The following is a 57,671-nucleotide window of genomic DNA, read 5'->3' as shown; positions in this document are numbered from 1 at the left end:
ACCTTGCCAGTGGTGTGATCCTTGACCGGATGATTGCCGCCATGGTGACCCTGGTGCATCTTCTCCGTGGTCGCGCCAAGCGCCAGCCCCAGCATCTGATGGCCGAGGCAGATGCCGAAGGTCGGCGTCTCGCTCTTGATGATATCGCGGATCACCGGCACGGCATATTCGCCGGTCGCGGCCGGATCGCCCGGTCCGTTCGACAGGAACACGCCATCCGGCTTCAGCGCCATGATGTCTTCGGCGGATGTCTGCGCCGGGACGACGGTCACCTTGCAGTCGAGGCCGGCAAACAGGCGCAGGATGTTGCGCTTGACGCCGTAATCCACGCAGACGATGTGGTATTTCGCAGTGTCGGGGCCGTTTTCGGCATAGCCTTCGTTCCACACCCAGGGACCTTCCGTCCACTGCGAGGATTGTCCGGACGTGGCTTCCTTGGCAAGATCGAGACCCACAAGGCCGCTCCAGGCGCGGGCTTCCGCCTTCAGCGCCTCGATGTCGAAATTGCCGTTCGGATCATGGGCGATGACGGCGTTGGGCGCTCCGTTTTCGCGGATCCAGGCGGTCAGCGCCCGGGTGTCGATGCCCGACAGGCCGATAATGCCGCGCGACTGCAGCCATTCGTTCAGATGGCGGGTTGCGCGGTAATTGGAGGGGTCGGTGATATCCGCCTTGAAGACTGTGCCGACGGCGCCGCGGCGGGCAGCCGGCGTCAGGTCCTCGATGTCTTCCTCATTCGTGCCGATATTGCCGATATGCGGGAAGGTGAAGGTCACGATCTGGCCGAGATAGGACGGATCGGTGAGGATTTCCTCATAGCCGGTCAGGGCGGTATTGAAGCAGACTTCTGCCGTCACCTTGCCCGTGGCGCCGATCCCGTGACCCTCGATCACCGTTCCATCGGCGAGGACAAGAACGGCGGTCGGCTTGCGGGAGGTCCAGGGTGCTGTCTCAGTCATGTCGGTTCGTCTCCGCCCGAGCCCCGCCACTTGAAGCAGCAGGACGGTGGGGCCATCTATGGTCGAAAGAAAGGGGCGCGCGGACGTCTGCGTCTCGCGCCAGGCTCTTCATATCATGATCGTGCAGGTGCCCGACATAGCGAAAGGTGTCGAGGCGGTCAATCATGCTCTCTTGCCTGAAATGGAAATCTCGGCGCGCCGCGTCAAGGCGTGCGGCCAGATTGATCCTCCGATGCGGCTGCGCTATGACGGCAGCGCACAGACAGGAAGAGACGAGCGACGGCCGCCTGGCCGCCTGCGCTTTTCCGAAGGAGAACAATAATATGATGCGTGACAAGCTTTCCAATGCCATGAAGGATGCGATGAAGGCGAAGGAGGCCCGACGCCTGTCCACCGTGCGTCTCATCCAGACGGCCATCAAGGATCGCGATATCGCCAATCGTGGCACGGGCAAGGACCCTGTCAGCGATGACGAGATCCTGCAGATCCTGCAGAAGATGATCAAGCAGCGGGAAGAATCGGCCAAGATCTATCTGGAAGGCGGTCGCGCGGAACTGGCCGATCAGGAGCAGGCGGAAATCGAGGTCATCCGGGATTTTCTTCCCGAGCAGCTGTCCGACGAGAAGGTGCGCCAGATCATTGCCGGCATCATCCAGGAAACCGATGCCCAGGGCTTGCGCGACATGGGCAAGTGCATCGCGCTCCTGAAGGAGCGTTATGCCGGCCAGATGGATTTCGCGAAGGCATCCGGCATCGTCAAGGATATGCTGAAGTAAAAGCCGGTAGTCGAAATTGGCGAGGCATTGCAGCCAGGCCTTATGCCGTCTCGGCGCCCGCTTGTCTTGGAAACCCGAAACAAGCGAGGCAGAGCTCGGGAGGGCTCTGCCTCTACGCCTGGACATGAACATTGCCATCCGGGGGCAGGAGGCAATGCCGGGGCACCCTGTTGGGGGGCAAGGTGCCGATCCGTTCTTCCCGATGGAGAGTGGGACGTCAGGAAGAACAGCCCCACTCAAATCCTGTTCGGCGCTGCATTCAACTTAAAAAATCGTAATTTTTGAGAAGGCCCATTCGCCGCAAAAAAGTCGCAAGTTGGGCTAGGGATGAAATGTTGCGCAGGCGGCGGTCCTCCGGGGCCGGGCCTTTGCGAAAGCATCGCAAAGGCTTCGCGAAAGCCTGTGGCCAGCCCTGTGGATATCGGTCAGGGACAGGACCTGGCCGACCCTAGGGTCAAAACTCAATCAGGATTTGGAGCGTGGTATGAGAGAAAATCGTTCAGTTTACGGAGCGGAGCCGCCGGTGGATCCAACAGGCATCAAGGCTTCGCGACGTGGGAATGGACGATTTTCGCCATATCCCTACGGGACGCGGCGGATTTTGCCTGCGAGGGCGTCGAAAAGGCTTTGTGGAGTTCGGCTCCACGGCAGCCTCTTCTCCTATTCGCAAACAAAATCCGCTCGCGCCACGCCCGAAACCTGATCGAGTTTTGACCCTTGAGCATGGTCTTTCCAGCCATTCAAGCCTATAGGAAGGCTTGTCCACGAGGTGACGATGCGGTTTTCCAACCAGTTTCTCGACGAAATCCGTGACCGCGTGCCGATTTCGGCCGTGATCGGTCGTCGTGTGACCTGGGACAGGAAGAAGACCCAGGCCTCGCGCGGCGATTTCTGGGCCTGCTGCCCGTTCCACGGCGAAAAGAGCCCGAGCTTCCACTGCGAGGACCGCAAGGGACGCTATCACTGCTTCGGCTGCGGCGTGTCGGGCGATCATTTCCGCTTCCTGCAGGAGCTGGAAGGCCTGAGCTTTCCCGAAGCGGTCCAGCAGATCGCCGACCTTGCCGGCATTGCCCTTCCGCAGCCGGATGTGCAGGCGGAGCGGCGCGAGCGCGAACGTGCCAGCCTGACCGATGTCATGGAGATGGCGACGCTCTTCTTTCAGGATCAGTTGCAGACAGCGGCCGGCGCCAAGGCGCGCGCCTACCTGCGCGATCGCGGCCTGACGGCGCGCACGATCGAGACCTTTCGCCTGGGCTATGCTCCGGAGAGCCGCAATGCGCTCAAGGAGCATCTGGCATCCAAGGGCGTGCTGAAGGAGCAGATCGAGGCCTGCGGCCTGGTGATCCACGAGAACGTGCCGGTCTCCTATGACCGCTTCCGGGACCGGATCATGTTTCCGATCCTGTCCTCGCGCGACAAGGTGATCGCCTTTGGCGGCCGCGCCATGGCGGCGGATGCCATGGCCAAATATCTGAACTCGAACGAGACGGAGCTCTTCCACAAGGGCAATGTCCTTTACAATTTCACCCGCGCGCGCCGCGCCTCGCAGGCCGCGTCGAAGGGGCCGGATGCCCAGCCGCCGGTGGTGATCGCCGTCGAGGGCTATATGGATGTCATCGCGCTGCATCAGGCCGGCGTCGAAAATGCCGTGGCACCGCTCGGCACGGCGCTGACGGAGAATCAGCTGGAGCTCCTGTGGCGCATGACGCCGGAGCCGGTTCTCTGCTTCGATGGCGACGGCGCCGGTCTGCGCGCCGCGCACCGGGCCGCCGATCTGGCCCTGCCGCATATCAAGCCGGGCCGCACGGTCCGCTTCGCCCTGCTGCCGGATGGCAAGGATCCGGACGATCTCGTGCGTCATGAGGGCCGCGCGCCCTTCGATCTCGTCCTGTCGCAGGCCAAGCCTCTCGCCGAGATGATCTGGATGCGCGAAACCGGCAATACGACCTATGATACGCCGGAGCGCCGGGCGGAGCTGGAGGCCCGGTTGAAGCAGACGGTCTCCGTCATCGCCGATGAGGGCGTGCGGCGGTTTTATCAACAGCATATGCGCGAGAAGCTGAACACCTTCTTCCGCCCCGATCTGCGGCAGGGCGGCCAGGGCCAGCCCTTCGCGCCGCGCGGACGCAACCAGTCCGCAGGCGCGCGCGGCCAGGGCAGCGGCGGCTTCCAGGCGCCGCGGGCGCTCGGAATATCCGACCGGCTGGCGCGCTCCGGCCTGGTGCGCGGCTATCAGGACCTGCCGGCGCTGCGCGAAGTGGTGCTGGCGATCACCATCGTCAATCATCCGCAGCTTCTTCTGGAAGAATATGACGAGATTGCCGCCATCGACTTCGAGAACCGCGATCTGCAGCGCTTCTGGTCGGCCGTGCTTCCGGCAGCGGCAACCGCGGGTCCGCAGCTGTCGCGGCAATATCTTCTGGAGAAACTCGCCGGGCAGGGGTTCGAGGCGCTTCTTGCGGCGCTGGAGCAGCAGGTGCGCAATGCAAGGCTGTGGATTGCCACCGAAGCCGCGGCCATGGAGGATGCACGCGAAGGCTATCGCCAGGCGCTGTCCTTGCACAAGCGCACCAAGGCGCTGAGGCTGCAGAAGATGGAACTGGAGCGGGCGATTACCGCCGCGACGGAGGAGGGCGACGAGACAAGCATCGACCTCCTGTTGCGGGCTCTGTCGGAGGTGCAGTCGGAGATCAGCCGCATGGAAAACCAGGAGGCGATCATCGACGGGTTCGGCGTCATGTCGGGACGGGTGAAGGGTGTCGCGATAAGCCCCGGCAGCGGCTGAGGGTGCCAGGCCGGGAAATTGGTTGGGGCAGGGCCCTGGGAAAGGCCGCAGAAGCGCGTATGGGAAGAGCCGTGGGACTAATGGGGGCGGCATAAAGGTGGTGCGCGAGCAATGGAGCGTGACGCGCGTGAGCGGGCTCTGGCCCAGGCGGCCGGTCGGCCGCCGGCCTCTGCCGCGCAACGTCTTGTCTTTGGGGGAATGCTCCCTAAATAAGCGTCAACCACCGCAGTCAGAGCCGATGATAGCTGCGTGCTGTCTCGATTTCTCCACTTTTAACGGCGTGCCGCCCGGATAAAGGCTTGACGGAAGGGAAATTTGTGGGAATCACCGTCTCAGGCAGACTTAGGCGGGTCAGAGCGTATCAGCCACCGAGATCGGGCGCATTGCGTGAAGGCAAAAATTAGCCTTTTGCGACGGGAGCTTCCGGTTGGTTAAGCGGGTTTTAAATACGCACCCGGTAGGTGAGTGAATGTGATTCGCAAGCGCGACAGCGGTTGTCGGCTGTCCGCGAATGACGTCCAAGGAAAGACAATTATATGGCAACCAAAGTCAAAGAAAACGACGAAGCAGAGAACGAACGCGACGGCGCTACGGACGGTCCGCTTCTCGATCTTTCCGACGATGCCGTCAAGAAAATGATCAAGCTCGCCAAGAAGCGCGGTTACGTGACGATGGACGAGCTGAACGCCGTGCTGCCTTCCGAAGAAGTGACCTCCGAGCAGATCGAGGACACGATGGCCATGTTGTCGGACATGGGCATCAATGTCGTCGAGGATGAGGAAGCGGAAGAGCAGGCGTCCAACGACGACGGCGATGACGATGACGGCGAAACCGAGGGTGGCGAACTGGCGCCTACCAGCGGCACCGCGGTTGCGGCCGCCAAGAAGAAGGAACCGGCCGACCGCACGGACGATCCGGTGCGCATGTATCTGCGCGAAATGGGCTCGGTCGAACTTTTGTCGCGCGAAGGCGAAATCGCCATTGCCAAGCGCATCGAGGCCGGCCGCGAGACGATGATCGCGGGCCTGTGCGAAAGCCCGCTGACGTTCCAGGCCCTCATCATCTGGCGCGACGAGCTGAACGAAGGCACGACGCTCTTGCGCGAGATCATCGATCTCGAAACGACCTATTCGGGGCCGGAAGCCAAGGCTGCGCCGCAGTTCCAGAGCCCGGAAAAGATCGAAGCCGACCGCAAGGCGGCCGAGGAGAAGGAAAAGACCCGCAAGAGCCGCGCGGCATCGTCCGGCGATGACGACATCACCAATGTGGGCGGCGACCTGCCACCCATGGAGGAAGAGGAGGAGGACGACGATGAGTCCAACCTCTCGCTTGCCGCCATGGAAGCCGAGCTGCGCCCGCAGGTCATGGAAACGCTGGATTTCATTGCCGAAAGCTATCGCAAGCTGCGCAAGCTGCAGGACCAGCAGGTGGAAGCCCGCCTGTCCTGCACCGGCACTTTGTCCACTGGGCAGGAGCGGCGCTACAAGGAACTGAAGGACCAGCTGATCACTGCGGTGAAGTCGCTGTCGCTCAACCAGAACCGCATCGAAAGCCTGGTCGAGCAGCTTTACGACATCAACAAGCGTCTCGTCCAGAACGAGGGTCGCCTGCTGCGTCTCGCCGAATCCTACGGCGTGAAGCGCGACAGCTTCCTGGAGCAGTACCAGGGTGCCGAGCTCGATCCGCACTGGATGAAGTCGATCTCCAACCTGGCCGCCCGCGGCTGGAAGGAGTTTGCCCGCGCCGAAAACAACAAGATCCGCGAAATCCGCCAGGAGATCCAGAATCTTGCGACCGAAACCGGCATTTCGATCACCGAATTCCGCCGCATCGTCTCGATGGTGCAGAAGGGCGAGCGCGAGGCGCGCATCGCCAAGAAGGAGATGGTCGAGGCCAATCTGCGCCTCGTCATTTCGATTGCCAAGAAATACACCAATCGCGGCCTGCAATTCCTGGATCTGATCCAGGAAGGCAATATCGGCCTGATGAAGGCGGTCGACAAATTCGAGTACCGGCGCGGCTACAAGTTCTCGACCTATGCGACCTGGTGGATTCGGCAGGCGATCACCCGTTCGATCGCCGACCAGGCCCGCACCATCCGCATTCCGGTGCACATGATCGAGACGATCAACAAGATCGTCCGGACCTCGCGCCAGATGCTGCATGAAATCGGCCGCGAGCCGACGCCGGAAGAGCTGGCTGAGAAGCTGGCAATGCCGCTGGAGAAAGTGCGCAAGGTTCTGAAGATCGCCAAGGAGCCGATCTCGCTCGAAACCCCCGTGGGCGACGAAGAGGATTCGCATCTCGGTGATTTCATCGAGGACAAGAATGCGCTCCTGCCGATCGACGCGGCGATCCAGGCAAACCTGCGCGAGACGACCACGCGCGTTCTCGCTTCGCTCACGCCGCGCGAAGAGCGCGTGCTGCGCATGCGGTTCGGCATCGGCATGAACACCGATCACACGCTGGAAGAAGTCGGCCAGCAGTTCTCGGTAACGCGCGAGCGTATCCGCCAGATCGAAGCGAAGGCGCTGCGCAAGCTGAAGCATCCAAGCCGGTCGCGCAAGCTGCGGTCCTTCCTGGACAGCTGATCGCCTAGAGCATGATCCGACCCGAGTGAAACGAGGATCGATAGAAAATCGTTCAGTTTACGGAGCGAAGCCGCCGGTGGATCCAACAGGCATCAAGGCTTCGCGACGCTGAATATAACGATTTTCGCCATATCCCTGCGGGACGCGGCGGATTTTCTCCGCGAAGGGGTCGAAAAGGCTTTGTGGAGTTTCGCTCCACGGCAGCCTCTTCTCCTATTCGCAAACAAAATCCGCTCGCGCCACGCCCGAAACCTGATTGAGTTTTGACCCTAAGGGCGAGATTGCCGCACGATCAGACACATGAAAGCCGGCGGGAGCGATCCCGCCGGCTTTTTCATGCGTCGGTTGCGAGGGGCCGGGCGCAAGGTTCCGGGCGCAAGGTTTCGGGCGTGCGGGAGGCCCGCATGGATCAAGCGGCTTCGCGTGCGCTTACGGATCGACCTTGATCAGGAAATATTGCGTGGTGACCCGAACCGCCATGAATTTGCGGCCGATAGGGCTGTTCAGGAACTCGTCCAGGGCGAGATAGGCGCCATAGAGGCCCGGCAGGGCCGTTGCATCCTCAACGATCATGATGCCGCGATGGACCATCAGCGGCGCCACCTTGTTGAGCGCGGCGATTTCAGCGTCATACATGTCGACGTCGATATTGGCGAGCGCGATGCGCTGGATGGTGTCCGGCAGAGGATCGGCGCAGATATCGGCCGGCACGAGTTCCACCGCCTGGCTCGTCTCGCCGGTCAGCGCGCGGATGCGGTTCATCAGCGCCTCGGTATCGACCAGATGGGTGCCGCCCCAGATGGCATCCGAGCTCTTGCGGGAGGCATCGTAATTGAAGCCGGCGAACGTATCCATCAACCAGCATTTGCGGTGCACGCCCAGCCGGTCCATGTGCGACAGGGCGGTGAGCGCGCTGGACCCGGTGAAGACGCCGATTTCGAGAAAATCGCCCTGGAGGTGCTGGGTGAGCTCCACCGCCTGGCAGATCTGCGAATGAAGCTCGGCGCCGCCGAAGGGTTCGTGTCCCAGGATGCGCGCCGTGGCGCCGATGCTGTGGACGGCATTCGCGCTGACCTCGGTGAAGGGCACCTTGTCGAAGAGCGGCGGCGGTGCAAACAGCCCGCCAAGGGCCACGATGCGCCTCAGGAAGGGCAGGGCGTTCTCGTGCAGCGAGAAATGGATGTAGAAGGCCGCATGGGCGATCTGCTTGTCGGTCACATCCTCGAAGGAGGTCAGTACGGCATCGCATTCCGCTGCAAAGCCCGGCTCCACCCGCTCCGGCTGGTCGGTGAGAATGAACAGCAGCGGCTTTTTCCGGCGAAGATCGGCCGGAGTGTAGGAAATTTCGCGGTGCCGGAAGGCGCGACCGTCAAAGGGCGGTATTTGGCGTAGGTAAGGATTGGACATGAGAAGAAGATCCCCGGAGGATTGACCGGATCTCGGTGATGGGAGCGAACGCGGCGAAGCTCCGTTCCGACCGCGCCGCCGGCCTGGCGCCAGGCAACAGGCCCCGGCCTTCAGGTTCAGCATCGGTTGAAGGCCCTTGGCTCGTGGTGATCGGCTCCTGTCCTCGAAATTGGCGTGACGGGAGCACTCTCCTTCATCTTGCTTGTGCAGGGCTGATCGGTGCAAAGGCTCTTGCGCCCCTGGCGGGCGCTGCGGTCGGGGCTCGGGCCGGACCAACCGCGACAGAGGGGCCAAGCTTTTTTCGTCCGCGGCCAATCTTCCTCTCGATCCTGCGGCCGATCGCGCCTACATCGGGTCCATGCAGGATGAAACCGCCACGCAGGAGATCAAGAGCGACGAGCCGCTGGCAAGACCGGCGCATGGCTCCCGCCGTGCGGGCATGGTCATCCTGTCGATCGCCCTGCATCTGTTGATCGTTCTGCCCTTCCTGGTCCGCCTGCCGCCGCTGCAGCAACAGGCGGCACCGGAAGAGAGCGTTTCCGTGGAGATCGTGCCGCCGCCAGAACCCAAGCCAGAGCCAGAGCCAGAGCCTGAAGCCGAGCCGGAACCGCCAAAGCCGCCCGAACCGGCGCCGGAGGAAGAGCCGGCTGCCGAGGAACCGCCACCGCCGCCGCCAGCGGCAGCCGAAGAGCCGCCGCCGCCGTCACAGGAAGAGGCATCCGAACAGGAGCAAGCCTCGCCGATCCCGAGCCTGCAGCCGGTCTTCCGCTTCGGCGAGGAGAATCGCGGCCCCGAGCAGCAGGCGGACGGCAATAGTGCCGAGACGGCCGACGAACCGCCGGTGCCGCCGGAAACCGCGGCCGAGGAGCAACCGCCGGAGGCGGCAGAGCAGACGCCGCCCGCTGCAGAGGCGCCGGCCGTTCCTGAAGGCCCGGCGACCGCTGAACCCACCCCGCCGGCAGAGACGCAACCGGAAGAGACGCCCGTGGAAGAGACTCCCCCGCAAGAGACGCCTCAGCCGGTTTCACCGCAAGAACCTGCGGAAGCTCCGGCCGAAGGCAATCCGGCGCCCGCCGTGCTGACAGCGCCGGCGCCTTCCGACACGGCAGGTTCCGAGACCGATGCCGCACAGGTGACGCTGCCGTCCGTGCCGGAGACGCCGACGCCGACGCCGCGGCCCGAGGCGCCCGGCACGACGGGTACGCCCGGCACGCCGCTGCCGGCGCTGACAGAGGCCAAGCGGCTCTATTCCGCCGCCAGCACGAAGGACGAGGCGGCCATGACGGCCATGCAGGGCATTCCCCGCGGTGAGCGCGGCGGGCGGCTCTGCGCCTCCGAATTGCAGGCGCAATTGCGCAATGGCTCGCCGGCCTACCGTCCGGAGCTTATCCCCGCCTATACGCTGGCGCCGGGAACGGCTGCGCTGGAGGTGGGACGCGGCGCCTTCCGCGCCGGCGGCAACTGGTATGACGTGCGTTTCCGCTGCGAGGTGAATGGCGATGCCACTGAAGTGACATCCTTCTCCTATGCGGTGGGCGAGCGCATTCCGCGCAGCGCCTGGCGCTCACGCGGCTTTCCGAGCTTCTGAGCCCGCCGGGAAAGCGCCGGCCCATGGCGGCACAGGGGAAGAGGATACGCAAAGCGGCCGCCTTTGCGCCGGCCGGGAAAGAGAGCCGAAGGCGGTCGAACGGCGCCGGTCATCCGGATCCGGACCAGCCACAATCAAGGAGGCGAGCATGCCGCAAACACTTATCTCTGTCTCGACCCGCGGGCAGGGGCTTTATGAATTCACCGAAGCGGCGACGGGCTTCGTGCGATCGGCCGGGGTGAAGACAGGGCTCTTGACGCTTTTCGTGCGCCATACCTCCTGCTCGCTGCTGATCCAGGAAAATGCCGATCCGGATGTGCGGCGCGACCTGACGGCGTTCTTCAGGCGCCTCGTCCCGCCGAGCAATGATCCATCCATGCAATGGATGGTGCATACGACCGAGGGGCCAGACGACATGCCGGCGCATGTGAAGGCGGCGCTGACGGCGGTGTCGATCGGCATCCCGATCATCGACGGCGCTCTTGCGCTCGGCACCTGGCAGGGCATCTACCTCTTCGAGCATCGGGACCGCCCGCATCGCCGGGATGTGGTGCTCCACCTCTCCTGAGAGCGGGACGCAAGCGCGGCAGCCGGCGGCCCTGACGGCACGACTGAACCGGCAGCTTGCCGGGCGGGCTGGCGGACAATGGGCTGAAACTATTCTGCCGAGTTTCGAATTCTGTTATGGCCTCGTCGTTGGCATTCTTGGCACGAAGCCTACTTCGAACCCGAACAGTCTTCCAATCCTCTCCAACGTCTCCAGCGTCGGGTTCGCGGTGCCGGCTTCGATCTCCGCAACTTGCCGCCTGGTCAGCGACAGCGTCTTGGCAAACTCTTCCTGCGTCATGCCGAACCCTTTACGGATATCTGCCACCGCACCAGGCAGCCTTAAATCGCCGGTCCGCGCACGCTCCGCCAGTGTTCGCCGGTTTTCAAGAATCTCGTCTTTCGTCGGTTTCTTCCAGCGAGCCATTTAGCTGCCCTTCGTCATCAGTGGCATGCAGCCAGAACGGAATCAGTAATCTCGGTACAGCGGCCCAGCGCGCGATCCAGAATGTCCGGAGCCGCACCCATATCCTTCGCCAGATCCGGTGCGTGCCGCAGGTGCTCAGCGAATGCGGTAAGCGTAGCTGCGAGCGCTTTCTGCTCAGCAGGATCGGGCATCAGTTCGCCGCAAATGTGCTTCCAATCGGGAAGATGGTCGCGACCACCGTCCCGCATCATCGCCCATCGGGTGGAGCGAACAATCCCCTCCTTCGCGAGCCGCATGGGTGCGAAGTCAAACAGCGGAGACAGGCGGATTGTGCCGTCCTGATGCTTGCTGAGGGCGGAATTTCGACCATGATTATCGGGATTGCCAAGCGCGAGGTTCGCGATATCTCGCTTCAGGTATTCGACAATGTCCGCAAAGGAATTAGCAGAATATTGGCGCAGAACGTCGATATAGGCCTCGTGTGTGCCGACATGGCCGAAATCGGCAACGCCGATCGCGGATACGAGGCTTTCTTGCCCCAACCGAATGGTTCCGCCGCCTTCTCTCTTCTTCCGGTCGAAGCGGGGAATGATCAGGACGCCTTCGGCATAGCTTGATGGTTCGCTGACATTCAAGCCGATCTCTTGAGCGATCCGCGAATAGAGGGCTTCGCCTTCGAGGATCAGGCGATCCACAGGCTCGTTGCTGCGGACCAGCTTGACGATGACATGGCGCACGGCCTCATCATCGCTCACGAAGCTGTCAGGGTAATAGAGCCCGTCATTCGCCTGCGTCATCGAGACTTTCGGCCATTCGCCTTGCAGGCCGCTTGAGCCGGAGGCGAGCATTCCAAAGCGATCGGCGACTTCCATGAAGCGATCCGACCGCTCAAGGATTTCTGCTTCTGTCACCCCTTGGCGCTCAACGCCGCGGAGCCGTTCCGTCTCGGCCTCTGCGGCTTCTTTGATGCGGATATTGCCTATGCCGCCAGTCGCCGATCGGAGAAGCAGTGGCAGATCAGAAGCGCGCGAGCCTTCGGAAAGGCCGAGGTGCTCGGCAAGCTTTCGCCTTGCATGCCCCTGGGGCATAAGATCCAAGAGGAAGGGCGGCCAGCTGTGGCTATATCGATTTTCGAGATCGACGGGATAACGGACGGATAAGGCGCGATGGTCCCGGACCGTCTTTCCAGCCGCAAACTCCGCCGATGCCACGGTGACGAAATAGTCGAGATCGTAATCCACGATCGACGCGCCCTGAAAGCCGGCCGCGTCGTCCTTGAGTTCCAATGTCGCGGCGTGATGCCATTCATTGTCAAAATGGGTTTGGAGCGTTAAGCGCATTAATTAACCCTTTCAATGGTTCAAATAATGCATTTTCCGAAATTATTCAACCCATCAAAGTGGGTTGAATAATTACCGTCAGAACTGCCAGATGCCGAAGCGGTCATCAAAGCTTCTGATCCGGCTGACCATCTTCCGGCCACGTAGGCGCGCTACTGCTGGCGATCAGAATTGGTGAGAGGCTGAGCACTGGTGTCATCCGCGCTTCGGAGCCGCTTTGACGATAGAAATGGTGGGCCCGGAGGGACTCGAACCCCCAACCAAGCGGTTATGAGCCGCCGGCTCTAACCATTGAGCTACAGGCCCTCATCGCCGGTGGCGAGCGCGCCGGCGCAATGGTTCGCTGGCGCTGCGAAGGCGTCTAACGCAAAAACTTGCGCATCACAAGTCATCGCCGCAATGGCTTCACAATCGCAAGGCAGCTATCAGGCAGGGATCGATGCGGTTCATCCAGATCGGCCGGCCGGCGGTGGCCTTTGCTCCGGCGCGCAGGACGCTCCTTCTCTCCCGGCTGTCATCCGGCGGCCGGTCTTATTTCAATCACGCAGCATTTGCGGAGGATTTCATGATTGCCACCCGTTCCCTCATCCGGCGCCACACGCTGACCGGTGCCAGACTGACCAGTTCCCGGCCGACCAGTTCCCGGCTGACCGGTTCCCTTCTGACCAGTGCCCTGCTGATCGGCGGGCTCGCGCTTGCCGCCCCGGCCGGCGCCCAGGAGCCGCCGCGTGAGCCGGCCCCCAGCATACAGGTCAGCGGCGAGGGACGCGCGTCGGTTGCGCCGGATATGGCCATCGTCACCCTGGCCGTCACCCGCATGGGCGATACGGCAGAGGCGGCACTTGCCGCCAATTCGGCCGCGATGCGTGATGTCCTGGCCGCGCTGAAGGAGGCCGGCCTTGCGGATCGCGATATGCAGACGAGCGATTTTTCCATCTATCCCCGCTATAGCCAGCCTGACCCCAACCGGCCCAATGGCAGTGAGGCGCAAGAGCCGAAGATCATCGGCTACCAGGTCTCCAACGGCCTGACGCTCAGGGTGCGCGATCTGGCCAAGCTCGGCGCGCTGCTCGACCGCTCGGTCAAGCTCGGCATCAACCAGGGCGGCCAGATCAACTTCACCAATGACGATCCGAAGGCGGCGCTGGAAGAGGCACGCCGGGAGGCGGTGAAAGATGCCATGCAGAGGGCAAAGACGCTGTCCGATGCTGCCGGGGTGAAGCTCGGCGCCGTCCTGTCGATTTCGGAAAATTCGCTGCGGCCGGAGCCCGTGCCGATGATGCGCAGCATGGCGCTTGCCAAAGAGGCCGATAGCGTGCCGCTGGCTGCCGGCGAAAACAGCTACAGGGTCACGGTCGACATGCGCTTCGGTCTCGTCCAGAACCCGTAAGCTGCGGCGCGCCCGCCCCGTGTCATGCAAGTGCAATTCAAAGGCCGGCAGCGGAATCTTCCTGCCGGCCTTTCAATGCGCCATGCGGCGTCAGCCTCTTCAAGGAAAGCGGGTCATCGAGGGTCGCTTGAACCCAAAACGGAACGAGGCGGGTTTGATCCCGCCTCGATGCCATCTGTTCCTGACCTGGCTATTGTTCAGCGCCGCACGACAGGCGGTTAGCGCCGGATGACAGGGCAGCCGCGATCATTGGCGAAGACGATGCGGTCGCGGCCGTGGCGGTCGAAGCCGGCCACCACCACCACGCGGCGGTTCACTTCGATCACGCGCGCGCGGCGCAGACCCATGCGGCTGGCCTTGGCTTCGGCAAAGCCCGGCGAGCAGACGTCGCGGCGTCCGTGACGATCGCGATCCCCATGCCGGCCGGGATGACGATCCCAACCGCGGTGATCCTCCCGCCACTGGACCTGCACCGTCAGGTCGTTCTGCGCCGCGGATGCGCCAGACGCCGGAATGATCAGGCTCGATACGGCCATCAAAGCCGCAAGTCCGGCCGTCGCGATCAGTTTGGACATTGCATTCTTCCTCTTCATCTTCGTGTGCCGCCACCGAGGCGATAGTTAAGACCTAATACAGTGGGGCTGAATATTTTCCGAACTGCATGTTCAGCCAGCGTTCAGCCGCCGCCGCTGGTGCGTCGGAAAGCCTTCGCGGTTTCTCGTCCTGCGGGGAGGGGCTGTCGCCTGCAGGAGCGGAAACGGGGGGAATGGCGTGCGGGAGAGGGAAGGGCGCATAGGCTTGTAGGCCGGCATAACCGGCTCACTGCGGCGGCCCCGATGCGGCCGGGGCGGCGGCCCCGATGCGACTGGGGCGGCGGCCCCGATGCGACCGGGGCGGCGGCGGGTCGGACGAGAGGTGTCAGCCGCCGATCATGTTTTTCGTGCCGACCATTTCGCGGATGGCCTTGGCCAGCAGGTCGTAATCATAGGGCTTGGTGATCAGGCTGGCGCGCTCCAGACCTTCCGAGCCCGGCACATGCATATCGCCGGTGGCAAAGATCACCGGCAGGTTGGGGTCTGACTCCCGGATCTCGCGGATCAGGTCCAGGCCATTCATGTCGGGGAGATGCACATCCGTGACCAGAATATCGATGGCGCCGCCATCAATCGCCTCCAGCGCCTCCCGGCCATTGCCGGCTTCCACAACCGTAAAGCCGAAATCGGAGAGATAGTCAGCGGTCGAAATACGGATCAGCGCTTCGTCTTCGCAGAACAAGACACGGATGGAGGCGGGTTTTTCGGGTATCATTGTTTTTATTCCGGATAGTGCGGCCGGCGTCACTCTGGCGCGTTCCTTTGCTCTGTCGAGCAGGATGCGGATCCGCCGGGCCAATGTCTCTCGGGTGTAGGGCTTGCTCAGCAGGTTGACGCCAGGGTCCAGGCGTCCGCCATGCACGATGGAGTTTTCTGTATAGCCAGATGTGAACAGGACTTCCAGATCCGGTCGGCGCTCTTTGGCCTTGCGGGCGAGATCACTGCTCTTCAGTCGACCGGGCATTACCACGTCGGTGAACAAAAGGTCAATGTGGGCGCCGCTTTCGATAATGGCGAGGCCGCTATCGGCATCCCGCGCCTTCAGGACCTTGTAGCCCAGATCCGCCAGGATATTGACGGTGATGTCGCGCACCGCGTCGTCGTCTTCCACGACCAGCACCGTTTCGGATCCGCCGGCAATCTCGCCGCCGGCATCCTCGGTGATCAGATCCTCGGCTTCGGTGGAGCGCGGCAGGTAAATGCGCACCGTCGTGCCGCTGCCCGGCTCGCTATAGATATTGATGTGGCCGCCGGACTGCTTGACGAAGCCGTAGACCATGGAAAGGCCAAGCCCTGTGCCCTTGCCCTCCGGCTTGGTGGTGAAGAAGGGATCGAAAGCGCGGGCCAGAACTTCCGGCGGCATGCCGCAGCCGGTATCGCTGACGGCCAGCATCACATATTGCCCGGCCTCCACATCGAAAGCGTTGCGGGCGTAATGATCGTCGAGATAGGCATTGCCCAGCTCGATGGTCAGGCGACCGCGGCCATCCATGGCGTCGCGCGCATTGATCGAAAGGTTCAGCAGCGCATTTTCCACATTCGACGGGTCGACCAGCGTGTTCCACAGGCCGCCGCCGACTATGGTGTCGATCTCGATGGCTTCGCCGAGGCTGCGGCGGATCAGCTGGTCCATATCGCGCACCAGACGGCCGAGATTGACCACTTTCGGCGCCAGGGGCTGGCGGCGCCCGAAGGAGAGAAGTTGCGAGGCGAGCCTTACGCCGCGCGAGGCGCCGGCAAGCGCGCTTTCCAGGCGCCGCTCGGCCACCGGATTGCCCGCCAGATCGCGGGCCAGAAGCTGCAGATTGCCGCTGATCACCTGGAGCAGATTGTTGAAGTCATGCGCGATGCCGCCGGCCAGATTGCCGATCGCTTCCATCTTCTGGCTTTGCCGCAGCACTTCCTGCGTGCGCAGAAGTTCCGCAGTCCGCTCCTCGACCCGGGTTTCCAGCGTCGCGGCAAGAATCTCCAGCCGGTTCTCGGTCTTCTTCTGATCCTCGATATCGGTATTGGTGCCCACCCAGCGGGTGATTTGGCCGCTGGCATTGCGGATGGGAAGGGCGCGGCTGATGAACCAGCGGTGGCTGCCATCGGCGCAGCGCAGCCGAAGATCGGCCTGGAAGGCGTCGCCATGGGCAATCGAATGATCCCAGGCAGCCCGCACCCGGCCGGCATCGTCGGGATGCATCAGGCTGTTCTCGTCGGACCGCGACTGCGGAAGGCTCTCGACGCCAAGATAATCCAGCATCGGAAGATTGCACCAGTCAACCTTGCCGTCGGCGTCGGCTGTCCAGACATGGTTGGGCAGAGCCTGGGCCAGCGACCGGAACCGGTCCTCGCTTTCGCGCGCCGCTTCCTGCGCATTATGCAGGTCGGTGACATCATTGCCCTGGACGAAGATGCCGGAGATTGCACCCGATGCATCCCGCAGCGGCTGATAGATGAAATCGAGGAAGACCGTTTCCGGGGTTGAGCCATCGCCGCGCTGGAGGTTGATCCTGGCGCCGAAGGCGCTGAACGGTTTGCCGCTTTCATAAACCTGGTCCAGCAGCTCGTAAAATCCCTGTCCGTCAATCTCCGGCAGGGCCTCGCGCACGGTCCGCCCGATGATGTCCGAGCGGCCGATCAGCCGGAAATAGGCGGCATTGGCGATTTCGAAGACATGATCGGGTCCATGCAGGACCGCCATGAAGCCGGGCGCCTGCTGGAAGAGGCTGCGCAGATATTCGCGCTCCCGCCCGAGCGCCAGATTCTCGCCCTGCACGGCATCGGCGCGGCGCATGACATCCGTTTCGATATTCCAGGTGCTGGGGACCGACTGCCTGAGGAGATGGAGTTCCGTCACGTCCACCGTGTGCTGCAGGATGAACTTGACCTTGCCCTCATCCGTCTTGATCGGCGTATGGGTGGCGCTCCAATAGCGCTCCACCATCGTGCCGTCCGGCCGGGCAATAGGGTAGGGGATCAGCGGCAAATGGTCGATCTCGCCCGTGTCCAGCACTTTCGCGAAGGACTGGCGAAGCAAGCGTCCGCTGGTCGACTCAGGATCGCTCGGGAAAACCTTGAACATGGGCTGGCCGATGAGCGTATCGCGCGACTGCATGGTGGCAGCCAGATAGGCGTCATTCATCCCGACCATCACCAGCTCGGGATCCAGGATCACATAGGGATTTGGCGATAGATTAAAGAGTCTGTCTAGATCGGGCCCGGAGAGCCCAGTCCGCCGAAACATTCCATGTCCCCACGCCGCACCTGTAATACCTTCCGGTTTATAGTGCTTTGTCGGAAGGTGGCAAGACTGAGCCCAAAAGAAGGAGGGCCACAGCCGATTGGTGCGGTAGCGTACAAACTGTCATGTTCAGGCGGCACGCGCGCTTGACCTGCCGCCTTCTCCCTTAAGGCCTCGCGCCTTGGTTCAGAAGGATACCTGCTGCTGTCCGGATATCCTCTGCGCGGCCCGCAGGTCACGCCCGTAGGATGTCCTCAGATTTTCGCGACGCGCCTCGACAAGACGCTCGTTGCGGATCAGATAGGTGATGCCGTCCGCAAATGTACCGGTATCGATCAGACTGTTCGGCATTGCCGCAGGCGAGGGCTTCAACCAGGTTTCGATCACGCTGAGAATGCTCATTCCACCCCTCCTGCTTCCCCGCCAGAACGCGTGAACGGATCACGCGTTCCCATTATCGCCGGGGAAGATTAAGAATTTGACCGGTGCCGGCGACCCGCGCACCTCCGCGAGGCAAATTCGCAAGGAGAACAAACAGAGACTCGCATTTTTTGTTGTGCACAGCTTTTCCACAGGTTCCGCGACCTGTTGAGACGAAGAAAAGGCAAGTCGATCAGAAAGTTACCACACGTGCTGCCTGGCATTGTGCATTTCCGGGGATAGCGGAACGTTCGTCGAACGCGGGTCTCTGGAGGACCGGCGCGCGCATTCGAGCTGCAACGGACAGTTATACTTTCGTCGCAATTTTCGGTAATGATTCGCAGGAGCTTGGGAGAAGAAGCCATGAAGTGCGAGCTGACGATGACGGAACTGGCCAGCGATCCGCTGATCGCTATGGTCATGCGGGCGGATGGCGTGGATCATGAAGCGCTGGCGGACCTGATGAGCCGCACGGCGCGATTGCAGGTCGAGCATCTGCAGCAGCAGATCAGCCAGGCGCGGGCGGATGATTTTTATGCACGGCTTGATGGCGACAAAGCCATGGGTCGCGGCAAGCCGGCCATCCATATTGCAAGGCGCTGAGGGCTGAACAGAGCAGAGCCGATAGCGAACCGGCAGCCGCCGGCGCGCCCGCATTTGTCGCGCCTGTGTGCGTCGCGCCCGTGTTCGTCATGCTTATCTTCTGTCGTGTCCGTCTCCTATCGCGGCGGTTCCGCATCGTCCTGACTTCCCCAAATCCCTGTCTTCCCAAATCCCTGTCTTCCCAAGTCCCTGTCATCCCAAGTCTTTATCTTCCCCCGTCTTCCGTAGTTTCTGTCTTTCTCGATTTTCCAGGGTCGAAACTCGATCAGGTTCGGGCGTGGCGCGGGGATCAGCGGCCGCCGGCCAGCGTCGTCTCGTCGTCCCCTTCGGCCGGCATGTCCGACAGACGAACGAACTTGACCTGGCGCTGCTTCATCGCGATTACTGCCTGTACCACGCCCTCTCCGGCAGCATGGCTTGGCTGGTTGATGTGGGCAATGACGACATCGCCGTCTTTGGCCCGGCCGATCCGCTTTTGCGTTTCCCGGGCGCCGAGCAGGGAGCCGCCATCGCCATTGATCGAATAGCCGGCGATCCGGTAGCCCATCGACCGGATCAGCTGGATGGCGCTGCGGTCGTAGCGGGCGGTCGAGCCGCGAAACCAGTGCGGCGGGGGAAAGCCGGCCTCGATCATCGCCGCGGCGCCTCCGGCAACTTCTTCGGCCACCGCCTGTGGCGAACCCGCCGCGGCAATACCGTAGATGGTGGCAGGCTCATCGACCGCCGGGATATGGTTTGCGCCGTGGTTCTCCACATCGAAAAGGTCGGGATGCGCCAGCAGCAGCGCCACGGCCTGCGGATTGCTGCGGATCCAGCGCGCCGTGACGAAGATGGTCGCTGGGATCTGTTGTTCGATCAGCGTCGACAGGATCCGGTGATCCGTCTTGCCCATGCAGGCATCGAAGGTGAGGGCAACGACTTCCTGCGCGTGACCGGAAGCGACGACAAGATGCAGATGCGGTTCGACCAGCCGTGGCTGATGTCGGCCGGGCAGGGTATCTGTGCGGGGGGTGGCATTCTGCGACTGAGCCATGGCGCGGGGCGCGGCCGGGCCGGTAAGCGACAGGGTCACGCCGATGGCAAGAGCCAGACGCGTCGAGAGCAGAGGGGATCGGGAAAAGGCGCGGGTCATTGGATGAATTGAAGTGAGGGGATGAAGGCGACCATGGGGTGCAAGCGGGTCACCGGATGAAAACAGGTCACCGGGTCAATTCGGATCGGGGGCGAAGATGATTGTTGGACTGTTGCTGCGATAGCGCGATCATCGCATGAAGGCCAGCCACCGCCTTGCTCCAGATCAAACATGGTTATCTGTCCCAGAATGATACAGGTGACCGCCGGTCCTCACCCGATCTTAACGTCCTTTCACGGCATCGCGTGCTATTGCGGGACAGCTGGGCCATTGCTTCTGTGCCAGTTCAAGATTGGCGGGAGAAATCATCGGACCCCCGCTCCGCCATAAGCGCGATGATTTCTCCCTTATCATTCCCGACAATTTTAGGCCTGCCTCCGCATCTTGAACTATCGCGAGGCCAGGAGTGGCCCCGCAGGGTGCGGTCAGGCCCCGGTCGCCTTAGCGGGTAGATCAGAAATCCTGCCAGTCTTCCTTCAAGGCGGTGTTGCCGCGGACCGCTGCGAGGGGGCGCCGTGCCAGCGGGCTTCGCCCATCTGCCGTACCGGGCTTGCCGCCGCCGCGCCGCGCCGCACCATCCGGACCGCGTCCCTGCAAGGTGAAGTGAGAGAGAACGGCCCGCAGGCCCGCGGTCTCGGAGGCCAGCGAACTGCTGGCGGCGGTGGATTCCTCCACCATGGCCGCATTCTGCTGGGTCATCTGGTCCATCTGGTTGACCGCGCTGTTGACTTCGCCCAGCGCGATGGATTGCTCCTTGGCTGCGCTGGCAATGGCTTCGATCCGCTCATTGACGGCGGCAATATTGCTCTCGATCGTTCGCAGGGCGTGGCCTGTCTCGCTGACGAGGCGGACGCCGGTCTCGACTTCGCGCGAGGAATTCTGGATCAGACCCTTGATTTCCTTGGCAGCCGCGGCGGAGCGCTGGGCGAGTTCCCGCACTTCCTGTGCAACGACGGCAAAACCCTTGCCGGCCTCGCCGGCTCGCGCCGCCTCGACCCCGGCATTCAGCGCCAGAAGATTGGTCTGGAAGGCGATTTCGTCGATCACTCCGATAATATTGGAGATCTGGCCGGACGAGGCTTCGATCCGCGCCATGGCATCGACAGCATCGGCCACGACCTTGGCGGAGCGAACGGCATTGTCATTGGCCGTGGAGGCCGCGGTGCGTGCTTCATCGGCGCGCTGCGAGGACGTCGTCACATTGGCGGTGATCTCATCAAGTGCGGCGGCGGTCTGCTCCAGCGAGGCGGCCTGCTGTTCGGTGCGCTTGGACAGGTCCTGGGCGCTGCGGCTGATCTCCTGCGTGCCCGTGTCGATCTCCTCGGTTGATCGGGCGACTGATCCCAGCGTCTCTCCCAGCTGGGCGACGGTGGCATTGAAGCTTTCGCGTAAAGTCTCGAAATCCGGAGCGAAGGCCGTCTGGATGGAACAGTTCATATTGCCCTTTGCCAGCGACAGCAGCCCTTCGCCAATCTGCTCCACGGCCCGGACGCGGTCGGTCACATCGGTCGCGAATTTGACGATCTTCGCCACTTCGCCCTTTTCATTGCGAATGGGATTGTAGGAGGCATTGATCACCACCCGCTTGCCACCCTTGCCCACCCGGGGAAATTCGGCGATTTGCGGCTGCCCGGCATTCAGTTGAGACCAGAAGGTCCGGTAATCGGCGCTGGCGGCATAGGCCGGATCGACGAACAGGCTGTGGTGCTGGCCGACGATTTCGCCGAGGCTGTAGCCCAGCGTCTTGAGGAAATTCTCGTTTGCCGTCACCACCTTGCCGTCGGGCGTGAACTCGATGATCGCCTGCACGCGGCTGATGGCCTCCATCTGGTTGTGGTAGTCGAGGTTCAGCAGGCGTGCTTTGGCATCGAACCACTCGACGACGAATCCGACAATCTTGTTTGCATTCTTCAGGGGCGTCACGCTGAGGTCGAAGGCGCGGCCTCCCACCCAGATGGTGGCGCGGTGTGGCTTCTGGAGCGAGGCCAGCATGCGCCGCTGATGCTGCGGGTTCTTGTGAAATATGTCGATATTGCTGCCGATCAGCCTGTCGACGCTCAAACTCGGGAAGTCTTTGCGCAGATCGCCTTCGGCTTCGACAAGCAGTGCGCGCACCGCATCATTCATGTAGCGGATCGTCAGCTGCGTATCGGCGATCATGATATTGGCTCCCACCGCATTGAGAGCTTGCATCTTAAGGTTGTTTTCCTGCCCCTGCAATTTCCACATCGAACTCTTCCTTCTGAGGTCGTATCGCCGCTGGCTGCGTGTCGCTACAAATAGTGAATGCATCTCTTCTACAGTTTGAATTTATATTCTGTTGTTAAAGTAATGGTTAACGCGTGAATATACATGATAAATGCTAAATTTCGTCCATCATAATTTAGAAAGCAGCGTACAACGCTCAGGTTTACATTCGGAGTGCTGATTGCGGGGCGGTCGGTTGTGCTCGCGTGTAATCCGCAAGCGGGCCGCGTTTACATTTGCCTCCCAAATCGGTGACACCAAACGAAAAGGCCGCCGGCAGATGATGCCGACGGCCTTTGTTTGCACGTCTGATGTCGTCACAAGGGAGGGTCTTGCCCCTGCCGCTCAGGCGCCGAGCGCGCCTCCGCTTTCCGCAATGACCTTGGTGAGGCTTCCCGTCGCGGGGAACAGGGGGATCAGGCATGCCTGCAGGGCGTGATAGATATCGCCTTTGCCTGGGAAGAGACTATTGGCCGGAACGAGGTCCTGCGTGGTCTCCTCGAACCATCCGCCATTGTCGCGATCCAGAAAATGCCTGGCAATGGTCGACCAGATCATCCGGTAGCTGTCTTCGTGGAAGGCGCTTGGGGCGTGGGCATTGAGGAAATGCGCGGCACCGGCGGCCTCGCACATGGGCCACCACAGTTTCGATGTCTTGTCCGGCTCGTCCTGCCAATCCAGCGTATAGAAGAAGCCGCCCGCCTGCTTGTCCCAGCCAAGCGTGATGGAGCGTTCGAACAGCGCTTCGGCGGCCTCAGGCATCCAGCCATGCGCCTTGCCGCCCAGGCTATAGAGCTGCAGCAGCAGTCTTGCCCATTCCAGCCAATGGCCGGGCGTCGTGCCGGCCGGGCGGAACATCTCATTGGGATGGTAATAATTGCGGTCGACCACCCATTCCTCGGAGAAATGTTCGGCCACCCGGAACCCTTCCTCGCGGGCCCGGCGGTTGATCAGCAGGTCGGCAATGCGTTCGGCCTTGGCCAGATAGGCGCGCTCGCCGGTCACCTCATAGGCCGCCATCAGGCTTTCGGTCAGGTGCATGTTCGAGTTCTGGCCGCGATAGCCGGGCACGGGCTGCCAGTCCGCGGAAAACTCCTCCGCAATGGCGCCATGACGTTCCTCCCAGAAGCGCGTCTCGATCACTTCACTGATATCGGCAAGCATGCGGTCGGCCAGCGGATGACCGATTACCTTGGCGGAGGAGGCGGCAAGCAGCACGAAAGCATGGCCGTAGCCCTGTTTCGAGCTATCCACGGCGCCGGTATCATCGGCTTGCCAGACATAGCCGCCATGGGTCTGGTCGCGATGCCGCTCCCAGAGATAGCGCATGCCATGGTCCACGATGTCGGCCGCCCCCGGCCGCCCCAGGAGATCGGCGATCGCGAAGCAATGGACCATGCGGGCGCTGGCATGGATGCCGCGTACCGGATTGTCGGCCACAAGCGGTCTGCCCGTCCAGTCGAGATCGTAAAAGCCGCCTTTCGGATTGACGGCCCTATATTGAAAGAAGTCCATCAGGCCCTCTGCCTGCGACAGGAGCCAGTGGCGATGATAGGGACGATCTGCGAAATGTGCGGGAAGCGGTCCGGCGGCGTTCATGTCTGCTCCGAAACTTGGAATGAGAACCGAACATGCCTATAGCGGTCGCAGCCAGGGATGTCATGCCGAAGAGCAGGCCTGGCCGCCATTCCACCTATATGTTGACATAAAGATATCTTTATGTGATTTGTCTTGATCAGCCCGTTTCAATCTGCCCCGTTTTGGATCTACCCCGTTTCGATCTGCCAATGAAAGCCAAGGAGTTTGCCCGTGTTCGACAACCTGTTCGGTCCGGAAGGCGCGGCGCGCAATGGCCGCGACATCTTCGAAGCGCTTGCCACGGCAGCCCGCGAGCGCATTCTCATCCTGGACGGCGCCATGGGGACCCAGATCCAGGGCCTCGGCTTCGACGAAAACCATTTCCGCGGCGACCGCTTCATCGGCTGTGCCTGTCATCAGCAGGGCAATAACGACCTTCTGATCCTGACGCAGCCACAGGCGATCGAAGACATCCATTATCGCTACGCCATGGCGGGCGCCGATATCATCGAGACCAACACCTTTTCCTCGACCCGCATTGCGCAGGCCGATTACCAGATGGAAGGCGCTGTCTACGATCTCAACAAGGAGGGCGCCCAGGTCGTGCGCCGGGCGATCGAACGCGCCATGCGCGAAGACGGCAAACGCCGTTTCGTGGCCGGCGCGATCGGCCCGACCAACCGGACCGCCTCCATTTCGCCGGATGTCAACAATCCGGGCTTTCGCGCCGTCTCCTTCGACGATCTGCGCCTGGCCTATGCCGAGCAGATCGACGGGCTGATCGATGGCGGCGCCGATATCATCCTGATCGAGACGATCTTCGACACGCTGAACGCCAAGGCTGCGATCTTTGCCTGCGAGGAGCGCTTCGAGGCCAAGGGCATCCACCTGCCGGTGATGATTTCCGGCACGATCACCGATCTTTCCGGCCGGACGCTTTCGGGCCAGACACCGACTGCCTTCTGGAATTCGGTCCGCCACGCCAATCCTTTCACGATCGGCTTCAACTGCGCGCTCGGTGCCGATGCCATGCGGCCGCATCTGCAGGAAGTCTCGGCCATTGCCGATACTTTCGTCTGCGCCTATCCCAATGCCGGCCTGCCGAACGAGTTCGGCCAGTACGACCAGTCGCCGGACGACATGGCCCGCCAGGTCCGCGAATTTGCCAGAGAGGGGCTGGTGAACGTGGTCGGGGGCTGCTGCGGCTCGACGCCGGAGCATATCCGCGCCATCGCCGAAACGGTGAAGGAATTTTCGCCGCGCCAGGTGCCGGAGCATCGTCCGTTCATGTCGCTGTCGGGCCTCGAGCCCTTCGAGCTGACCAAGGATATTCCCTTCGTCAATGTGGGCGAGCGCACCAATGTGACCGGCTCGGCGCGCTTCCGCAAGCTGATCACCGCTGCCGACTACACGTCGGCACTGGCTGTGGCACGCGACCAGGTGGAAAACGGCGCGCAGATCATCGACATCAACATGGATGAGGGCCTGATCGATTCCGGCCGCGCCATGGTGGAATTCCTCAACCTGATCGCCGCGGAGCCGGATATCGCCCGCGTGCCGGTGATGATCGACAGCTCGAAATTCGAGATCATCGAAGCGGGCCTCAAATGCGTGCAGGGCAAGTCGGTGGTCAATTCCATCTCGCTGAAGGAAGGCGAGGAGAATTTCATCCACCAGGCAAAGCTCGTGCGCCGCTTCGGCGCCGCGGTTGTCGTGATGGCCTTCGACGAGCAGGGCCAGGCGGACAGCTACCAGCGCAAGGTGGAGATCTGCCGGCGTGCCTACAAGATCCTGACGGAACAGGCGGGGTTTGCGCCGGAAGACATCATCTTCGACCCGAATATTTTCGCCGTCGCGACCGGCATCGAGGAGCACGACAATTACGGCGTCGACTTCATCGAGGCGACCCGCACCATCCGTCAGGAAATGCCGCTGGTGCATATTTCCGGCGGCGTGTCGAACCTGTCCTTCTCCTTCCGCGGCAATGAGCCGGTACGCGAGGCCATGCATGCGGTGTTCCTCTATCACTGCATCCAGGCCGGCATGGACATGGGCATTGTCAATGCCGGACAGCTGGCGATTTACGAGAACATCGATCCGGAGCTGCGCGAGGCCTGCGAAGACGTGGTGTTGAACCGCCGCAAGGATGGCACGGAGCGCCTGCTTTCGGTTGCCGAGCGCTTCCGCGGCGTGGCCGGCAAGGAGGCCAAGGCGCAGGATCTGAGCTGGCGCGAATGGCCGGTGGAAAAGCGGCTCGAACATGCGCTGGTCAACGGCATTACCGATTATATCGAAGGCGATACGGAAGAGGCGCGCCTGGCGGCGGAACGGCCGCTGCATGTCATCGAAGGACCCTTGATGGCCGGCATGAACGTGGTGGGCGATCTCTTCGGCTCCGGCAAGATGTTCCTGCCGCAGGTGGTCAAGTCCGCCCGGGTGATGAAGCAGGCGGTGGCGGTTCTTCTGCCCTATATGGAAGAGGAAAAGCGCCTGAACGGCGGTGACGGGAAACAGGCCGCCGGCAAGGTGCTGATGGCCACCGTCAAGGGCGATGTGCACGATATCGGCAAGAACATTGTCGGCGTCGTTCTGGCCTGCAACAATTACGAGATCATCGATCTCGGCGTCATGGTGCCGGCCACCCGGATTCTCGAGGTGGCGAAGCAGGAAAATGTCGATGTCATCGGCCTTTCCGGCCTGATCACGCCCTCGCTCGATGAAATGGTGCATGTCGCCGCGGAAATGGAGCGCCAGGGATTCAACGTGCCGCTCCTGATCGGCGGCGCGACGACCAGCCGCGTGCACACGGCGGTGAAGATCCATCCGCAATACAAAGCCGGGCAGGCGGTCTATGTGACCGATGCCAGCCGGGCGGTCGGCGTGGTCTCCAATCTTCTCGCCGAAGGCGGGCGGGAGGCCTATGTCGAGGGCATCCGGGCGGAATATGCCAAGGTGGCGGCGGCGCATGCCCGCGCCGAGGCGGAGAAGACGCGTCTGCCGATCGCAAGGGCGAGGGCCAATGCCCACAAGGTGGACTGGTCGGCCTATGAGCCGGTGAAGCCGAGCTTTACCGGCATCAAGGTGTTTGAGGATTTTCCGCTGGATGAACTGGTGCCCTATATCGACTGGACGCCCTTCTTCCAGACCTGGGAACTGAAGGGCCGCTATCCGGCAATCCTCGACGACGAGAAGCAGGGCGAGGCGGCGCGCCATCTCTATGCCGATGCGCAGGCCATGCTCAAGAAGATCGTCGAGGAAAAGTGGTTCCGGCCGCGGGCCGTGATCGGCTTCTGGCCGGCCAATGCGGTGGGCGACGACATCCGCCTCTTCACCGACGACAGCCGCCGCGAGGGACTTGCCACGCTGTTCACGCTGCGCCAGCAATTGTCCAAGCGCGATGGCCGGCCCAATGTGGCGCTCAGCGATTTCGTCGCGCCCATCGATAGCGGCAAGGCGGATTATGTCGGCGGCTTCGTCGTCACCGCCGGCATCGAGGAAGTGGCGATTGCCGAGCGCTTCGAACGTGCAAACGACGATTACTCGTCCATCATGGTCAAGGCGCTGGCCGACCGCTTCGCCGAGGCCTTTGCCGAACGGATGCACGAGAAGGTGCGGCGCGACTATTGGGGCTATGCGAGCGACGAGCAATTTTCGAACGAGGATCTGGTGGCGGAAGCCTATGCCGGTATCCGCCCGGCGCCGGGCTATCCTGCGCAGCCCGACCATACGGAAAAGGAAACGCTCTTCCGCCTGCTCGATGCAACGGCAACGACCGGCGTCGAGCTGACGGAGAGCTATGCCATGTGGCCCGGCTCGTCCGTTTCCGGCCTCTATATCGGCCATCCCGAGAGCTATTATTTCGGGGTGGCGAAGGTGGAGCGTGACCAGGTCGAGGATTATGCAAGGCGCAAGGGGATGGAGATCCCCGAGGTCGAGCGCTGGCTGGGGCCGGTCCTGAATTACGTCCCGACAAAGGGCGAGGAGCAGGTCGACGACGCGGCGTGAGGGGTGACCTTCACGGCGCGATCAGCCTTGCGTTCGGGAAATAGGTTCTGTATCTGCCCGCATCACGCGTCAGAAGCGGAACATTCTCTGTCGCAGCCTGAGCGCCAATGAAGAAGTCGGGCAGGACTCCTGTCCGAGTCCCGCCAGCCTTTCTGTAAGTTACAAATGCCTTGCCTGCCAGAAATAGTGCAGGAAGACTGATTGGAACCCGTTCCAGTCCAGCCGCTTCGATGAAGTGGTCGAGCTCGTGTATCGAGGCGTAGCGAACCGCTAGCTCCGCATAGATGACGTCATTGCTTATCAGCGATCCTTGGCGTGCTGCTGCAGCAAGTTGCATCACTGACCATCCCGGCCATTGGATATCGTCGGTGACCAAATCCAGAAGAACGTTGGTATCGACCAGAATCACAGCTCGCCGCGTGTCGAGGCGATAATATCGTCAGTGTTTTGTCCTTCGCCAGCGTGGCCGCGCAGTTTTTCAAATCGGTCAATCTGTGACGCATGGTCTTTACGCAGCAGAATGACGGAGCCATCGGCTGTCTGTCGGAAATCGACCTGGCTGCCGGGAGTCAGACCCAAATGATCTCGCACCGCCTTGGGGAGCGTGATCTGCCCGTTTTGCTTGACGGTCGTCGCCATGTGCGCTCCGTTCGTCCTTCCCCTGGCAAGGTATGCGCTTCCCGGTAATGCTTCAAGAGGCAGGCGCTGAGACGCCGCGCCTCACCCCTCCACGCGAACCAAGATCGCCGTCGTGTCGTCGCTCTGCTTGAAGCGCGGGTATTGCAGCCCCTCGGGATCGACCTCCCGCTCCATGTGCCTCAGTTCTGCGACGAGGGGAGCAAGCCCGGCCGTGGCGGCGCGGCGGATGAGGGCCCCGGCATCGTATAAGCGGTAGAGGCTGACGAGATCGGCGAGGCCGTCCGAACAGATGACGGTGGTCGCGCCGCCTGTCAGGGGGATCGTCCGGCGGGCGAGATGATCGGCGGCGTCGGGCACGAGGCCGAGTGACCAGACCCGGCCCTGCGGTGTGTTCTGTCGCGCCCGGCTTGCCCGCAGATCGTCAAGCGTCTGCGGATCGCCGATCAGCGAGCCGGCCGCGCCGATGCCGCCAAGCCGCGTGATATGGGCACGGGCGGCAGCCTGCTCGCGCTCGAAGGCGTCGGGCAGGGCGGTGCAGGTTTGCGTGCGGCCGTCGTCATGCAGCACATAGACGACGCTGTCCCCGAGCCCGAAAAACTCCAGCCCCTGCTCGGTGATGCTGAGGCCGGCAAGCGCTGCCAGAGGCCAGGCATAGCGCGGCTGTTCGCCCGCCACCGCATCGAAGACCGTCCGCGCATCGGTGCTGATGCGGCGCAGCAGGTTTGCCACATCCGTCCCCGGTTCCAGTTCGGCCGACAGCCGCTGTGCGGCATAATCCGCGATCCAGGCGGCGTCGCTCTCGTGACTGTCCATGAACTGGCGATCGCCGAGGCCGGTCGCGCCATCCAGCACGAAGGCGGCGCTGCGGTTGGCGCCGAACCGGTCCTCATTGGCGCGGCCGGGCTTGCCGGCATCGGAGACACTGGCGATGACATCAAGTCTGAGGGTCATGGGTCTACTCGAACCGGTCGATGATGCTGATGCCGCTGTCGCGGAAACTATCCATGGCAGGCAGCGCTTCGGCGGCCTCCGAAAGGCTGATATGCCGCCCGATGAGCCTGTCCGGCGATAAAGTGCCGGCCTCGATCATGGCGAGCATGGCATCGTAGCGCCAGGCCTGCATGCCGTGGCTGCCGTAGATTTCCAGCTCATGGGCGATAACCCGGGCCATGGGGATCTGTGGCATGGCATGGTCCGCGAGCATCAACCCCACCTGCACATGCCGTCCGCGGCGCCTCAGATTGGAAATGGAATTGCAGCAGGTCTGCGGGTGGCCCAGCGCGTCGACGGAGACATGCGCGCCGCCGCCCGTCACCTCCCGAACGGCCTCCGCCACATCGACGACCTCTCGGCTGTTGATCGCGGCCTCGGCGCCGAGCGTGCGGGCGAGGGCGAGCTTGTCCTCGGCAATATCGATGGCAATGATGCGCGCGCCGAGCGCCCGGCCGATCATGATGGCCGAAAGGCCGACACCGCCACAGCCGTGAAGAGCCAGCCATTCTCCGCCCTTCAGCCGCCCCTGATCGACGACGGCGCGGAAGGAGGTCGCAAAACGGCAGCCGAGACTGGCCGCGGTGGCATAGGACATGCTTTCCGGCAGCCTTACCAGATTGCCGTCGGCATGGTCGATCGCGACATATTCGGCGAAGGATCCCCAATGGGTGAAGCCCGGCTGAAACTGCGCCTCGCAGACCTGCTGATTGCCGGAGCGGCATTCCTGGCAGCGGCCGCAGCCGGAGACGAAGGGGACGGTGACCCGGTCGCCGCTCCTGAAACGCCTGACATCGCGGCCGACGGCGGTGATCACGCCGGCAAATTCATGGCCGGGCACGTGCGGCAGCGCAATATCCGGATCATGTCCCATCCAGCCATGCCAGTCGCTGCGGCAGAGCCCGGTCGCCTCGACCTTGATGACGACGCCATCGTCGCTCGGCGTGGGATCTTGCAGCGTCGCCACTTTCGGGGCTTCGCCGAAGCGTTCGAAATAGAGAGCGCGCATGGCATATCCTTCCATCGTTCGGCCGAGAAGTAGCGTGATTTGCCATGGGATGGAAAGGCAATAAGGACGTCTCCCAGAATGAGCGGTGCCCCTTGCCGGTCCCCGCAACCGGGCCTTTGCCTGGGGGCGCGGATCAAAACCAGATGGGGTTGGTCCAGGCGCGTCTGCCCGCCGAATCGACGATGGTGACGCGGATCCACGGCGAGTTTGCAAAGCGCTGCAGGGAGATGCTGGCCTCTGTCATCGAATGGCCGTGGGTTGCGACGGCAGCCGTGCCATGGCCCTGGACGATCAGCGTGGAAACCGCCGTCGATTGTACCGTAAGCGCGGTGTTGGAGAGCGACACGTTGCGGATTTCCGGTCCCTGGCTCGAATAGAAGTCGCCGCGCGTGGGTCAAAACTCAATCAGGTTTCGGGCGTGGCGCGAGCGGATTTTGTTTGCGAATAGGAGAAGAGGCTGCCGTGGAGCAAAACTCCACAAAGCCTGTTCGACGCCTTCGCAGGCAAAATCCGCCGCGTCCCGCAGGGATATGGCGAAAATCGCCCATTTCCACGTCGCGAAGCCTTGATGGATATTGGATCCACCGGTGGCTTCGCTCCTCGAACTGAACGATTTTCTCTCATACCACGCGCCAAATCCTGATTGAGTTTTGACCCGTGAGCGCTTCCAGCAAAAGCTCCGGCGCATTGGCCTCAGCCTTCACCATCACCCAGCCGCCGAAATGGTCGGGCTCGGTGAAGTGCGCATCGTCGGTGGCAATGAGCGTCAGCCGCCGGCCCTCGGACAAGAGAAGATCGGCCGTGTGAAAACCGTCCGGTCGGTCACAGCCGATGGCGCAGCCGTGATTATAGACCTCCACCGCATGCGCCGCCTCGATGGAACGGGCATCCTCCATGGTCATGCCCGACCATTGCGGATGTGCAATGGCGACGAAGGCTCCGGCCTCGCGGGCGCGCCGGGCCAGTTCCGGACCGCTTTCCTGTCCCTCGATCGGCTTGAAAGAGGGCGTGTTGGAGGGCGCGAAATCATCCGGCAGGCCGACGGCGAGGATGTGCCATAATTCGCCGTTCTGCATGGCGCCCGAATGCAGTTCCGCGCCGAGAATGGTGGTGAACTTGTCGCTACGGAACGGCCTTGTATCGGCCAGCGGGTAGTTGAAATGACCGACGAAATGGTCGGTCAGGGCGATGAAATCATAGCCCTCGGCCCGGTAGCGCCGGCAGACTTCCTCCGGCGTCAGCGCCCCGTCCGACAGATTGGAATGCGTGTGAAGATTGCCGCGGTAGAACCGGCCGGGCGCGGTGAAGGCCAGAAGCGGCTGGACCGATGACGGGTCGGGCGGGAAAGGGGTTGGCATGACGCGTGCCTTCAGCGGAGAGCGTTTATCAGAAAGACCAATGTCGGAACCGGATCAGGCGGCCAGGACCACGGCATCGGCGGGCGAGAAATACACCCGCACCGTTTCGCCGATCGCAGGCATCGAGAAATTGGCCTGGTTGAACATGTCGATGCAGATCGTCTGATCGCCCACCACCAGCTTTGCGCGGATGATCGAGCCGTGGAAGCCGAAATGCTGGACGCGCCCCTCCAGCGCGATATCGCCCTGCTGGTGTTGCTGCATCGACAGCGCCTCCGGCCGCAAGGCGACGGTCACGGCATCGCCCGACCGCAAGGCCGAGCCACCGATCGCGCCAAGCGCGATGTCGTGTCCCGCAACCATCAGCCTGTTGCTGGCGGCATCAACGACACGGGCTTCGAATATGTTGAGCGTGCCGACGAATTCGGCGACGAACCGCGTCTTGGGACGGTTGTAGATCTCCGAGGGCGTGCCGATCTGGTCCGCCTTGCCGGCATTCATCACCACGATGCGATCGGAGATCGACAGCGCCTCTTCCTGATCATGTGTCACAAAAACCGTCGTGATGCCGAGTTGACGCTGGATCTGGCGGATTTCCTCCCGCAGCGACACGCGGATCTTGGCATCCAGCGCCGATAGCGGCTCGTCGAGCAGCAGAACCTGCGGGGCAGGGGCGAGCGCGCGGGCAAGCGCCACGCGCTGCTGCTGCCCGCCCGACATCTGGTAGGGATAGCGGTCCGCCAGATGCTCTAGATGGATGAGCTTCAGCATCTCCTTCACGCGTCCGGCGATCTCGGCCTTCGGCTTGCCGGCGACCTTGAGGCCGAAAGCGACATTGTCGAAGACATTCATATTCGGAAACAGCGCATAGGCCTGGAAGACCATGCCGATATTGCGCTGGTTCGGCTTCAGGCTGGTCTGGTCCTTGCCGTCGATCACGATCTGACCGGCGGATGGTGCCTCGAAGCCGGCGATCATGCGCAGCACAGTCGTCTTGCCGCAACCGGACGGTCCCAGAAAGGAGACGAATTCGCCCCGCTCGATCGCCATGTTGAAGTCGTGCACCACGCGGGTGGCGCCGAAGGATTTCTGCAAATGCGACAGGGTCAAAAAGCTCATCGTCGAAATCTCTCTCAAACCGGCGTCTGCGGTGTTTTCTGCAGCCGGGATATCAGCTGCATCAGGCCGAGGCAGGCCCATGTAATGGTGAAGGCGATAACGGCAAGCGCCGCCGGCTCATAGGCGCGGTTCGCTCCGAGAAGCTGCATATACGGTCCGAAGGCAGGCTTGTTGAGCAGTGCTGCCATGGTGAACTCGCCCAGCACGATGGCAAAGGTGACGAATGCGCCGGACATGACCGCCACCGTGACATTGGGCAGGATGATGCGGCCGATGATCGTCGCCCAGCCGGCGCCGAGGCTCTGGGCGGCCTCCGTCAGGGTCTTGATGTCGATGCTGCGCAAGCCCGTATCGACCGCCCGGTACATATAGGGCAGGCTAAGCGTCGCATAGCCGAACATCAGCAGGACATCCGTCCCGATCGAGGAGCCGGTGAGCGGCAGCCAGCTGGACGTGTTGTAGAGGCGGATATAGCCGAAGACGGTGACGATGGCCGGGATGACCAGCGGCAGAAGCGTGATGAACTCCACGTAAGGCCGCAGGAAAGGCAGTTTCAGGCGCACCCAATAGGCGGTCGGTACGACCAGAACAATGCCGAAGACGATTGTCAGAAGCGCCATCCAGACCGAATAGGTGAAGGTCTCATGGAAACGGCTATCGGCGAAGACCTTGGCATAGGCGTCGAAGGAGTATTCGCCGCGCCGCATCTTGAGCGAAAAATTGGTCATGCCGAGGAGCGGCAGGATGAAGTACAGAAGGCCGACGATGAGGGCGGCCCAGGCCCAGAGACGCTTCATTTCAGCCACCTCTCGCTGCGGGCGCGGAGCCAGATATAGACGGCATTGGCAAGGCCGGTGACGACGATCATGCCGAAGGCCAGGGCATAGCCGAGATGCGGATCACCCAGAACGTCGCCGCGGATCTGCGCGAAGAGAAGAATGGGCACGATGTTGAGCGACGAGCCGGTGAGGGCGATGGCGGTCGCCACGGCGCCGAAGGCATTGGCAAAGAGCAGCGCCAGCGTGCCAAGCAGCGACGGCATGAGGATCGGAAAGGCGACCAGGCGCCAATATTGGAAATTGGTGGCGCCGAGGATGGAGGCCGCCTCGCGCCATTCGCGCTTCAAGCCGTCCAGCGCCGGTGTGATGATCAGGATCATCAGCGGGATCTGGAAGAAGAGGTAGGTGATCGTCAGGCCCCAAAAGGACAGGATGTTGAAGCCCAGAACCCGCAGGTCGAGCCCGAGTTCGCTGCGCAGGAAGGCCGTGACGAGGCCGACGGGGCCAAGCGTTGCGAGAAAGGCGAAGGCCAGGGGCACGCCGGCGAAATTGGAGGCCACGCCGGAAAATGTGAGAAGCGGACCGCGTATCGCGCGCGGCAGGCCGCCCAGCACCACGGCAGCCGCCATGGCAAAGCCGATCAGGCAGCCGAGAAGCGCCGAGGCGAAGCTGATCTTGATCGAGATCCAGAAGGCGGCAAGGATGGAGGGCGTGAACAGGCCGGCGACATTTGCCAGGGTCAGGCCGCCCTCCGGCGTCTGGAAGGCGCCGATGACGATCTTCATCGTCGGCAGGATGAGAAACAGCAGGACGAAAGCCGTAAAGGGCAGGATGCCGAGCCAGTGCAGTGGCAGGCGCCGGACCGGTCGGGCAGGTGCGGCAACCGCGGGCCGGTCGGCCGTATCAATCGACATCTCGTCTTGCCCCTCTTCTTGTGCGTCTTTTTTCAGCGGTGAGGCCGCCCCGACACCTTGCGGTCAGAGGGGCGGCCCTTCGATCAGCGGGATTTAGTTGACGTTGGCGCCAACAACCTTGTCCCAGCCTTCGGTGACGGCGGCCTTGTTGGCGTCGACTTCTTCGAGAGTCGGGAAATAGGCCTTTTCATAGGCGGCAGCCGGCGGCAGCTTGTCGATCAGGTCCTGCGGAACCTTGCCGGCCTTGACCATGGCGTTGAAGCGGGCAGGGTGGCAATAGCCCTTCAGCCACAGGTTCTGGCCTTCATCCGAATAGAGATGCTCCATCCACAGCTTGGCGGCGTTCGGATGCGGCGCATAGGCGGAGATGCCCTGGACATAGACGCCGGCGAGAACGCCGGAGGCAGGCACCACGACTTCGACCGGCGGATTGCCCGCCAGCGTGTCCTTGGCGGAAAGGGCATTGTAGTCCCACATCACGACGATCGGCGTTGCGCCCTGGGCCAGCGTGCCCGACTTTCCGATGACGGGAACGAAATTGCCCGCCTTGTTCAGGTCGGCAAAGAACTTCAGGCCAGCGTCTCCCGCTTCCTTGCCGGGCTTGGCGCCACCCGCCATGCCGGCCGCCAGCACGCTGAGGATTGCCTGGTTGGAGGCGCGCGGATCACCGGCGAGAGCAACCTGGCCGGCATAGTCCGGCTTCAGCAGGTCCGACCAGTCTGCCGGATTGGTCTTCACCAGGTCCTTGTTCACCAGGAAGGCCATCACGCCGTAGTAGTCGCCGTACCAGTGGCCATCGGCATCCTTGATATTGGCGGGGATTTCGTCCCAGGTGGACACTTTGTAAGGCTGCAGCAGGCCTTCCTTCTTCATCTGCGGACCGAAGGCGAGGCCGACATCGATGACGTCGGGGGCCTGCGGGCCCTTATTGTCCTTGTTGGCCTTGATGGCTTCGACCTCGTCGGCCGAGCCGGCATCCGGGTTCAGTTCGTTGACCTGGATTTCCGGATATTTCTTCTTGAAGGAGGCGATCACCTCGCCATAGCCGCACCAGTCATGCGGCAAGGCGATGGTCGTCAGCATGCCTTCCTTCTTGGCAGCTGCGATCAGCTCGGCGCTCGGCTCGGCATAAGCGAGGCTTGCCGTCGCAACGACCATGGCAGTCGTCATGGAAAGCAGTCGGTGGAACTTGGTCATCACGATGTCCTCCTTGGGTTCTCTTCGTGTGGCGCGACTCGTAGAGTCGTTTGATGAATGGGATGTGACAGTTCAGATGCAGTCCGCAGGGCTTCGTTTCTCTTCACCTCATCCTGGCTAGGTATTGATTTTTCTTGTCGAATTCTCCTCAGGCGAACCCGGGCGGCGAAACAGCCGCGAGCGCTCGAACAAGGTCTCGAGCGACTTCATGCGCTCGCGGGTGCTTTCCCAGGACGCGCTCTGAACGGCCTCGATCAGCGCTTCCACGGTAAACAGGGTGACGACCGAGGAATCCCAGGCCGAAGGCGCCTCTATGCGCACCTTGAAGACGTGGCGGGCATGACGCGCCACCGGCGAGGCCCAGACATCGGTGAAGAGAATGATCTCGACATTGCTGGCCGCTGCCGCTTCCGCCAGCACGGCAAGCTCCTGCTCGTAGCGGCGGATATCGAAGATCACCAGCACGTCGCCGCTCTGCATGTTCAGAAGATATTGCGGCCAGGCGCTGCGATTGGTGGAAATCAGCGTCGTCTTCGGGCGGATCACCTGCATATGGGTGAAGAAGTATTCGGCCAGCGCGCCGGTGATGCGCCCACCGACGAAATAGATGTCGCGCCTGGCATCGCGCAGGAGATCGGCAGCCCCATCGAAGGTTGCCACATCGAGGCTTGCCAGAGTACCGCGCAGATTGGCGGTGATGGCTTCGGCGAAGCGGTTGAGAATATGGGCCGTCGGCGCGCTGGCCGCCCAGCGGTCATGCTTGGCGATCGGATTGGAGATCGTCGCTTCGAGATCCTGATGCAGATGCTGCTGGAACTCGGGATAGCCCTTATAGCCCAGTTTCTGCACCATGCGGGCCACCGTCGGCGTGGAGACGCCGGCATTGTCGGCAACCGTCGTGATGCTGCCGAGGCCGGACACGGGATAGTTCTCCAGCAGGCTGTCCGCCAGCTTGCGCTCGGCCGGCGTCAAGCCGTCATAATGCAGACGGATGACATCCAGCACCGTATGTGTTGGCGACGTCACGAGCAGCCCGATCCCCCTTGCCGGTCTCCGCCGGTTCTTGAGCGGGAAGTTAACAATCGATTGCTACAGCGAGTCAATCCGCAAGGCTGAAAAGAAATTTTCAGACTGAGGTTGACGGACCGCTAATGATGAAGAATTCTCTTCTGCGGAACCACGGGGGTGGCGAGAATGCTTTTCGAGACGCTTTTGCTGACGGAGGAGGAGGGCAGTCCCGTTGCCGTCGAGAATGCTCAAGGGACAAGCGAGGTTCTTCTTGTCTGCGAGCATGCGGGCAAGAAGCTGCCGGCGGCGCTTGGTGCGCTCGGCCTTTCCGATGAGGCCCTCTCCTCCCATATTGCCTGGGATCCGGGTGCCTTGGCCGTCTCCCGGCTGATGGCGCGCACGCTCGACGCCATGCTCATCCACCAGCGCTATTCCCGCCTGGTCTTCGATTGCAACCGCCCGCCGGGATCGGAGGGTGCCATTCGCGCGGTGAGCGAGACCTACGAGATTCCGGGCAATGCCGATCTGAGCGAGGCCGAGAAGGCCGCCCGCGCCGAGCTTCTCTATCATCCGTTCCAGAACAGGATCCGCGATGAGATCGCTCACCGTAAGCAGCGGGGCCAAACGACGGTGCTCGTCACCATCCACTCCTTCACGCCGGTCTATTTCGGAAAGCCGCGGGCCGTGGAGATCGGCATCCTGCACGACGCGGACAGCCGCCTGGCCGACGGGATGCTTGCCGCGGCGGCCGGAACAAGCCAGTTTGCCGTCGAGCGCAATCAGCCCTATGGTCCGGCCGACGGCGTGACGCATACGCTGGCCCTGCACGCGCTGCCGGCCGGTCTGCTCAATGTGATGATCGAAATCCGCAACGACCTGATTGCCGATGCCGCAGGGCAAAGCGTGGCTGCCGACTTCCTGTCGGGTCTGTTGATGGAAAGCCTGAAGACGTCCGAAAGATAATACCCAAGGGAGCAGTGACTGCTGCGGGCTCCGCAAAGACAAAAAAAGGCGGCGCAGCGCGAGTGGGTTGGTCATGCATGAGGCATGATTGCCTTTTCCTTACTTTGTGGAGATAGGGTAATGGATAGTTCATCGTCGGGTGTCAGCTATACCAAAGCTGAGACGGGTTATTTTGAGAAGCGGGGACTTTCCCGCTATGCCGGGATCTGGTCCCTCTGGGCGCTGGGGGTTGGCGCAGTGATATCCGGCCATTTTTCCGGCTGGAATTTCGGTTTCGCGACGGGCGGATGGGGTGGCATGCTGGTTGCCGGCATGATCATCGCCGTGATGTATCTCGGCCTGACCTTCTGCATTGCCGAAATGAGCCCGGCCTTGCCACATACGGGGGCTGCCTATTCCTTCGCCCGCACGGCGATGGGACCCTGGGGCGGCTTCCTCACCGGACTGTGTGAGAATGTCGAATATGTCATCACCCCGGCGGTGATCGTCACCTTCATCACCGCTTACGTCAATTCCATCCTCGGGCTCGACCCGGCCTATTCGCCGCTGGTGTGGATCGTCTTCTACATCCTGTTTGTCTCGCTCAACGTCTATGGCCTGGAACTCTCGTTCAAGGTGACCCTGGTCATCACGCTCATCTCGCTTGCGGTCCTGGTGTTCTTCTGGGTCAGCGCCATCCCGCAGATGGACTTCTCGCGCTGGGCGCTCAATATTGGCGCCGGGCCGGATGGGGCGGCCGTCGAACTGCCGGAGGGCAATGGCCCCTTCTTCCCGTTCGGCTTTTCCGGGGTGCTCGCAACCCTTCCCTTCGCCGTCTGGCTCTTCCTCGCAATCGAGCAATTGCCGCTGGCGGCCGAGGAATCGGTCGACCCGAAACGCGATATGCCGCGCGGCATCATCTTCGGCATGCTGACGCTGATGCTGTCCGCCTTCATGATCGTGCTTCTCAATCCGTCGCTTGCCAATGTCGGCGCCTTCCATCTCGGCTCGTCGCTGGAGCCTTTGCTGGACGGATTGAAGGCGATTTACGGCGACAGCGGCGTGGTGGTCCTCGGCCTCGTTGCGCTGACCGGCCTCATCGCAAGCTTCCATACGATCCTCTATGCACAGGGGCGGCAGATCTATTCCTTGTCGCGTGCCGGCTATTTCCCGACCTTCCTGTCGGTCACGCATCCGCGTTACCGCACGCCGCATGTCGCCATGATCGCCGGCGCGGTCATCGGCCTTTCCGTGATGCTGGTGATCTGGTTCTCCCTCGGCGCGGAAACCGGCGGCAGCGTCATCGGCAGCGTGCTTCTCAACATGGCGGTGTTCGGCGCCATGTTCTCCTATATCATGCAGGCAATTTCCTTCATTCTCCTGCGCAAGAAACTGCCCAATATCGAACGCCCGTTCCGTTCGCCATTCGGCATTCCCGGCGCGGTGCTGACGATCGTGATCGCCGTCATCACGCTGCTCTACCAGGTGCAGGACCCCAATTTCACCAAGGGTGTGTTGTGGGTTCTCGTCTGGTTCGGCGTCGCGATCGCCTATTTCGCCCTGTTCGGCCGGCATCATCTCATTCTCTCGCCTGAGGAAGAGTTTGCCATGGAACATCAGGCAAAGGCGTCGCCGGCCGAATGATCTGCCTGCTCTCTCAACTGGTCCGCCCGGGGCGGGCCAGCCTTCTCTTTTCGAAAGCCAGCCTTCTCTTTTTGAAAGCCAGCCTTCTCTTTTTGAAAGATGGAAAAGCCTGATGACCACCATCTACACATTCGACGACCTCAAGATCGACGTTTCGGCGGGACGCATCGATACCGTCATCGCCGCCCAGGTCGACATGCAAGGTCGCCTGATGGGCAAGCGGTTCCAGGCCGAATATTTCGTCGAGAGCGCCTGGAAGGAGACCCATAGCTGCAACTACCTTCTGGCGACCGACATGGAGATGGAAACCGTTTCCGGCTACAAGGCGACCAGCTGGGAAAAGGGCTATGGCGACTATACGATGCGGCCCGATCTCTCGACGCTGCGAAAGCTGCCCTGGCTGGAAGGAAGCGCTCTCGTCCTGTGCGATGTGCTGGACCATCACGGCCATGAGGAGGTTGCGCATTCGCCGCGCGCCATCCTGAAGAGGCAGGTCCAGCGGCTGGACGCCATGGGGCTTTCGGCGCTGATGGCGACCGAGCTGGAATTCTTCCTCTTCGATCAGACCTTCGAGGCGGCGCGCGACAGCGGCTATCGCAATCTCAAGCTCTCCAGCGCCTATAACGAGGATTACCACATCTTCCAGACCACCAAGGAAGAGGAGGTCATGCGCGCCGTTCGCACCGGTCTGCAGGGTGCCGGAATTCCGGTCGAAAATTCCAAGGGCGAAGCCTCGGCCGGGCAGGCGGAGATCAATGTGCGCTATGCGCCCGCCCTGACCATGGCGGATCGGCATGTGGTGATCAAGAATGCCGTGAAGGAGATCGCCTGGTCCAAGGGCCGCTCGGTGACCTTCCTTGCCAAATGGCACAATGCGGCGGCGGGCTCCTCCTCCCATATCCATCAATCGCTGTGGAGCGATGACGGCAAGACGCCGCTCTTCTACGATGCCGAGGCGCCTCACGGCATGTCCGAGCTGATGAAGCAGTATGTGGCCGGCCTGCTCGCCTATGCCGGCGACTATACCTATTTCCTCGCGCCCTACATCAATTCCTACAAACGCTTCGTCGCAGGCACGTTTGCGCCGACGAAGCTCGTCTGGAGCAAGGACAACCGCACCGCCGGCTTCCGCCTCTGCGGCGAAAAAACCAAGGGCATCCGGATCGAATGCCGCATTGGCGGCTCCGACCTCAACCCTTATCTCGCCATGGCGGCGCTCCTGGCGGCCGGCATCAAGGGGATAGAGGACGGGCTGGAGCTGGAGCCCGCTTTCGAAGGCGATGCCTATGGCGGGTCAGGGATAGGCGAGATCCCGCGCAGCCTGCGCGACGCATCGGTCCGGCTGAAGGGTTCAGCAATGTTGCGGCAGGCCTTCGGCGATGACGTCGTGGACCATTATGTGCGCGCGGCGGAATGGGAGCAGGAAGAGTTCGACCGCAAGGTGACGGATTGGGAAGTGGCGCGCGGTTTCGAGCGGGCGTGACGGGTTGCCGTCTCGTAAAACCGTGCGACAACTAGGGTCTAATGCGGAACCTGCTGAGCAGGGATTTGACTGAGGAATGACATGTCGATGATTCAATGTATTTCGCCGGTGGATGGTTCGGTCTATGCCGAGCGGCCGGCACTGACCCCGAACGAGGCGACGGCTGTCGTCGAACGTGCCCGGAAGGCGCAGAAGAATTGGGCCAGGCGTCCGCTTGAGGAGCGCGTGCAGCTCGTTCTCAAAGGCGTGGCGCGGTTGAACGAGATGGTCGACGAGGTGGTGCCGGAGCTTGCCTGGATGATGGGGCGGCCGGTGCGCTATGGCGGCGAGTTCAAGGGGTTCAACGAACGCTCGAATTATGTGGCGGCCGTCGCGGCCGAAGCGCTGGCGCCGATCGAGATCGAGAGCAGTTCGGCCTTTACCCGTCGCATTACCCGCGAACCGCATGGTGTCGTCTTCGTCATCGCGCCGTGGAACTACCCCTATATGACGGCGATCAACACGATCGCGCCGGCACTGATGGCCGGCAATACGGTGATACTCAAGCATGCCGCGCAGACCCTTCTGGTGGGAGAGCGGATGGTGCGGGCTTTCGTCGAGGCCGGCATGCCGGAGGATGTTTTCCAGAACGTCTTCCTCGACCATGCGACCTCGGAGGAGCTGATCGCCGCAGGCGCCTTCGATTTCATCAACTTCACCGGGTCGGTGGCCGGGGGCCGGGCTGTGGAGCGTGCCGCCGCCGGCACCTTCACCGGCCTCGGCCTCGAGCTCGGCGGCAAGGATCCGGGCTATGTGATGGAGGATGCCGATCTGGACGCCGCCGTCGACACGCTGATGGACGGCGCGACCTATAATTCCGGCCAATGCTGCTGCGGCATCGAGCGCATCTATGTGCATGAAAGCCTCTACGACGCCTTTGTCGAAAAATCTGTCGCCTGGGTCTCCAATTACAAGCTCGGCAATCCGCTCGACAAGGAAACGACGCTTGGCCCTATGGCCAATGCGCGGTTTGCGAAAACGGTGCGTGAGCAGGTGGCCGATGCCGTGGCCAGGGGCGCCAGGGCGCTCATCGATCCCGGTCTCTTCCCGCAGGATGATGGCGGCGCCTATCTGATGCCGCAGGTGCTGGTGGATGTGGATCACTCGATGGACTTCATGCGCGAGGAGACCTTCGGTCCCGCTGTCGGCATCATGAAGGTCGGCAGCGATGCCGAAGCGCTCGAGCTGATGAATGACTGCAAATACGGGCTGACCGTCTCGCTCTGGACGAAGGACGAGGAGCGTGCCGCCCGCCTTGGTGCCGGGCTGGAGACCGGAACCGTCTTCATGAACCGTTGCGATTATCTCGATCCTGCTTTGGTCTGGACGGGCGTGAAGGAAACCGGGCGCGGCGGCTCGCTCTCCGTTCTCGGCTTTCACAACCTGACCCGGCCGAAATCCTATCACTTCAAGAAAGCCTGAGAGACGCCATGAACATCACTGCCAACTGGAGCTATCCCACCGCTGTCAAGCTGGGCCGCGGCCGCATCAAGGAACTGGCGGAGGCCTGCACGTCGCTCGGCATGAAAAAACCGCTTCTCGTAACCGATCGCGGCCTTGCCGGCATGGCGATCACCCAGGGCGCGCTCGACGTTCTGGAGGAGGGAGGGCTTGGCCGCGCATTGTTTGCCGATGTCGACCCAAACCCCAACGAGATCAATCTCGAGGCCGGCATCAAGGCCTATCGTGACGGTGGCCATGACGGTGTCGTGGCGTTCGGCGGCGGCTCTGGCCTCGATCTCGGCAAATGCGTGGCCTTCATGGTCGGCCAGGATCGGCCCGTCTGGGACTTCGAGGATATTGGCGACTGGTGGACGCGCGCCAGCACGAAAGACATCGCGCCCATCGTGGCGGTGCCGACGACGGCCGGTACCGGGTCCGAAGTCGGTCGCGCTTCGGTCATCACCAATTCCAAAACGCATGTTAAGAAGATCATCTTCCACCCGAGATTCCTGCCGGGCGTCGTCATCTGCGATCCGGAGCTGACCATGGGCATGCCCAAGGCGATTACCGCCGGCACCGGCATGGATGCCTTCGCGCATTGCCTGGAAGCCTATTGCTCGCCCTTCTTCCACCCCATGAGCCAGGGCATTGCGCTGGAAGGCATGCGGCTGGTGAAGGAATTCCTGCCCCGTGCCTATCGCGAAGGCACGGATCTGGAGGCGAGAACGAATATGATGGCCGCAGCCGCCATGGGCGCCGTCGCCTTCCAGAAAGGTCTCGGCGCCATTCATGCGCTGTCGCATCCGATCGGCGCCGTCTACAACACCCATCACGGCATGACCAATGCCGTTGTCATGCCGCCCGTTCTCACCTTCAACCGCGAAGCAATCGAGGAGAAGATCGAGCGCGCGGCGGCCTATCTCGGTATTTCCGGCGGCTTTGACGGCTTCTTCGATTACGTTCTGTCGCTCAGGGCCGAGTTGAACGTACCGGCCAATCTGACGGCCATGGGGATCACGCCGGAGCGGATCGACGAGCTTTCGGCCATGGCGCTCGAAGATCCCTCTTGCGGCGGCAATCCGGTGAAGATGACGCCGGACAATACGAAGGCCCTGCTGCGCGCCTGCTTCTGATCCGGCAACCGCCGGGTGCCGCAGTCTCGGCAGGCCTACAGGCTTCAACAAAGCGTTGAACGGAGAGGCATCGAAAGATCCTCTCCGTCTTTATCCGGGAAGGATGCGGCCTGCGAGACTTGTTGACAGGTTCGACGTCGCGGCAGGCTGACGAACGCTCTCGCGGCGGCGGATCGGCCGTCTAGCTGAACTACTGAGTAATATTGACTAGTTCTAAATTTACCCATTGTTAACCCAGTTCTTCGAGGATTTGTATCGTCGGCACCATGTCAAATTCGGTGCATGCCAGAGCGATGCGGCTCGCTTTCATCGAGGATACGAAATGCCAGTCATCTCATTTGCAAATGCCAAAGGCGGGGCCGGAAAGACCACCGCCGCGCTTTTGCTTGCCACCGAACTCGCACATCAGGGCTACCGCGTAACCCTGATCGATGCCGACCCCCAGCGCTGGATCAGCCAGTGGCATGACATGTCCGGCGCGGTGCGCAATATCACGATCATCACGGAGGTGACGGTCGCTTCGCTCCAATGTCATCTGCGGGAAATGGCGGCGGCCACGGATTATTTCATCATCGATCTCGCCGGTGCCCGCGATGCCCTGGTCACTACCGCGATCGGCCTTTCCGATCACGTCTTCATCCCCATCCAGGGTTCGGCCATGGATGCCAAGGGCGGTGCGCAGATCCTCGATCTTCTGGCGCTGATGAGGGACAAGGCCGGTCTGGCCATTTCTCATTCGGTTGTCCTGACGCGCGTGACGCCGATGGTGACGACACGTTCGCTGCTGGCCATCAAGGGCCTGCTCGCCCAGCGCGGGGTGAACGTGCTGAATACGCCGATCGGCGAGCGCACCGCTTTCCGCGAAGTCTTCGAAGCCGGCGGCACGCTCTATTCGCTCGACCCGGCGAAAGTCTCCAATCTCGACAAGGCCCGCGACAATTCCCGTGCGCTTGCCGAAGAGATCAAGCAGCTGATGCCGGTGCGGATTGTGCGAAGCGGCACGCCGCGGGTGCTGAACTTCCGGCGGGACGCTGCCTGAAAAGACATTTCGATCCGTCGCCAATGACAAAGAGCGCCCGATGAGGCGCTCTTTGACTGCTGACGAAGGCTCGTCCTTTATGTGCGCTGACAGGTTTGCCAACGAATGGAGAGCGCCCGGACGGGGCGCTCTATGGCATTTGCGGTCAGTCGACGAATTCCACCACGGTGCCGGGCTTCACCATTTTCGCCAGTTCGGTCGCGTCCCAATTGGTCAGGCGGATACAGCCATGGCTGTTGGTCTTGCCGATCTTGGACGGTTCCGGCGTGCCGTGAATGCCGTAAGTGGGCTTGGACAGCGCGATCCAGACCGTTCCGACGGGACCGTTGGGGCCGGGCGGGATCTGCAGGATCTTGTCATTGTCGCCCTGCTTGAAGTTGATCTTCGGATTATACGTGTATCCGGGGTTGAGCGCGATCCGCTCCACCGTATGCGTGCCCGAAGGCGAGGGCGTGTCGGAGGACCCGATCGTGGCCGGATAGACGGCGACCAGCTTGCCGTCCGACCCATAGGCAAGCACCTGCTTCTTGGCCTTGTCGGCCAGGATGCGGACGACTTCGCCGGTCTTGGGCTGGCCCGGATTGACAACCTTGATGATCGTGCCGGGAACGCTGAAATCGGCGTTCGGGTTGAGGTTCTTCAGATAGGCTTCGTCCATGTGGAAGCGCTCCGCCAGCGCCTCCGTCACCGAGGTGTAGGACATGGCCGGCAGCTGCGCCTTATGGGCATAGTCATCCGGTATGGATGCTACATAAGGACCGGCGGCATCGGCAGCGGTGATCGTATAGTCGACGATCGGCAGGCCGCCGGAATAAGAGAGCCGCTGCATGATTTCTTCGGAATTGTTCGGATCCAGCGTTTCGCCCGTCATTTCCTGCCAGGCGGCAATGGCCTTGTTGACGTTTTCGCCCTGATGGCCGTCGATCACGCCCGGCGAAATGCCCTGCCGATCCAGAAAGACCTGCAGCGCAACGATTTCGGCCTCCGCCTTCTTCGTCATCGAAATGACAGGCTTGTTGCTCTGCGGAGCGATGGTCGGCTGGGGCAGGGCCTGCGGTGCGATGGAGGCTTCCTGCTCTCCGTCGTCGAAAATGGCGCCGTCCTCGTCGAGCGGCAGCCGGATGATGGCCGAATCACGGGGCACGCCGCCGGGAATGGTACCCGTCACGTCGCCGGGCTCGGAGCCGGGTCGATATTCGCGGAAATCACGATAATTGCCGCCCTGTTCGCCGCCCGGGCGATAGGAATAATCGCGGGCCGGAGGCGGGGGATAGGTCTCGTCATAGGCGCGGCCGCCGCCTTGCACTTCCGTCGCAATCAGGTTGCCGTACCGATCGTAGAGAACGCGCCGCCCCATCCCGTCGCGGCGAACCACAACTTCGCCTGCTTCCGGCATATAATCCAGGATGGCGCCGTCGGGCGTCACGAGGACGGTGTCCGAGCGGTAGTCACCATAGCGGCTCTGCGCCTGCGCCTTTTCGGCGGAGACGAGAGAGAGGCCGAAGCCCAGGCTTATTCCCAAGCCGATGCTAAGGCCGATGCTTGTCAGAGGTGCAGACTTCACGATATCACCAATTCCGGTTACGACAGACAACGGCGGGCAGCCCGCCTCGTTCCCAACGCTTCAAGGCTTTTCAAAGACAGGCAAATTTGTCGTCAGTGTGGAAAAATAAGAAGTCATGGTGAACGATCAATGAATATGTCGTGGAAGCGGATGACTTTGTGTTGATGCCGGCAGGGTAGGGCTTTCCGGAACCGCCCTTTGGGCCTTGCGTGCTTGTGCATTTGCCGGGAACGTAAGGCCGAAAGTCAGCGGGTCCGGGGCATTCGACAGAAAGCCCGAGGCTTGACCGGCAAAGGGAGGCCTATTGTGAAGCTATTTGCCGCGGCCCGGGGGCCGAAACTGTTCCTGGATGAGAAAAGCGTCCTCGATATCGGCGCCTGCCTTGTGGATGCCACCGATGTGGCGCCCGGTCGTGCCATCCCCGATGACGGAGATCCGCGAATCGATCATTCGCTGGAGGGTTTCCTGTTCACCTGCGGGCCGGATCACATCCGCCATCCGGTGCCTGTGGGCGGCAATGCCGGGAAGCGCTTTCCGCTGCACGGCTCCTTCTCCGGCAACAAGGCCGATATCCTCTTCTGGGATGCGCAGGGCGAGGATGCCGAATGCACTGCGCGCATTGCCGTCACCACCGCGGAGGGTGGAGAGGCGCTGCTGGAACGCCGCTACCGGATCAGCGGCGAAACGGGCGAGGTTTGCCTGACCGACAGGGTCACCAATGTCGGGTCGCTGCCATTTGCCAAAGTGCACATGTACCACATGAACCTCGGCGCCTGGCTGTTCGACAGCCATGTGCGCCTGACGGGCCGCATGCTGGAAGGCGGCAGCCTTGCCTGGAATTTCGGCGAGGAGCCGGGCGGTGTCTTCTGCGTGCCGGCCCGCTCGCAAAGCGAGGATTGGGCGGAGGTGGCGCTTGGGCCGATTGCCAGCCTGGGAGGCGTGACGCTGAAGGTGAAGTTCAAGACCGATACGCTGCCTTATCTCCAGGTCTGGCGCAATCAGAAGGCTCCCGCGCATGTGCTCGGCATCGAGCCGGTCTCGCATCGCCTGGCAAGCCGCGAGGAGCTTTCGGCCTCGGGTGAGCTTCATGTGCTCGCGCCCGGAGAGAGCGTCGATTACGCCCTGCGCTTCGCCTTCGGCTGAGCCGCCTGCCTTGGCCGACCCGTCCCCCGGGCCACCCGTCCCCCGGGCCACCCGTCATTGACGTGCGCTTGGTGCCATCGTAAGGGGTAGCCTGGTTTTTTGAGAGTGTTTACGCCGGAGGCCGACGATGATAGAAATCCGCCAGATCAACGATGAATATTCGGTGACGGGGCAGATTACCCCGCAGGACCTGGACGAGATCAAGGCGATGGGCTTCCAGTCGATCGTCTGCAATCGCCCGGATGACGAAGAGCCCGGCCAGCCGAACTTCGCAGAGGTGGCGGCCAGGGCCGAGGAATTGGGACTGAAGATCGCGCATGTGCCGGTGGGCCGCATGGGCGTGGATGCCGAAGCCGTCAACGGCATGGTCGACGCGCTGGATGATCTGCCGCGCCCCATGCTGGGCTATTGCCGTTCCGGCGCCCGCTCCACGGCCATTTACGAGAAGAGCCAGCACCTGCGCGGCTGAATGCGGCAGGCTGTCTCAGCCTCTCCCCGTCCGATTTTCCCCCGCTCATTTCCATGAGGAGTATTTTCATGAGCATCAAGCGTATCGAACCCGGCAAGCGCATGAGTGGCGCCGTCGTTCACGGCAACACCGTCTATCTCGCCGGCCAGGTCGGTGAAGGCACCTCGGTGACGGAACAGTCGAAGTCGGCACTGGCCGAAGTCGACCGCCTGCTCGCTGCAGCCGGTACGGACAAGTCGAAGATCCTGCAGACGATCATCTACCTCTCCGACATGTCGACATTCGGCGAAATGAATGCCGTCTGGGAAGGCTGGATCGATCCGGCGAACCCGCCGGCGCGCGCAACCTCCGAAGCCGCTCTGGCGACCCCGGATTACAAGGTCGAGTTCATCGTCACCGCTGCTCTGTGAGCAGAATGAGAGACTGAGTCAAAAACCCGGCGGATCTTGCTGATCCGCCGGGTTTTTTTAATCGCCGAAGAAAGCGTCCTTGCTCCCGTGATTTGCGCCGGCAGCCTTCGCATCGGGCCTCATGAGCTGTGGATGCGGGATCGACGGGTCGAGCCGGCGTCACGCGGCCGCTCCGCACGGGCTTTTTCAAAGAGGGAGCGCGCCTCTGCCGCCGGCATGGGTTTGCCCAGAAGATAGCCCTGCAACTCGCCGCAGGAATGGTCGGCAAGATAGGCCGCCTGTTCGGGATGTTCGACCCCTTCGGCCGTAACCGCCATGCCCAAAGATTGCGCAAGCGAGATGATGGCGGGGACGATGACTTCAATCCTGGCTTCCGATTCCGCCCTGCTCGAGGCGCCGAGGAAACGGCGATCGATCTTGATCTTGTCGATGGGAAAGGATGTGAGATAGCCGAGCGAGGAATAGCCATAGCCGAAATCGTCGAGCGCGATGCGCACGCCGAGCGCCTTCCATTGTTCGAGCTGCGCGCGCGTGCTCGCTTCCTCGCCGAGAAAGACGGATTCGGTGATCTCCAGTTCCAGCCGATCGGGCCGAAGCCCGCTGCTTGAAAGGACATCAGCAAGAATGGCCGGGAAGCGACCGCTCGACAGCTGCAGCGGCGAGACATTGACCGCGACCCGGGCCCAATCGGGCCACTGGACGGCCTCCTGGCACGCCGCTCTCAGCACCCATTCGCCGAAGCCCTCGATCAGGCCTTCCTCCTCGATGATCGGAATGAAGATCTCGGGTGAGATGAAGCCTTCAGTGGCGTGCTTCCAGCGCGCCAGCGCCTCGCAGCCGACCACGCGATGGTCGCGGCTGGAATATTGCGGCTGGTAATAGAGTTCGAACGCGTTGCCGGCAATTGCGGCGCGTATGTCTTCCGTCAGGCGGATGCGCCGGCTTACCGCCAGCCGCATGGCAGGTTCGAAGAAGGCAAAGCCGCTGCGCTTCTTCTTCTTCATTTCGTACATGGCAATGTCGGCATCGCTTATCAGTTCGGCCGCCTCGAGGCTTGAGCCGGAATGGATGCCGATACTGACGCCGACGCGCATGGCCACGCCCTCGTGCAGAATGGGCTCCTGCAAGGCGCAGACGATGCGACCGGCCAGCGCCGCCAGCTCGTCCCTTGTCGGTGCCGGCGTCAGGAGCGCGACGAATTCGTCGCCGCCAAGCCGTATGACGAGATCGTCCTGTGGCACCGACGTCAGCAGTCTCTGCGCCACGACCTGGAGAATATGGTCGCCGAGATCATGGCCATAGCTGTCGTTGACCAGCTTGAAGCCGTCGAGATCGATGACGAAGCCGGCAATGTCGCAAGCTGCCTCGGTCTGCAGACGTGCCAGGTAATCGCGGAGGAAGGCGCGATTGTGGAGGCCGGTCAGCGCATCGCGGAAAGCGATGGTGCGCAGCTCCGCTTCGCGCTCGCGCAGTTGCGCTTCGGTCGCGATCTGCTCGGTAATATCGATCCGCCGCGACATGGTTGCCCCGGTTTTGGAGCGCGACCGGGTATAGATATAGGTCCGGCTGCCGATCTTCTGGATTTCGCGTTGATGGCCGACCAGGGACTTCGCTTTGTGAGCGCGTTCGGCGAGATAGGCCTCAGGATCGGCGATCGCCAGCGGATCGTCGATGATGCCCGCCTCCAGATCCAGCCGGTAGAGGTCCAGATGCGTCCGCCCGAGCAGCTTTGCCGGTTCCGGATAATGCGGAAAGACGCGGTGATAGGCCGGGTTGGTGAAGACGATGCCATCCTTCTCGTCATAGAAGGAAATGGCCTCATGGCTTTCCTCCAGCGCTTCGAGCACCATCTGGGCCAGGCGCCTCTGGCGAAAGCCGGCCAAAGCGGTGGCGCAAAGCCTGATGACCTGCGCGCAGTGGCGCACCGCGCGCTGCCGCTTCAATCCCGGCCCGAACAGCGCCACGCGGCCCACCACCTTCTGCTTCAGGCAAAGGCTCCGGCCGAACATGGCTGGCTCGCCATCCGGTCGCCAGACGTCGCCTTCCGTGTCGATCCCGCAATGGGCAAGGAAGCATTCCAGGGAGGGGAGGTCTGGCGGGAGAGGCAGACTGCCGTAATCCGCCTTTTCCAGAACCGTCTTGCCGTCGTGGCACACGGTGACGCCGAGCAGGCGCAAGGGTCCCGCCACAACCTCACAGGCGAGATGCAGGTTCCGCAGGACGTCACTCTCCCGCACGGACTCCTGCATGCGCGCAATGGCGCTGACAAAAGCATCGTCCTGCCAGATACCAAGCGCGTTCTCGTCTTCCATGGGATGATCCAGGCTTCTGTCAATCGCAGCCCGATCATCCACGCAATAGATGAAGACACCATAAATAGGGAAATAAATTCGTCCGATTATACTTCAGATGCTTATAAAACAATGATATATACTTGGGTGGTGCAGGTCGACCCTCGTATCAGCGTCTGACGACCTCGCCGACGCCATCGGCGAGAATGCGTGCGCCGATCGCCCCGAAGGCCAGGCCGAAGAGAGCATCGGTCGCCCGCGTGAACCGCGCCTGCAGCTTGCGCACAAGGCCCGTCGAAAACAGGATCGCATAGACTCCGTAGATGACGATCGCCGAGAGAAAGCCGAGCGGCGCAAAGCCGAGCACTTGCGGGCCCGTCAGGCCGGATCCGTAGAGGAAAGTCGCCAGCGCCGCCCAGGCAAGGGCGGATTTCGGATTGGACAGATTGATCAGGAGCCCGTGACGCCAGGCCGAACACGGCGTCCAGGCGCCTTCATTGGCCTTGATCGAGGGCGGTCCGCCCCGGATCGCCGAGCGGAGCGCCCTGATCCCGATGAAGCACAGATAGCTGCCGCCCAGCACCTTCATCACCGTCAGGACGGATGGATAGAGCGTCAGAAGCGCGCCGAGACCGGCCGCTGCCGCAGCAACCCACACGAGGATGGCCGAGGCGATGCCGAGGACGACGAAGAAGGCTGCCTTTCGACCGTGGCCGAGCCCCGCGCCGGCAACGGCGAAGAGGTTGGGACCAGGGCTGATCTGGGCAAGGGCAATACCGGTGAGCGCAATCAGGTAAGCATGCAGCAAAGCGGGTCTCCTCAGCTCCTGCGCCCGGAATGATCAGTCACGGCATCCCCTGGGCGAATAGGTTCGGTGCAAAGCACAGGCATAGGGAGATAGGGCGCTGATGGCCGCGGCCAAGCGTGGATGAACCTTTCGGGGCGCGCGGCGGCGGCTTGTGCAACCGCCGCTATTTCCCCTCAGGCGGTCTTTTCGCGAATCTGCGTCAGCGTGCGGGTCGGGGTAATGGCTTCCGGCGACAGCATCACCTCGATAATGGCCGGCTTGTCGCTCCTGCGCGCCCGCTCATAGGCCGGGCCGAAGTCGTCGGTCCTTTCGACCCGTTCCCCATGGCCGCCATAGGCTTGTGCGAAGGCGACGAAGTCCGGATTGACGAGATCGGTGGCGCTGACGCGGCCGGGGAACTCCCGCTCCTGGTGCATGCGGATCGTGCCATAGGTGCCGTTGTTGACGAGAACGGTGATGATTGGCAGGTCATAGCGCACGGCCGTGATGAATTCCTGTCCATGCATCATGAAGCAGCCATCGCCGGCAAAGCAGACGACTTCGCGGTCGGGGAAGAGCTGCTTGGCGGCCACTGCCGCCGGCAGTCCGTAGCCCATGGAGCCGGATGTGGGAGCGGCCTGCGTATTATAGGCCTGGAACCGGTGAAAACGGTGCAGCCAGGTGGCATAATTGCCGGCGCCATTGGTGAAGATCGCGGTCTTCGGCGTATTGTGCTCGATCCAGGTCATGATCGGGCCCATCTGCACATCCCCCGGTCCGGTTTCCGGCGGCGTCGACCATTTCAAATAGGCATCATGCATGGCGGCGGTCCGCTCGGCCCAGATCGGCGAAGCCGGGGCTTCGAGATCCCGCAGGGCTGCGACGAATTCCGCCGGTGCGGCGCATATCGCCAGATCCGGACGGTAGATCCGGCCGAGTTCTTCCGGATCGGGAAAGACATGCACGATCGTCTGCGAGGGGTAGGGTATATCGAGAAGCGTGTAGCCGGAGGAGGGCATTTCCGACATCCGGGCGCCGAGCAGGAGGATCAGGTCGCTGTCCTTGATCTCCTTGGCAAGCGCCGGATTGATGCCGATGCCGACATCGCCGGCATAGGAGGTGTGCATATGGTCGAACAGCATCTGCCGGCGGAAGGAACAGCCGACCGGCAGGTGGAAGCGCGCGGCGAAATCGTGGATATCCGCAACAGCGTCCTCGCTCCAGCGCGTGCCGCCGAGGATGATCATCGGCCGGCGCGCTTCTTTCAGCAGGTCGCCGAAGCGGGCAAGCTGCGCCCGGCCTGGATGGGCCTCGACGCGGGTATAGTGCTGGGCGGCCGGCGCCTCGACCGCGTCCATCAGCATGTCTTCCGGCAGCGTCAGCACCACGGGGCCGGGACGGCCGGAGGTGGCGACGGCAAAGGCACGGGTGACGAATTCGGGAATGCGGCGCGCATCGTCGATCTCGCCGACCCATTTGGCAAATTCGGTGAAGGCGCGGCGGTATTCCACCTCCTGAAAGGCCTCGCGCTCGCGCGCATCGCGCTGGACCTGGCCGATGAAGAGGATCATCGGGATCGAATCCTGCATGGCGACATGCAGGCCGGCGGAGGCATTGGTGGCGCCCGGACCGCGGGTCACCATGCAGATGCCGGGCTCGCCGGTCAGCCGGCCCCAGCAATCGGCCATCATCGCGGCGCCGCCTTCCTGCCGGCAGACGAGCACCTCGATGCCGCTGTCATAGAGCGCGTCGAGAACAGCGAGATAGCTTTCGCCCGGAACGCAGGAGACGCGGCTTGCGCCGTTCGCTTTCAGCGCCTCGACGATCAATTGTCCGCCGGTCTTCATGGGGTCTGCCTTTCTTCCTGTCGCAGGTCGAGTTCCGAGAGAACATCGTCCGTATGTTCGCCAAGCCGCGGGCTTGGCCTGTCATAGCGCAGCGGCGTCCTGGAAAGCACGACGGGCGTGCGCACTCCAGGTATGACCGTTCCATCGGCAGCTTCAAGCTCGATTTTCAGGCCGCGTGCCTGAATCTGCGGATCTTCGAACATATCGCCGATGGAATTGATCGGTCCGGCCGGAACGCCATTGCGGCCGCAGGCGGCCAGAAGCTCCGCTTTCGTCCAGCCCGCCGTTGCGTCGATGAGGGTGGCGCGCAATTCGCCCCGATGCGCGACGCGCGCGCGATTGGTGGCATAGCGGACATCGTCGGCCAGTTCGGCAAGGCCGAGAAGGCTGCAGAAGCGGCGGAACTGGCCGTCATTGCCGACGGCCAGGATCAGGTGGCCGTCTTTGGTCGGCATGACTTCATAGGGGCTGATATTGGGATGGGCATTGCCGAGCCGCACGGGAGATTGGCCCGAGATCAGGTAGTTCATGTTCTGGTTGGCCATCACTGCCGACATCACGTCGAGCAGCGCCATGTCGACGAACTGGCCTTCGCCGGTCTTCATGACGTGGATCAGCGCCGCCTGGATGGCCGTGACGGCATAGATGCCGGTGAACAGATCGGCAATGGCGACGCCGGCCTTCATCGGCTCGCCATCGCTGGCGCCGGTCACCGACATGAAGCCGGACATGCCCTGCACGATGTAATCATAGCCGGCGAGATCGGCATAAGGACCGTCCTGGCCGAAGCCGGTGATGGAGCAATAGACCAGCCGGGGATTGATCGCTTTCAGGCTCTCGTAGTCGAGCCCGTATTTCGCCAGTCCGCCGCGCTTGAAGTTTTCGATGACGACATCGGCATCCCGCACCAGGTCGCGCACGATCTTCTGCCCTTCAGGCGTCGAGAAGTCGACCGCAACCGACCGCTTGCCCCGATTGGTGGCGTGGTAATAGGCGGCCGAGAGATTGTCGCCATCGGCGCCGGTCACGAAAGGCGGCCCCCAGCTGCGCGTATCATCGCCGCCTTCGGGGTTTTCGAGCTTGATCACATCGGCGCCGTAGTCGGCCAGCACCTGGCCCGCCCAGGGTCCAGCCAGGATCCGGGCCAGCTCGATCACACGAATGCCCTGGAGGGGCGGTTTCTGGGGGCTTTCGCTCTGCATGTCTCCTCGCCGGTCTCTTCTCGTCCGTTGCCGTGCCGCACCGTTTCATGACGGCAACTGACGCACCCTCACCCCCGCCTCCGCTTTGCTCGGCGACCCTCTCCCTGAGGGGAGAGAAAGACCCGTGGCGCCGCAGCTTTCCCTTCCACCCTCGGGGAGAAGGTGCTCAAAGGGCGGATGAGGGAAGCGACATCATTCGTCATCTCCATCCCCTCATAGCCCGCGCCGATCAATGCGGCACTTGAATTCTAGTCATGAGGTCATTCCGGCCATGGCGGGCGGCGCGGCGAGATGTGCAGCCGCCCAATCGGCAAATTCGGCCATGGCCTTTTCGCGGCCGATCTCCTTGAGCGTCTCGTGGCGCATTTCGGGATAGATGCGCCGGGTGACCCTGGTGAATCCGGCAGCCGCAAGGCGATGGGAGAGCCAGGCAATCGCCTTGGCGCCATCGGTGGCGGGATCTTCTCCGCCGCCGACGAGGTGGATGGGCATGTCCTTCTTCAGCCGGCTCAGGCCTTGCTGCTGACTGCCGCGAAAGGTGAGGTCGAAGACGTCGAGCCACATCGACACACTGATATCGAAGCCGCAGAGCGGATCGGCCTCATAGGCCTCCACTTCGGCGCGGTCGCGGCTCAGCCAGTCGGCCTGGCTCTTGAAATCGGGCATGGAGCGGCCCCAGGTCTCGAAGGTGAGCCGCGGCAGGATGGCGCTCGGCACATCCGAGCCTTTCAATGCCCGCTCGGTCTTCAGCACGGCCTGCGCTACGCGGCCCATGAAGCCGACGGCGAAGTTGGAATTCCAGATCGCAAGTGCCTGGACGCTGCGCGGGTGGCTGAGCGCCGTGTTGAGCGCAATCAGGCCGCCCATGGAATGGCCGAACAGCAGAACGGGAAGGCCGGGATTTTGCGCGGTCGCGTGATCGGTGACGGCCTTTACATCGGCGATCACCTTTTCCACGCCGCCCGTTTGTGCAAACCGTCCCTGCACCGCATCCGGTGCCGTGGTCAATCCATGGCCGCGATGGTCATGGGCATAGACCTCAAAGCCCCGATCCGCCATGAATTCTGCGAAGGCGCGATAGCGCCCGGAATGCTCGGCCAGGCCATGGCAGATCTGCAGGATGGCCCGCGGCGCGCCGGCTGCGGGCTGGTGGCGCAGCGCAAGGACGGCGCCGGTCGGGCTTGCCAGGCTGGCGGATGTCGTAAACATTGAAGGCTTCCTTCCCCTTGCGCATTGCTCCCGGCCCCTGTTTCGCCTAGATAGCGTCCAAACCCCAAGAGACGCCGGAGCGATTGTCCTTATGGCACGTCAATTCATCTATCACATGGCCGGGCTGAACAAGGCCTACGGCAACAAGAAGATCCTCGAGAACATCCACCTGTCCTTCTATCCGGATGCCAAGATCGGCATTCTCGGCCCGAACGGGGCCGGTAAGTCCACCGTCCTCAAGATCATGGCCGGTCTGGACAAGGAGTGGACGGGCGAGGCCTGGCTTGCCGATGGCGCGACACTCGGCTACCTGGCGCAGGAGCCGCAGCTCGATTCCTCCAAGACCGTCCTGGAAAATGTCATGGAAGGCGTTGCCGACAAGAAGGCCATTCTTGACCGGTACAACGAGCTGATGATGAACTATTCCGACGAGACGGCCGATGAGGGCGCCAAGCTCCAGGACGTCATCGACAGCCAGAACCTGTGGGATCTGGAGAGCCAGGTCGAAATGGCCATGGACGCGCTGCGCTGCCCGCCGGGCGACGCCAATGTCGACAATCTCTCCGGCGGTGAAAAGCGCCGCGTCGCGCTCTGCCAGCTCCTGCTGCGCCAGCCCGATCTGCTGCTCCTCGACGAGCCGACCAACCACCTGGATGCCGAAACCATCGCCTGGCTTGAAAAGCACCTGCGCGAATATCCGGGCGCCATCCTGATGGTGACCCACGACCGCTACTTCCTCGACAATGTCACGGGCTGGATCCTCGAGCTCGACCGTGGTCGCGGCATCCCGTACGAAGGCAATTATTCCGCCTATCTTCAGTCGAAGGCCAAGCGCATGGCGCAGGAAGACCGCGAAGAGGGCGCCCGCCAGAAGGCGCTTGCGCGCGAACAGGAATGGATCGCCTCCAGCCCCAAGGCGCGGCAGGCCAAGTCGAAGGCGCGTATCCGCGCTTATGACGAGCTGGTCAAGGCGGCGGAAGATCGCCGTCCCGGCGATGCGCAGATCATCATTCCCGTCGGCGAGCGGCTCGGCAATGTGGTGATCGATGCGGAGAATATCTCGAAGACCTATGGTGACCGCGTCCTGTTCGAAAACCTGTCCTTCAAGCTGCCGCCGGGCGGCATTGTCGGCGTGATCGGGCCGAACGGTGCGGGTAAGACCACGCTGTTCCGCATGATCACCGGCCAGGAACAGCCTGATAGCGGCTCGATCACCATCGGCGAAACCGTGCATCTCGGCTATGTCGACCAGAGCCGTGACGCACTTGCGGCCGACAAGAGCGTCTGGGAAGAAATCTCCGGCGGCAACGACATCATCAAGCTTGGCAAGCACGAGATGAATTCGCGCGCCTATTGCGGCGCCTTCAACTTCAAGGGCGGCGATCAGCAGCAGAAGGTCGGCACGCTGTCCGGCGGCCAGCGCAACCGCGTCCACCTTGCCAAGATGCTGAAGGCCGGCGGCAATGTCGTGCTGCTCGACGAACCGACCAACGACCTCGATACCGAGACGCTGGGCGCGCTTGAAGATGCGCTGGAGAATTTTGCCGGCTGCGCCGTCATCATCAGCCATGATCGCATGTTCCTCGACCGTCTGGCCACGCATATCCTGGCTTTCGAAGGCGATAGCCATGTGGAATGGTTCGAAGGCAATTTCGAGGACTACGAGGCCGACAAGATCCGCCGCCTTGGCGCCGATTCGGTCAACCCGAAGCGGGTGACCTACAAGCGCCTGACCCGCTGACAACAATCGCGACGGCGATCTCCGCCGGGATCGCCGATCTTGAGATTTGAAAACGCCCGGACCTCGCAGCGCGCGCACAGGTCCGGGCGTTTTCGTTCGGACCAGGCATTGGCAGAAGCGCGGTCCGGTAAAAGCGCTTGCAGTCGGTCCCGCTGTTATATAAAGATATCTTTATATCTTGATCGTAGTGGGATGCATGATGGCTCTGGGCCTCGACAGACTGGTGGATGTGCTGAAGACAGCGGGTGAGCCCACCCGGTTTCGTCTTTTGGCGCTGCTGTCGGCGGGCGATCTGACGGTCAGCGACCTGACGGAGATCCTCGGTCAGTCGCAGCCGCGCATCTCCCGCCATTTGAAGCTCCTCTCGGAAGAGGGGCTGATCGAGCGCTATCAGGAAGGGGCCTGGGCTTATTTCCGGCTGAAGCAGGATGGCGACGTCTCGCCGCTCGCCCGTCTTCTGCTCGAGGCTGCAGGCCCGCAGGATCCGGTGCTGATGCGCGACGGCGAGCGCCTGGCGGAAGTCAAACGGGTGCGGGCGGAGCGGGCCCAGGCCTATTTCAGCCGCAATGCCGCCGAATGGGACGAGCTGCGCCGCCTCCACGTCAGCGACCAGGCGGTGGAGACCGCGCTCCTGTCGCTGATCGGGCCGGAGCCGG

General features: G+C 62.4%; 47 protein-coding genes and 1 tRNA gene (2 of these 48 running past the window's edge). 20 read left to right on the top strand and 28 right to left on the bottom strand.

Annotated elements, in window-relative coordinates:
* A protein-coding gene (gene carA / locus QTJ18_RS15715; RefSeq protein WP_252751118.1) for a glutamine-hydrolyzing carbamoyl-phosphate synthase small subunit crosses the window boundary here: on the bottom strand, positions 1-959 show its 5' portion. Its footprint begins 247 nt before the window's first position; the window shows 959 of its 1,206 coding nt (coding positions 1-959); it begins with the start codon at positions 957-959; its stop codon lies beyond the left edge, outside the window.
* Between the two features lie 115 nt (positions 960-1,074).
* On the opposite strand from carA, the gene QTJ18_RS15710 reads away from it, so the two are divergent.
* The 4 genes from QTJ18_RS15710 to rpoD all read left to right on the top strand — a co-directional run bounded on the left by QTJ18_RS15710 (position 1,075) and on the right by rpoD (position 7,111).
* On the top strand, positions 1,075-1,281 hold the full coding sequence (locus QTJ18_RS15710) for a hypothetical protein (RefSeq protein ID WP_252751117.1): 207 nt from the start codon (positions 1,075-1,077) through the stop codon (positions 1,279-1,281).
* Positions 1,282-1,285: 4 nt separating this feature from the next.
* The gene (locus tag QTJ18_RS15705) at positions 1,286-1,735 is read left to right on the top strand and encodes a GatB/YqeY domain-containing protein (RefSeq protein ID WP_252751359.1); all 450 of its coding nucleotides are present in this window, start codon (positions 1,286-1,288) and stop codon (positions 1,733-1,735) included.
* A gap of 775 nt (positions 1,736-2,510) precedes the next feature.
* A complete protein-coding gene (gene dnaG / locus QTJ18_RS15700; protein WP_252751116.1) occupies positions 2,511-4,520 on the top strand; it encodes a DNA primase in 2,010 nt (669 codons plus the stop codon).
* Between the two features lie 536 nt (positions 4,521-5,056).
* Positions 5,057-7,111, top strand: coding sequence for an RNA polymerase sigma factor RpoD (gene rpoD, locus QTJ18_RS15695; protein WP_252751115.1), 2,055 nt, complete (start codon positions 5,057-5,059; stop codon positions 7,109-7,111).
* Positions 7,112-7,540: 429 nt separating this feature from the next.
* Here the strand turns inward: rpoD and QTJ18_RS15690 are convergent, their stop codons facing one another.
* Positions 7,541-8,518 carry a TylF/MycF family methyltransferase gene (locus QTJ18_RS15690; protein WP_252751114.1) on the bottom strand — a complete coding sequence of 326 codons (978 nt, stop codon included), beginning with the start codon at positions 8,516-8,518 and terminating at the stop codon, positions 7,541-7,543.
* Between the two features lie 358 nt (positions 8,519-8,876).
* Between QTJ18_RS15690 and QTJ18_RS15685 the strand changes: the two genes are divergently transcribed.
* On the top strand, positions 8,877-10,106 hold the full coding sequence (locus QTJ18_RS15685) for a DUF930 domain-containing protein (protein ID WP_252751113.1): 1,230 nt from the start codon (positions 8,877-8,879) through the stop codon (positions 10,104-10,106).
* Positions 10,107-10,254: 148 nt separating this feature from the next.
* The gene (locus tag QTJ18_RS15680; protein ID WP_252751112.1) at positions 10,255-10,674 is read left to right on the top strand and encodes a secondary thiamine-phosphate synthase enzyme YjbQ; all 420 of its coding nucleotides are present in this window, start codon (positions 10,255-10,257) and stop codon (positions 10,672-10,674) included.
* Between the two features lie 114 nt (positions 10,675-10,788).
* On the opposite strand, the gene QTJ18_RS15675 is transcribed toward QTJ18_RS15680, so the two are convergent.
* The 3 genes from QTJ18_RS15675 to QTJ18_RS15660 all read right to left on the bottom strand — a co-directional run bounded on the left by QTJ18_RS15675 (position 10,789) and on the right by QTJ18_RS15660 (position 12,725).
* A complete protein-coding gene (locus tag QTJ18_RS15675; protein WP_252751111.1) occupies positions 10,789-11,079 on the bottom strand; it encodes a helix-turn-helix transcriptional regulator in 291 nt (96 codons plus the stop codon).
* 17 nt (positions 11,080-11,096) lie between these two features.
* The gene (locus QTJ18_RS25565; RefSeq protein WP_289851940.1) at positions 11,097-12,419 is read right to left on the bottom strand and encodes a type II toxin-antitoxin system HipA family toxin; all 1,323 of its coding nucleotides are present in this window, start codon (positions 12,417-12,419) and stop codon (positions 11,097-11,099) included.
* A gap of 230 nt (positions 12,420-12,649) precedes the next feature.
* A tRNA-Ile gene (locus QTJ18_RS15660) sits at positions 12,650-12,725 on the bottom strand.
* 340 nt (positions 12,726-13,065) lie between these two features.
* On the opposite strand from QTJ18_RS15660, the gene QTJ18_RS15655 reads away from it, so the two are divergent.
* Positions 13,066-13,809 carry an SIMPL domain-containing protein gene (locus QTJ18_RS15655; protein WP_252751357.1) on the top strand — a complete coding sequence of 248 codons (744 nt, stop codon included), beginning with the start codon at positions 13,066-13,068 and terminating at the stop codon, positions 13,807-13,809.
* 218 nt (positions 13,810-14,027) lie between these two features.
* Here QTJ18_RS15655 and QTJ18_RS15650 read toward each other — a convergent pair whose 3' ends face one another.
* The 3 genes from QTJ18_RS15650 to QTJ18_RS15640 all read right to left on the bottom strand — a co-directional run bounded on the left by QTJ18_RS15650 (position 14,028) and on the right by QTJ18_RS15640 (position 18,033).
* Positions 14,028-14,384, bottom strand: a complete 357-nt coding sequence (locus QTJ18_RS15650) for a hypothetical protein (RefSeq protein WP_252751110.1) — start codon at positions 14,382-14,384, stop codon at positions 14,028-14,030.
* A gap of 343 nt (positions 14,385-14,727) precedes the next feature.
* Positions 14,728-17,565: a hybrid sensor histidine kinase/response regulator gene (locus QTJ18_RS15645; protein WP_301557810.1), complete on the bottom strand. Its 2,838-nt coding sequence runs from the start codon at positions 17,563-17,565 to the stop codon at positions 14,728-14,730.
* A 252-nt stretch (positions 17,566-17,817) separates the two neighbouring features.
* Positions 17,818-18,033, bottom strand: a complete 216-nt coding sequence (locus QTJ18_RS15640; protein WP_252751108.1) for an exo-alpha-sialidase — start codon at positions 18,031-18,033, stop codon at positions 17,818-17,820.
* Positions 18,034-18,414: 381 nt separating this feature from the next.
* On the opposite strand from QTJ18_RS15640, the gene QTJ18_RS15635 reads away from it, so the two are divergent.
* Positions 18,415-18,654, top strand: a complete 240-nt coding sequence (locus tag QTJ18_RS15635; protein WP_252751107.1) for a hypothetical protein — start codon at positions 18,415-18,417, stop codon at positions 18,652-18,654.
* A 289-nt stretch (positions 18,655-18,943) separates the two neighbouring features.
* Here the strand turns inward: QTJ18_RS15635 and QTJ18_RS15630 are convergent, their stop codons facing one another.
* From QTJ18_RS15630 to QTJ18_RS15620, 3 genes are all read right to left on the bottom strand, one after another.
* Positions 18,944-19,786: a polysaccharide deacetylase family protein gene (locus QTJ18_RS15630; RefSeq protein WP_489667164.1), complete on the bottom strand. Its 843-nt coding sequence runs from the start codon at positions 19,784-19,786 to the stop codon at positions 18,944-18,946.
* Between the two features lie 453 nt (positions 19,787-20,239).
* Positions 20,240-21,979, bottom strand: coding sequence for a methyl-accepting chemotaxis protein (locus QTJ18_RS15625; RefSeq protein ID WP_252751106.1), 1,740 nt, complete (start codon positions 21,977-21,979; stop codon positions 20,240-20,242).
* 399 nt (positions 21,980-22,378) lie between these two features.
* Positions 22,379-23,632: an AGE family epimerase/isomerase gene (locus QTJ18_RS15620; RefSeq protein ID WP_252751105.1), complete on the bottom strand. Its 1,254-nt coding sequence runs from the start codon at positions 23,630-23,632 to the stop codon at positions 22,379-22,381.
* 210 nt (positions 23,633-23,842) lie between these two features.
* Here QTJ18_RS15620 and metH point away from each other — a divergent pair, with 210 nt between their 5' ends.
* The gene (gene metH, locus QTJ18_RS15615) at positions 23,843-27,616 is read left to right on the top strand and encodes a methionine synthase (protein WP_252751104.1); all 3,774 of its coding nucleotides are present in this window, start codon (positions 23,843-23,845) and stop codon (positions 27,614-27,616) included.
* 10 nt (positions 27,617-27,626) lie between these two features.
* Here the strand turns inward: metH and QTJ18_RS15610 are convergent, their stop codons facing one another.
* From QTJ18_RS15610 to QTJ18_RS15560, 11 genes are all read right to left on the bottom strand, one after another.
* A complete protein-coding gene (locus QTJ18_RS15610) occupies positions 27,627-28,025 on the bottom strand; it encodes a type II toxin-antitoxin system VapC family toxin (protein ID WP_252751103.1) in 399 nt (132 codons plus the stop codon).
* On the bottom strand, positions 28,022-28,255 hold the full coding sequence (locus tag QTJ18_RS15605) for an AbrB/MazE/SpoVT family DNA-binding domain-containing protein (protein WP_252751102.1): 234 nt from the start codon (positions 28,253-28,255) through the stop codon (positions 28,022-28,024). Before QTJ18_RS15605 ends, QTJ18_RS15610 begins: the two co-directional genes overlap by 4 nt.
* Before the next feature lie 81 nt (positions 28,256-28,336).
* Positions 28,337-29,206: a protein phosphatase 2C domain-containing protein gene (locus QTJ18_RS15600; protein WP_252751101.1), complete on the bottom strand. Its 870-nt coding sequence runs from the start codon at positions 29,204-29,206 to the stop codon at positions 28,337-28,339.
* A 4-nt stretch (positions 29,207-29,210) separates the two neighbouring features.
* Positions 29,211-30,254, bottom strand: a complete 1,044-nt coding sequence (locus tag QTJ18_RS15595) for a zinc-dependent alcohol dehydrogenase family protein (RefSeq protein ID WP_252751100.1) — start codon at positions 30,252-30,254, stop codon at positions 29,211-29,213.
* A 133-nt stretch (positions 30,255-30,387) separates the two neighbouring features.
* A complete protein-coding gene (locus tag QTJ18_RS15590; protein ID WP_252751099.1) occupies positions 30,388-30,600 on the bottom strand; it encodes a hypothetical protein in 213 nt (70 codons plus the stop codon).
* Positions 30,601-30,874: 274 nt separating this feature from the next.
* Positions 30,875-31,612, bottom strand: a complete 738-nt coding sequence (locus QTJ18_RS15585; RefSeq protein WP_252751098.1) for a PHP domain-containing protein — start codon at positions 31,610-31,612, stop codon at positions 30,875-30,877.
* A 54-nt stretch (positions 31,613-31,666) separates the two neighbouring features.
* Positions 31,667-32,731: an ABC transporter ATP-binding protein gene (locus tag QTJ18_RS15580; protein ID WP_252751097.1), complete on the bottom strand. Its 1,065-nt coding sequence runs from the start codon at positions 32,729-32,731 to the stop codon at positions 31,667-31,669.
* A 14-nt stretch (positions 32,732-32,745) separates the two neighbouring features.
* Positions 32,746-33,528 (bottom strand): ABC transporter permease, encoded by a 783-nt coding sequence (locus QTJ18_RS15575; protein WP_252751096.1) that lies wholly within the window; start codon positions 33,526-33,528, stop codon positions 32,746-32,748.
* Positions 33,525-34,424: an ABC transporter permease gene (locus tag QTJ18_RS15570; RefSeq protein ID WP_252751095.1), complete on the bottom strand. Its 900-nt coding sequence runs from the start codon at positions 34,422-34,424 to the stop codon at positions 33,525-33,527. Before QTJ18_RS15570 ends, QTJ18_RS15575 begins: the two co-directional genes overlap by 4 nt.
* A gap of 93 nt (positions 34,425-34,517) precedes the next feature.
* On the bottom strand, positions 34,518-35,621 hold the full coding sequence (locus tag QTJ18_RS15565; RefSeq protein WP_289851937.1) for an ABC transporter substrate-binding protein: 1,104 nt from the start codon (positions 35,619-35,621) through the stop codon (positions 34,518-34,520).
* A 117-nt stretch (positions 35,622-35,738) separates the two neighbouring features.
* A complete protein-coding gene (locus QTJ18_RS15560) occupies positions 35,739-36,647 on the bottom strand; it encodes a MurR/RpiR family transcriptional regulator (RefSeq protein WP_252751093.1) in 909 nt (302 codons plus the stop codon).
* A 168-nt stretch (positions 36,648-36,815) separates the two neighbouring features.
* On the opposite strand from QTJ18_RS15560, the gene QTJ18_RS15555 reads away from it, so the two are divergent.
* The 6 genes from QTJ18_RS15555 (at position 36,816) to QTJ18_RS15530 (ending at position 44,352) form a co-directional block, all read left to right on the top strand.
* A complete protein-coding gene (locus QTJ18_RS15555) occupies positions 36,816-37,592 on the top strand; it encodes an N-formylglutamate amidohydrolase (protein ID WP_252751355.1) in 777 nt (258 codons plus the stop codon).
* A gap of 120 nt (positions 37,593-37,712) precedes the next feature.
* Positions 37,713-39,215, top strand: coding sequence for an amino acid permease (locus QTJ18_RS15550; RefSeq protein WP_252751092.1), 1,503 nt, complete (start codon positions 37,713-37,715; stop codon positions 39,213-39,215).
* A 112-nt stretch (positions 39,216-39,327) separates the two neighbouring features.
* The gene (locus QTJ18_RS15545) at positions 39,328-40,698 is read left to right on the top strand and encodes a glutamine synthetase family protein (RefSeq protein WP_252751091.1); all 1,371 of its coding nucleotides are present in this window, start codon (positions 39,328-39,330) and stop codon (positions 40,696-40,698) included.
* A gap of 81 nt (positions 40,699-40,779) precedes the next feature.
* Positions 40,780-42,159 (top strand): aldehyde dehydrogenase family protein, encoded by a 1,380-nt coding sequence (locus QTJ18_RS15540; protein ID WP_252751090.1) that lies wholly within the window; start codon positions 40,780-40,782, stop codon positions 42,157-42,159.
* 8 nt (positions 42,160-42,167) lie between these two features.
* The gene (locus tag QTJ18_RS15535; protein ID WP_252751089.1) at positions 42,168-43,313 is read left to right on the top strand and encodes an iron-containing alcohol dehydrogenase; all 1,146 of its coding nucleotides are present in this window, start codon (positions 42,168-42,170) and stop codon (positions 43,311-43,313) included.
* Positions 43,314-43,635: 322 nt separating this feature from the next.
* On the top strand, positions 43,636-44,352 hold the full coding sequence (locus tag QTJ18_RS15530) for a ParA family protein (protein ID WP_252751088.1): 717 nt from the start codon (positions 43,636-43,638) through the stop codon (positions 44,350-44,352).
* Positions 44,353-44,497: 145 nt separating this feature from the next.
* Here the strand turns inward: QTJ18_RS15530 and QTJ18_RS15525 are convergent, their stop codons facing one another.
* Positions 44,498-45,916, bottom strand: a complete 1,419-nt coding sequence (locus QTJ18_RS15525) for a L,D-transpeptidase (protein ID WP_252751087.1) — start codon at positions 45,914-45,916, stop codon at positions 44,498-44,500.
* A 306-nt stretch (positions 45,917-46,222) separates the two neighbouring features.
* Here QTJ18_RS15525 and QTJ18_RS15520 point away from each other — a divergent pair, with 306 nt between their 5' ends.
* From QTJ18_RS15520 to QTJ18_RS15510, 3 genes are all read left to right on the top strand, one after another.
* Positions 46,223-47,059: a DUF4432 family protein gene (locus tag QTJ18_RS15520; RefSeq protein ID WP_252751086.1), complete on the top strand. Its 837-nt coding sequence runs from the start codon at positions 46,223-46,225 to the stop codon at positions 47,057-47,059.
* A gap of 130 nt (positions 47,060-47,189) precedes the next feature.
* Complete coding sequence (locus QTJ18_RS15515; RefSeq protein WP_252751354.1) at positions 47,190-47,528, top strand: protein tyrosine phosphatase family protein; 339 nt, start codon at positions 47,190-47,192, stop codon at positions 47,526-47,528.
* A gap of 68 nt (positions 47,529-47,596) precedes the next feature.
* Complete coding sequence (locus tag QTJ18_RS15510) at positions 47,597-47,938, top strand: RidA family protein (protein WP_252751085.1); 342 nt, start codon at positions 47,597-47,599, stop codon at positions 47,936-47,938.
* A 119-nt stretch (positions 47,939-48,057) separates the two neighbouring features.
* Here the strand turns inward: QTJ18_RS15510 and QTJ18_RS15505 are convergent, their stop codons facing one another.
* From QTJ18_RS15505 to QTJ18_RS15485, 5 genes are all read right to left on the bottom strand, one after another.
* On the bottom strand, positions 48,058-50,250 hold the full coding sequence (locus tag QTJ18_RS15505) for a putative bifunctional diguanylate cyclase/phosphodiesterase (protein WP_252751084.1): 2,193 nt from the start codon (positions 50,248-50,250) through the stop codon (positions 48,058-48,060).
* A 148-nt stretch (positions 50,251-50,398) separates the two neighbouring features.
* Positions 50,399-51,037 carry a LysE family translocator gene (locus tag QTJ18_RS15500; protein WP_252751083.1) on the bottom strand — a complete coding sequence of 213 codons (639 nt, stop codon included), beginning with the start codon at positions 51,035-51,037 and terminating at the stop codon, positions 50,399-50,401.
* Positions 51,038-51,210: 173 nt separating this feature from the next.
* Entirely contained in the window at positions 51,211-52,863 is a 1,653-nt protein-coding gene (locus QTJ18_RS15495) for a thiamine pyrophosphate-binding protein (protein WP_252751082.1), read from the bottom strand.
* On the bottom strand, positions 52,860-54,065 hold the full coding sequence (gene caiB, locus QTJ18_RS15490; protein ID WP_252751081.1) for a succinate--glutarate CoA-transferase: 1,206 nt from the start codon (positions 54,063-54,065) through the stop codon (positions 52,860-52,862). The genes QTJ18_RS15495 and caiB overlap by 4 nt, the downstream gene beginning before the upstream one ends.
* A gap of 252 nt (positions 54,066-54,317) precedes the next feature.
* The gene (locus QTJ18_RS15485) at positions 54,318-55,274 is read right to left on the bottom strand and encodes an alpha/beta hydrolase (protein WP_252751080.1); all 957 of its coding nucleotides are present in this window, start codon (positions 55,272-55,274) and stop codon (positions 54,318-54,320) included.
* A 91-nt stretch (positions 55,275-55,365) separates the two neighbouring features.
* On the opposite strand from QTJ18_RS15485, the gene ettA reads away from it, so the two are divergent.
* Together ettA and QTJ18_RS15475 are read left to right on the top strand one after the other, a co-directional pair.
* Positions 55,366-57,015, top strand: coding sequence for an energy-dependent translational throttle protein EttA (gene ettA / locus QTJ18_RS15480; RefSeq protein WP_252751079.1), 1,650 nt, complete (start codon positions 55,366-55,368; stop codon positions 57,013-57,015).
* Positions 57,016-57,214: 199 nt separating this feature from the next.
* Positions 57,215-57,671, top strand: partial view of an ArsR/SmtB family transcription factor gene (locus QTJ18_RS15475; RefSeq protein ID WP_252751353.1) — the start only. 563 nt of this gene lie beyond the right edge of the window; 457 of the gene's 1,020 nt are visible here — the first part of the coding sequence; it begins with the start codon at positions 57,215-57,217; its stop codon lies beyond the right edge, outside the window.

This window comes from Rhizobium sp. SSA_523 (genome assembly GCF_030435705.1).
Classification (GTDB): domain Bacteria; phylum Pseudomonadota; class Alphaproteobacteria; order Rhizobiales; family Rhizobiaceae; genus Neorhizobium.
The sequence above is the reverse complement of the archived record's forward strand: the minus strand, read 5'-3'. Positions and strand labels throughout refer to the sequence as shown.

What these genes read in the sequence shown, in the direction of transcription:
- dnaG (WP_252751116.1), top strand. Translation starts at nt 2,511, where the DNA reads ATGCGGTTTTCCAACCAGTTTCTCGACGAAATCCGTGACCGCGTGCCG.
- QTJ18_RS15505 (WP_252751084.1), bottom strand. Translation starts at nt 50,250, where the DNA reads ATGGAAGACGAGAACGCGCTTGGTATCTGGCAGGACGATGCTTTTGTC.
- QTJ18_RS15705 (WP_252751359.1), top strand. Translation starts at nt 1,286, where the DNA reads ATGCGTGACAAGCTTTCCAATGCCATGAAGGATGCGATGAAGGCGAAG.
- QTJ18_RS15545 (WP_252751091.1), top strand. Translation starts at nt 39,328, where the DNA reads ATGACCACCATCTACACATTCGACGACCTCAAGATCGACGTTTCGGCG.
- QTJ18_RS15620 (WP_252751105.1), bottom strand. Translation starts at nt 23,632, where the DNA reads ATGAACGCCGCCGGACCGCTTCCCGCACATTTCGCAGATCGTCCCTAT.
- QTJ18_RS15710 (WP_252751117.1), top strand. Translation starts at nt 1,075, where the DNA reads ATGATCGTGCAGGTGCCCGACATAGCGAAAGGTGTCGAGGCGGTCAAT.
- caiB (WP_252751081.1), bottom strand. Translation starts at nt 54,065, where the DNA reads ATGCAGAGCGAAAGCCCCCAGAAACCGCCCCTCCAGGGCATTCGTGTG.
- QTJ18_RS15570 (WP_252751095.1), bottom strand. Translation starts at nt 34,424, where the DNA reads ATGTCGATTGATACGGCCGACCGGCCCGCGGTTGCCGCACCTGCCCGA.
- QTJ18_RS15530 (WP_252751088.1), top strand. Translation starts at nt 43,636, where the DNA reads ATGCCAGTCATCTCATTTGCAAATGCCAAAGGCGGGGCCGGAAAGACC.
- QTJ18_RS15625 (WP_252751106.1), bottom strand. Translation starts at nt 21,979, where the DNA reads ATGCAAGCTCTCAATGCGGTGGGAGCCAATATCATGATCGCCGATACG.
- QTJ18_RS15640 (WP_252751108.1), bottom strand. Translation starts at nt 18,033, where the DNA reads ATGAGCATTCTCAGCGTGATCGAAACCTGGTTGAAGCCCTCGCCTGCG.
- QTJ18_RS15650 (WP_252751110.1), bottom strand. Translation starts at nt 14,384, where the DNA reads ATGTCCAAACTGATCGCGACGGCCGGACTTGCGGCTTTGATGGCCGTA.
- QTJ18_RS15550 (WP_252751092.1), top strand. Translation starts at nt 37,713, where the DNA reads ATGGATAGTTCATCGTCGGGTGTCAGCTATACCAAAGCTGAGACGGGT.
- QTJ18_RS15565 (WP_289851937.1), bottom strand. Translation starts at nt 35,621, where the DNA reads ATGACCAAGTTCCACCGACTGCTTTCCATGACGACTGCCATGGTCGTT.
- QTJ18_RS15585 (WP_252751098.1), bottom strand. Translation starts at nt 31,612, where the DNA reads ATGCCAACCCCTTTCCCGCCCGACCCGTCATCGGTCCAGCCGCTTCTG.
- QTJ18_RS15690 (WP_252751114.1), bottom strand. Translation starts at nt 8,518, where the DNA reads ATGTCCAATCCTTACCTACGCCAAATACCGCCCTTTGACGGTCGCGCC.
- QTJ18_RS15495 (WP_252751082.1), bottom strand. Translation starts at nt 52,863, where the DNA reads ATGAAGACCGGCGGACAATTGATCGTCGAGGCGCTGAAAGCGAACGGC.
- QTJ18_RS15630 (WP_489667164.1), bottom strand. Translation starts at nt 19,786, where the DNA reads ATGACCCGCGCCTTTTCCCGATCCCCTCTGCTCTCGACGCGTCTGGCT.
- QTJ18_RS15680 (WP_252751112.1), top strand. Translation starts at nt 10,255, where the DNA reads ATGCCGCAAACACTTATCTCTGTCTCGACCCGCGGGCAGGGGCTTTAT.
- QTJ18_RS15535 (WP_252751089.1), top strand. Translation starts at nt 42,168, where the DNA reads ATGAACATCACTGCCAACTGGAGCTATCCCACCGCTGTCAAGCTGGGC.
- QTJ18_RS15605 (WP_252751102.1), bottom strand. Translation starts at nt 28,255, where the DNA reads ATGGCGACGACCGTCAAGCAAAACGGGCAGATCACGCTCCCCAAGGCG.
- QTJ18_RS15595 (WP_252751100.1), bottom strand. Translation starts at nt 30,254, where the DNA reads ATGCGCGCTCTCTATTTCGAACGCTTCGGCGAAGCCCCGAAAGTGGCG.
- QTJ18_RS15575 (WP_252751096.1), bottom strand. Translation starts at nt 33,528, where the DNA reads ATGAAGCGTCTCTGGGCCTGGGCCGCCCTCATCGTCGGCCTTCTGTAC.
- QTJ18_RS15635 (WP_252751107.1), top strand. Translation starts at nt 18,415, where the DNA reads ATGAAGTGCGAGCTGACGATGACGGAACTGGCCAGCGATCCGCTGATC.
- QTJ18_RS15580 (WP_252751097.1), bottom strand. Translation starts at nt 32,731, where the DNA reads ATGAGCTTTTTGACCCTGTCGCATTTGCAGAAATCCTTCGGCGCCACC.
- QTJ18_RS25565 (WP_289851940.1), bottom strand. Translation starts at nt 12,419, where the DNA reads ATGCGCTTAACGCTCCAAACCCATTTTGACAATGAATGGCATCACGCC.
- QTJ18_RS15540 (WP_252751090.1), top strand. Translation starts at nt 40,780, where the DNA reads ATGTCGATGATTCAATGTATTTCGCCGGTGGATGGTTCGGTCTATGCC.
- QTJ18_RS15685 (WP_252751113.1), top strand. Translation starts at nt 8,877, where the DNA reads ATGCAGGATGAAACCGCCACGCAGGAGATCAAGAGCGACGAGCCGCTG.
- ettA (WP_252751079.1), top strand. Translation starts at nt 55,366, where the DNA reads ATGGCACGTCAATTCATCTATCACATGGCCGGGCTGAACAAGGCCTAC.
- QTJ18_RS15485 (WP_252751080.1), bottom strand. Translation starts at nt 55,274, where the DNA reads ATGTTTACGACATCCGCCAGCCTGGCAAGCCCGACCGGCGCCGTCCTT.
- QTJ18_RS15555 (WP_252751355.1), top strand. Translation starts at nt 36,816, where the DNA reads ATGCTTTTCGAGACGCTTTTGCTGACGGAGGAGGAGGGCAGTCCCGTT.
- QTJ18_RS15600 (WP_252751101.1), bottom strand. Translation starts at nt 29,206, where the DNA reads ATGACCCTCAGACTTGATGTCATCGCCAGTGTCTCCGATGCCGGCAAG.
- QTJ18_RS15675 (WP_252751111.1), bottom strand. Translation starts at nt 11,079, where the DNA reads ATGGCTCGCTGGAAGAAACCGACGAAAGACGAGATTCTTGAAAACCGG.
- QTJ18_RS15510 (WP_252751085.1), top strand. Translation starts at nt 47,597, where the DNA reads ATGAGCATCAAGCGTATCGAACCCGGCAAGCGCATGAGTGGCGCCGTC.
- rpoD (WP_252751115.1), top strand. Translation starts at nt 5,057, where the DNA reads ATGGCAACCAAAGTCAAAGAAAACGACGAAGCAGAGAACGAACGCGAC.